General features: G+C 38.5%; 53 protein-coding genes and 1 riboswitch (1 of these 54 running past the window's edge). Of the genes, 20 read left to right on the top strand and 33 right to left on the bottom strand.

The window, feature by feature from the left end:
- Positions 1-128 precede the first annotated feature (128 nt).
- The 3 genes from J2Z40_RS12770 to J2Z40_RS12780 are packed head-to-tail and all read right to left on the bottom strand — an operon-like array spanning position 129 to position 2,755.
- A complete protein-coding gene (locus J2Z40_RS12770; protein ID WP_066398503.1) occupies positions 129-1,124 on the bottom strand; it encodes an ABC transporter ATP-binding protein in 996 nt (331 codons plus the stop codon).
- 17 nt (positions 1,125-1,141) lie between these two features.
- The gene (locus J2Z40_RS12775) at positions 1,142-1,948 is read right to left on the bottom strand and encodes an ABC transporter permease (protein ID WP_066398504.1); all 807 of its coding nucleotides are present in this window, start codon (positions 1,946-1,948) and stop codon (positions 1,142-1,144) included.
- A 3-nt stretch (positions 1,949-1,951) separates the two neighbouring features.
- A complete protein-coding gene (locus J2Z40_RS12780; protein WP_342590336.1) occupies positions 1,952-2,755 on the bottom strand; it encodes an ABC transporter permease in 804 nt (267 codons plus the stop codon).
- 183 nt (positions 2,756-2,938) lie between these two features.
- On the opposite strand from J2Z40_RS12780, the gene J2Z40_RS12785 reads away from it, so the two are divergent.
- Positions 2,939-4,297, top strand: a complete 1,359-nt coding sequence (locus tag J2Z40_RS12785) for a YjiH family protein (RefSeq protein WP_066398508.1) — start codon at positions 2,939-2,941, stop codon at positions 4,295-4,297.
- Between the two features lie 778 nt (positions 4,298-5,075).
- The gene (locus J2Z40_RS20165; RefSeq protein WP_209795154.1) at positions 5,076-5,216 is read left to right on the top strand and encodes a hypothetical protein; all 141 of its coding nucleotides are present in this window, start codon (positions 5,076-5,078) and stop codon (positions 5,214-5,216) included.
- A gap of 126 nt (positions 5,217-5,342) precedes the next feature.
- On the opposite strand, the gene J2Z40_RS12795 is transcribed toward J2Z40_RS20165, so the two are convergent.
- Together J2Z40_RS12795 and ybaK are read right to left on the bottom strand one after the other, a co-directional pair.
- Positions 5,343-6,443 carry a PRK06851 family protein gene (locus tag J2Z40_RS12795; protein WP_066399624.1) on the bottom strand — a complete coding sequence of 367 codons (1,101 nt, stop codon included), beginning with the start codon at positions 6,441-6,443 and terminating at the stop codon, positions 5,343-5,345.
- An 89-nt stretch (positions 6,444-6,532) separates the two neighbouring features.
- Entirely contained in the window at positions 6,533-7,018 is a 486-nt protein-coding gene (ybaK, locus tag J2Z40_RS12800) for a Cys-tRNA(Pro) deacylase (RefSeq protein ID WP_066398513.1), read from the bottom strand.
- 279 nt (positions 7,019-7,297) lie between these two features.
- Here ybaK and J2Z40_RS12805 point away from each other — a divergent pair, with 279 nt between their 5' ends.
- Positions 7,298-8,719 (top strand): PAS domain S-box protein, encoded by a 1,422-nt coding sequence (locus J2Z40_RS12805; RefSeq protein WP_066398519.1) that lies wholly within the window; start codon positions 7,298-7,300, stop codon positions 8,717-8,719.
- A 374-nt stretch (positions 8,720-9,093) separates the two neighbouring features.
- Here J2Z40_RS12805 and J2Z40_RS12810 read toward each other — a convergent pair whose 3' ends face one another.
- The 5 genes from J2Z40_RS12810 to J2Z40_RS12830 form a co-directional block, all read right to left on the bottom strand.
- Positions 9,094-10,131 carry a ketopantoate reductase family protein gene (locus J2Z40_RS12810; protein ID WP_066398522.1) on the bottom strand — a complete coding sequence of 346 codons (1,038 nt, stop codon included), beginning with the start codon at positions 10,129-10,131 and terminating at the stop codon, positions 9,094-9,096.
- Between the two features lie 307 nt (positions 10,132-10,438).
- Complete coding sequence (locus J2Z40_RS12815) at positions 10,439-11,242, bottom strand: DUF817 domain-containing protein (RefSeq protein WP_066398527.1); 804 nt, start codon at positions 11,240-11,242, stop codon at positions 10,439-10,441.
- 34 nt (positions 11,243-11,276) lie between these two features.
- Positions 11,277-11,498, bottom strand: a complete 222-nt coding sequence (locus J2Z40_RS12820) for a helix-turn-helix domain-containing protein (protein ID WP_066398530.1) — start codon at positions 11,496-11,498, stop codon at positions 11,277-11,279.
- A gap of 10 nt (positions 11,499-11,508) precedes the next feature.
- Positions 11,509-11,991 (bottom strand): DUF2975 domain-containing protein, encoded by a 483-nt coding sequence (locus J2Z40_RS12825; RefSeq protein WP_066398532.1) that lies wholly within the window; start codon positions 11,989-11,991, stop codon positions 11,509-11,511.
- A 196-nt stretch (positions 11,992-12,187) separates the two neighbouring features.
- On the bottom strand, positions 12,188-12,676 hold the full coding sequence (locus J2Z40_RS12830; protein ID WP_066398534.1) for a PaaI family thioesterase: 489 nt from the start codon (positions 12,674-12,676) through the stop codon (positions 12,188-12,190).
- Between the two features lie 145 nt (positions 12,677-12,821).
- Here J2Z40_RS12830 and J2Z40_RS12835 point away from each other — a divergent pair, with 145 nt between their 5' ends.
- The 5 genes from J2Z40_RS12835 (at position 12,822) to J2Z40_RS12855 (ending at position 17,935) form a co-directional block, all read left to right on the top strand.
- Positions 12,822-13,553: a DUF4230 domain-containing protein gene (locus J2Z40_RS12835; RefSeq protein WP_066398537.1), complete on the top strand. Its 732-nt coding sequence runs from the start codon at positions 12,822-12,824 to the stop codon at positions 13,551-13,553.
- Positions 13,554-13,993: 440 nt separating this feature from the next.
- The gene (locus tag J2Z40_RS12840; RefSeq protein ID WP_066398539.1) at positions 13,994-15,160 is read left to right on the top strand and encodes an MFS transporter; all 1,167 of its coding nucleotides are present in this window, start codon (positions 13,994-13,996) and stop codon (positions 15,158-15,160) included.
- A gap of 223 nt (positions 15,161-15,383) precedes the next feature.
- The gene (locus J2Z40_RS12845) at positions 15,384-16,106 is read left to right on the top strand and encodes an ABC transporter ATP-binding protein (protein WP_066398541.1); all 723 of its coding nucleotides are present in this window, start codon (positions 15,384-15,386) and stop codon (positions 16,104-16,106) included.
- Positions 16,103-17,209 (top strand): ABC transporter permease, encoded by a 1,107-nt coding sequence (locus J2Z40_RS12850; RefSeq protein ID WP_066398543.1) that lies wholly within the window; start codon positions 16,103-16,105, stop codon positions 17,207-17,209. The genes J2Z40_RS12845 and J2Z40_RS12850 overlap by 4 nt, the downstream gene beginning before the upstream one ends.
- 78 nt (positions 17,210-17,287) lie before the next feature.
- Complete coding sequence (locus J2Z40_RS12855; RefSeq protein ID WP_066398550.1) at positions 17,288-17,935, top strand: TetR/AcrR family transcriptional regulator; 648 nt, start codon at positions 17,288-17,290, stop codon at positions 17,933-17,935.
- A 97-nt stretch (positions 17,936-18,032) separates the two neighbouring features.
- Here J2Z40_RS12855 and J2Z40_RS12860 read toward each other — a convergent pair whose 3' ends face one another.
- The 3 genes from J2Z40_RS12860 to J2Z40_RS12870 all read right to left on the bottom strand — a co-directional run bounded on the left by J2Z40_RS12860 (position 18,033) and on the right by J2Z40_RS12870 (position 20,265).
- A complete protein-coding gene (locus tag J2Z40_RS12860) occupies positions 18,033-18,827 on the bottom strand; it encodes an AAC(3) family N-acetyltransferase (protein ID WP_425351407.1) in 795 nt (264 codons plus the stop codon).
- A gap of 111 nt (positions 18,828-18,938) precedes the next feature.
- On the bottom strand, positions 18,939-19,127 hold the full coding sequence (locus J2Z40_RS12865) for a hypothetical protein (RefSeq protein ID WP_066398560.1): 189 nt from the start codon (positions 19,125-19,127) through the stop codon (positions 18,939-18,941).
- Positions 19,128-19,212: 85 nt separating this feature from the next.
- Positions 19,213-20,265, bottom strand: a complete 1,053-nt coding sequence (locus tag J2Z40_RS12870) for an NAD(P)/FAD-dependent oxidoreductase (protein WP_066398562.1) — start codon at positions 20,263-20,265, stop codon at positions 19,213-19,215.
- 192 nt (positions 20,266-20,457) lie between these two features.
- On the opposite strand from J2Z40_RS12870, the gene J2Z40_RS12875 reads away from it, so the two are divergent.
- From J2Z40_RS12875 to J2Z40_RS12885, 3 genes are all read left to right on the top strand, one after another.
- Complete coding sequence (locus tag J2Z40_RS12875) at positions 20,458-21,384, top strand: iron-hydroxamate ABC transporter substrate-binding protein (protein ID WP_066398565.1); 927 nt, start codon at positions 20,458-20,460, stop codon at positions 21,382-21,384.
- 72 nt (positions 21,385-21,456) lie between these two features.
- Positions 21,457-22,467, top strand: a complete 1,011-nt coding sequence (locus tag J2Z40_RS12880; protein ID WP_066398568.1) for a FecCD family ABC transporter permease — start codon at positions 21,457-21,459, stop codon at positions 22,465-22,467.
- The gene (locus J2Z40_RS12885; protein ID WP_066398570.1) at positions 22,464-23,471 is read left to right on the top strand and encodes a FecCD family ABC transporter permease; all 1,008 of its coding nucleotides are present in this window, start codon (positions 22,464-22,466) and stop codon (positions 23,469-23,471) included. The genes J2Z40_RS12880 and J2Z40_RS12885 overlap by 4 nt, the downstream gene beginning before the upstream one ends.
- Before the next feature lie 368 nt (positions 23,472-23,839).
- Here the strand turns inward: J2Z40_RS12885 and J2Z40_RS12890 are convergent, their stop codons facing one another.
- The 5 genes from J2Z40_RS12890 to J2Z40_RS12910 form a co-directional block, all read right to left on the bottom strand.
- Entirely contained in the window at positions 23,840-25,117 is a 1,278-nt protein-coding gene (locus J2Z40_RS12890; RefSeq protein WP_066398572.1) for an MFS transporter, read from the bottom strand.
- A gap of 165 nt (positions 25,118-25,282) precedes the next feature.
- Entirely contained in the window at positions 25,283-26,971 is a 1,689-nt protein-coding gene (locus J2Z40_RS12895) for a methyl-accepting chemotaxis protein (RefSeq protein WP_066398574.1), read from the bottom strand.
- A gap of 663 nt (positions 26,972-27,634) precedes the next feature.
- Complete coding sequence (locus J2Z40_RS12900; protein ID WP_066398576.1) at positions 27,635-28,369, bottom strand: amino acid ABC transporter ATP-binding protein; 735 nt, start codon at positions 28,367-28,369, stop codon at positions 27,635-27,637.
- Between the two features lie 20 nt (positions 28,370-28,389).
- The gene (locus tag J2Z40_RS12905) at positions 28,390-29,142 is read right to left on the bottom strand and encodes an amino acid ABC transporter permease (RefSeq protein ID WP_066398578.1); all 753 of its coding nucleotides are present in this window, start codon (positions 29,140-29,142) and stop codon (positions 28,390-28,392) included.
- Between the two features lie 266 nt (positions 29,143-29,408).
- Positions 29,409-30,245 carry a transporter substrate-binding domain-containing protein gene (locus J2Z40_RS12910; RefSeq protein WP_066398580.1) on the bottom strand — a complete coding sequence of 279 codons (837 nt, stop codon included), beginning with the start codon at positions 30,243-30,245 and terminating at the stop codon, positions 29,409-29,411.
- A 149-nt stretch (positions 30,246-30,394) separates the two neighbouring features.
- A riboswitch (Lysine riboswitch) is annotated at positions 30,395-30,578 on the bottom strand.
- Between the two features lie 179 nt (positions 30,579-30,757).
- On the opposite strand from J2Z40_RS12910, the gene J2Z40_RS12915 reads away from it, so the two are divergent.
- A complete protein-coding gene (locus J2Z40_RS12915; RefSeq protein ID WP_066398583.1) occupies positions 30,758-31,408 on the top strand; it encodes a lysoplasmalogenase in 651 nt (216 codons plus the stop codon).
- Between the two features lie 3 nt (positions 31,409-31,411).
- Here the strand turns inward: J2Z40_RS12915 and J2Z40_RS12920 are convergent, their stop codons facing one another.
- Positions 31,412-32,428 (bottom strand): DUF2804 domain-containing protein, encoded by a 1,017-nt coding sequence (locus J2Z40_RS12920; protein ID WP_066398586.1) that lies wholly within the window; start codon positions 32,426-32,428, stop codon positions 31,412-31,414.
- Between the two features lie 297 nt (positions 32,429-32,725).
- Here J2Z40_RS12920 and J2Z40_RS20120 point away from each other — a divergent pair, with 297 nt between their 5' ends.
- Positions 32,726-32,926 (top strand): DNA-binding anti-repressor SinI, encoded by a 201-nt coding sequence (locus J2Z40_RS20120; RefSeq protein ID WP_066398588.1) that lies wholly within the window; start codon positions 32,726-32,728, stop codon positions 32,924-32,926.
- A gap of 220 nt (positions 32,927-33,146) precedes the next feature.
- Here the strand turns inward: J2Z40_RS20120 and J2Z40_RS12930 are convergent, their stop codons facing one another.
- Both J2Z40_RS12930 and ilvD read right to left on the bottom strand, forming a co-directional pair.
- Positions 33,147-33,875: a sulfite exporter TauE/SafE family protein gene (locus J2Z40_RS12930; RefSeq protein ID WP_066398590.1), complete on the bottom strand. Its 729-nt coding sequence runs from the start codon at positions 33,873-33,875 to the stop codon at positions 33,147-33,149.
- A gap of 94 nt (positions 33,876-33,969) precedes the next feature.
- Positions 33,970-35,637, bottom strand: a complete 1,668-nt coding sequence (ilvD, locus tag J2Z40_RS12935) for a dihydroxy-acid dehydratase (protein ID WP_066398593.1) — start codon at positions 35,635-35,637, stop codon at positions 33,970-33,972.
- A 318-nt stretch (positions 35,638-35,955) separates the two neighbouring features.
- Here ilvD and J2Z40_RS12940 point away from each other — a divergent pair, with 318 nt between their 5' ends.
- The gene (locus J2Z40_RS12940) at positions 35,956-36,858 is read left to right on the top strand and encodes a nuclease-related domain-containing protein (protein ID WP_066398602.1); all 903 of its coding nucleotides are present in this window, start codon (positions 35,956-35,958) and stop codon (positions 36,856-36,858) included.
- A gap of 650 nt (positions 36,859-37,508) precedes the next feature.
- Here J2Z40_RS12940 and J2Z40_RS12945 read toward each other — a convergent pair.
- The 4 genes from J2Z40_RS12945 to J2Z40_RS12960 form a co-directional block, all read right to left on the bottom strand.
- Positions 37,509-38,339: a MetQ/NlpA family ABC transporter substrate-binding protein gene (locus tag J2Z40_RS12945; protein ID WP_066398606.1), complete on the bottom strand. Its 831-nt coding sequence runs from the start codon at positions 38,337-38,339 to the stop codon at positions 37,509-37,511.
- An 18-nt stretch (positions 38,340-38,357) separates the two neighbouring features.
- Positions 38,358-39,020, bottom strand: coding sequence for a methionine ABC transporter permease (locus J2Z40_RS12950; RefSeq protein WP_066398609.1), 663 nt, complete (start codon positions 39,018-39,020; stop codon positions 38,358-38,360).
- 4 nt (positions 39,021-39,024) lie between these two features.
- Positions 39,025-39,762 (bottom strand): methionine ABC transporter ATP-binding protein, encoded by a 738-nt coding sequence (locus tag J2Z40_RS12955; RefSeq protein ID WP_066398611.1) that lies wholly within the window; start codon positions 39,760-39,762, stop codon positions 39,025-39,027.
- A gap of 394 nt (positions 39,763-40,156) precedes the next feature.
- On the bottom strand, positions 40,157-41,656 hold the full coding sequence (locus tag J2Z40_RS12960) for a malate:quinone oxidoreductase (protein WP_066398613.1): 1,500 nt from the start codon (positions 41,654-41,656) through the stop codon (positions 40,157-40,159).
- A gap of 433 nt (positions 41,657-42,089) precedes the next feature.
- Here J2Z40_RS12960 and J2Z40_RS12965 point away from each other — a divergent pair, with 433 nt between their 5' ends.
- Together J2Z40_RS12965 and J2Z40_RS12970 are read left to right on the top strand one after the other, a co-directional pair.
- Positions 42,090-42,800 carry an EAL domain-containing protein gene (locus J2Z40_RS12965; RefSeq protein ID WP_066398615.1) on the top strand — a complete coding sequence of 237 codons (711 nt, stop codon included), beginning with the start codon at positions 42,090-42,092 and terminating at the stop codon, positions 42,798-42,800.
- 126 nt (positions 42,801-42,926) lie between these two features.
- Positions 42,927-44,618: a methyl-accepting chemotaxis protein gene (locus J2Z40_RS12970; protein WP_066398618.1), complete on the top strand. Its 1,692-nt coding sequence runs from the start codon at positions 42,927-42,929 to the stop codon at positions 44,616-44,618.
- A 391-nt stretch (positions 44,619-45,009) separates the two neighbouring features.
- On the opposite strand, the gene J2Z40_RS12975 is transcribed toward J2Z40_RS12970, so the two are convergent.
- From J2Z40_RS12975 to J2Z40_RS12985, 3 genes are all read right to left on the bottom strand, one after another.
- The gene (locus J2Z40_RS12975) at positions 45,010-46,047 is read right to left on the bottom strand and encodes a sensor histidine kinase (RefSeq protein ID WP_066398621.1); all 1,038 of its coding nucleotides are present in this window, start codon (positions 46,045-46,047) and stop codon (positions 45,010-45,012) included.
- Positions 46,044-46,718 carry a response regulator transcription factor gene (locus J2Z40_RS12980; protein WP_066398623.1) on the bottom strand — a complete coding sequence of 225 codons (675 nt, stop codon included), beginning with the start codon at positions 46,716-46,718 and terminating at the stop codon, positions 46,044-46,046. Before J2Z40_RS12980 ends, J2Z40_RS12975 begins: the two co-directional genes overlap by 4 nt.
- Before the next feature lie 178 nt (positions 46,719-46,896).
- A complete protein-coding gene (locus J2Z40_RS12985; protein ID WP_066398624.1) occupies positions 46,897-47,238 on the bottom strand; it encodes a DUF1516 family protein in 342 nt (113 codons plus the stop codon).
- Positions 47,239-47,864: 626 nt separating this feature from the next.
- Between J2Z40_RS12985 and ahpC the strand changes: the two genes are divergently transcribed.
- The 4 genes from ahpC to J2Z40_RS13005 all read left to right on the top strand — a co-directional run bounded on the left by ahpC (position 47,865) and on the right by J2Z40_RS13005 (position 51,722).
- On the top strand, positions 47,865-48,428 hold the full coding sequence (gene ahpC / locus J2Z40_RS12990) for an alkyl hydroperoxide reductase subunit C (RefSeq protein WP_066398626.1): 564 nt from the start codon (positions 47,865-47,867) through the stop codon (positions 48,426-48,428).
- Between the two features lie 13 nt (positions 48,429-48,441).
- A complete protein-coding gene (gene ahpF, locus J2Z40_RS12995; protein WP_066398628.1) occupies positions 48,442-49,971 on the top strand; it encodes an alkyl hydroperoxide reductase subunit F in 1,530 nt (509 codons plus the stop codon).
- A gap of 278 nt (positions 49,972-50,249) precedes the next feature.
- Positions 50,250-51,473: a selenium metabolism membrane protein YedE/FdhT gene (yedE, locus tag J2Z40_RS13000; protein ID WP_066398630.1), complete on the top strand. Its 1,224-nt coding sequence runs from the start codon at positions 50,250-50,252 to the stop codon at positions 51,471-51,473.
- Between the two features lie 69 nt (positions 51,474-51,542).
- Positions 51,543-51,722: a sulfurtransferase TusA family protein gene (locus J2Z40_RS13005; RefSeq protein ID WP_268877052.1), complete on the top strand. Its 180-nt coding sequence runs from the start codon at positions 51,543-51,545 to the stop codon at positions 51,720-51,722.
- A gap of 343 nt (positions 51,723-52,065) precedes the next feature.
- Here the strand turns inward: J2Z40_RS13005 and J2Z40_RS13010 are convergent, their stop codons facing one another.
- The 5 genes from J2Z40_RS13010 to J2Z40_RS13030 all read right to left on the bottom strand — a co-directional run.
- On the bottom strand, positions 52,066-53,046 hold the full coding sequence (locus tag J2Z40_RS13010) for a Gfo/Idh/MocA family protein (protein ID WP_066398633.1): 981 nt from the start codon (positions 53,044-53,046) through the stop codon (positions 52,066-52,068).
- 50 nt (positions 53,047-53,096) lie between these two features.
- Positions 53,097-54,539 carry a glycoside hydrolase family 1 protein gene (locus tag J2Z40_RS13015; protein ID WP_066398635.1) on the bottom strand — a complete coding sequence of 481 codons (1,443 nt, stop codon included), beginning with the start codon at positions 54,537-54,539 and terminating at the stop codon, positions 53,097-53,099.
- Between the two features lie 246 nt (positions 54,540-54,785).
- Entirely contained in the window at positions 54,786-55,724 is a 939-nt protein-coding gene (locus tag J2Z40_RS13020) for an ROK family protein (protein WP_083953981.1), read from the bottom strand.
- Between the two features lie 82 nt (positions 55,725-55,806).
- Complete coding sequence (locus J2Z40_RS13025; RefSeq protein WP_066398637.1) at positions 55,807-56,823, bottom strand: LacI family DNA-binding transcriptional regulator; 1,017 nt, start codon at positions 56,821-56,823, stop codon at positions 55,807-55,809.
- A 93-nt stretch (positions 56,824-56,916) separates the two neighbouring features.
- A protein-coding gene (locus J2Z40_RS13030) for a carbohydrate ABC transporter permease (RefSeq protein WP_066398643.1) crosses the window boundary here: on the bottom strand, positions 56,917-57,671 show its 3' portion. It continues 88 nt past the right edge of the window; the window shows 755 of its 843 coding nt (coding positions 89-843); its start codon lies beyond the right edge, outside the window; its stop codon occupies positions 56,917-56,919.

The raw sequence follows: 57,671 nt of genomic DNA on the forward strand, positions 1-57,671 counted from the left end.
TGGCTATCGAAACGACGCTCACTTATTTCTTCGACTTCGCTTAGAAACTGGGCGTTAATTTTGTCATCCCCGACTTTTGGTGATGAACCAATAATAATAAAGAATTGAATTTTTTACCATCATTTCTTTTAGGCCTTTAACGGCTCATATCCCTCCTGATAAATACGGCTAATAATCGATTCAATCGCCGGTTCTTCTACCGTCAAATCTTTAATACTATGAGTCTTCGTAATTTGGGCAATTAAATCAGAGGCAGATACTTCATCACGGTTAAATTTAATCCAGCAGCGGCTGCTTTCTTCTTTACAAACTTCTCCACCGAGTAGTTGCAGACGCTCTGCAGATTCTTCCAAATCGACAATAAGCGTACGGATTTTCCCAAACCTTTCCTTAATCATTGCTATTTCTCCATCATACACCTTCATGCCATGGTCAATAAGAATCATCCGTTCACAAAGCTTTTCAATATCCTCCATATCATGGGTCGTGAGGATAACAGTAATATTGCGCTCTTGATTAATTTCCTTAATGAATGTGCGCATTCTTTCTTTTGCCACAACATCCAGACCAATTGTCGGCTCATCAAGAAAGAGAATCGGAGGGTCATGCAGCAAAGAAGCCGCAATATCAGCCCGCATCCTTTGCCCAAGAGACAATTGCCTAACAGGAGTGTTCAGAAATTCATCTAAGCCAAGGATTTCGGTAAACGTAGCCATATTCTTCTTATACCGCTGATCAGGCACTTGATAGATCGCCTTTAATAGCTCAAAGGATTCTATGGTTGGCAAATCCCACCACAGCTGTGATCGTTGTCCAAACACAACACCGATGCTTTTCGCATTCTCCTGTCTATTTTCATATGGCACAAGTCCATTCACTTGCACACGCCCAGCACTTGGAACAAGAATGCCCGTCAGCATTTTTATCGTCGTTGACTTTCCTGCCCCATTCGGTCCGATATAGCCGACAATTTCTCCTTCATTAATTGAAAAACTAATATCATTAACCGCTTCCTTTTTTATATACTCCCGCTTCACTAGGCTTTTTAAAGCACCCTTCATCCCCGCTTCCCTTTTTGCAATCTTGAACTCTTTTCTTACATTCTCTACTTCTATAATCGGCATCTTTGCTTCCTCCTCATTTACGAGCCTGCACTCTTATACCGGCTTAATCCAAGCATCCACACATAATAGGAAAGAAGAAAGAAAACGAGCCCTACTAGTGGGGAGAAATAGCCGATATTTGCTGGAAAAAATGGTGCATCTTTTTCTAAAATTACAGCTGCGGGAAAATAGTTTACAAAGCCAAATGGCACGATAAACGCGGCAATCCATTGGACAATTTTCGGATAAATGACCAATGGATAGTTTGTTAAATTTCTTGCTGGATACATGACAACCCAGTAGAACTGCTGAGACTTTGTTGTCCAAAAGGCAATCGCAGAAATCAGTACGAGCATGCCTCCTTGGATGAGAATGCCCCCAACAATGGATGCAAGTAAAAACAGCACCTTTCCAATCGTCCAGCCAATATGTAATTCAAAGCTAACCCAGATAAAAATAAAAATACTAAAAATAAACTGCCCAAATGAAGCAACATCAAACTTCATCGACATGAAATGAAAGAAGGGATTAATCGGCCGAACTAGAAACCGGTCAAATGTTCCATTCAAAATGTAAGTATCGAGACTGCGAAAATGTAAAAATAAAACTACGCAAAATCCCCATGACAATATGGCAATCGCATAAAGGAAAAGCATTTCATAGAAGTTCCATGAACCGAGCATCTGAAACTGATAGAGCATCACCCACATCGTCACCGCTGTCCCTGTATACGCTGTAACGAGACCAATAATCCTCATAATAAAGGCAAACCGATATTGCATTTGTGCCCGAATTCCTGCTGAAACTAACTTAAAGTAGAGATTCACATATTTAACAACAGCCATTTCTTATCCTCCTTGTACAACTACTTTAAGTGAGGCCTTATGCCAAACAAATCTTAAGAGGAAGAAGCAAACGAATACCCAGAAAATCTGCAAACCGATTGAAAGCAAGATTTCTCCTCCAGCAATTTCCCCGATAAAAATGGCATTTGGTATGTAATAGATTCCTTGAAACGGCAAATAGACAGCAATATTAGCTAGCCACTCAGGAAAAAACCAAAGTGGAATAACAGAGCCCGAAAGTAAGGACATCGCAAAGTAAAAAACATCTTCAATTCCTCCCGTTTCCACTAAAAAGAAGGAAAGCAAACCGAAGGCCATTTCAATGCAATACCGGATCAAAAATCCAATAAAGGCGGCAACTATGAAAATTACCCAAGTCCATAAACTCGTAGGAAGAGCAAAGTCCATCACAATAAATAGGATCGCATAAATAGGCAATAATGCGGTGATTGCATAAAAAGCTACACTTCCCAAATCAGCAAATAAATAACGTAAGGGAACATTAAACGGTCTCATTAATTCAAGTGCAATATCCCCTGTCCGTACCTTTTCTTGGATTTCCCATAAGGGGGTTCCTGCACCATTTACTCCTGTAAGAAATTGACTGACGACAATATATGTAAGCATGGCCTGAAAGCTAATGCCACCTGCTTCTTCCCTTCCTGCATATAAAGCTGTCCAGATTGACCCCCACATAAGAAGAAAGATGAGGTTGGATCCTAGTCGTGACCATACATCAAACCGATAAACAGCTGAGCGAAGGAATGCCTTTTTTGTAAAAGTCCAGTAAATATGAAAGCTTTGCACCTGCTCACCTCTTTTTTTGATTATTACGTATTTTAACATAATTTGTTTTTTAAAGGTATCCTAGCATTTCAGTTCCTTTTAATAGACTGAAAATAGCGACTTTGCGTGGAAGGATTGGCATTTTCATTATTATGCATTAAAATGAATTTTGGTTTATAAATATAAATAGTAAAGGTGATTACTTTGTCAGATACAGCTAGAAAGAAAATAACATTCATTGATTTATTAAAATTTCTCCTTCCTTCCTTAATCGGAATTAGTCTATTTATGGTTCCAATTACATTTAATAGTGAAATGACAATCCCAATTGCTATTCTCTCAGGATCTGTTCAGAATCTACTTCACTCATACTTACCTGCAATCATGACGGTTATCATTGTTTTGACGCTTGCTGGTACTATTTTTACAAAGCTTTTTAAACCGGCATTTATTATGAATCGTCCTTTTTTCAATAGTTTATTTAATGTATCTACTATATGGGTTGCTGCAAGAATATTTGGTGGCTTCTTCGCTATTTTGACACTTTATCAAATTGGCCCTCGGTTTATTTGGTCAGAAAATACAGGGGGGATGATTTTAAATGATTTGCTTCCTATCCTCTTTTCTGTATTTCTATTTGCAGGCTTACTCTTGCCGCTGCTTTTAAACTTTGGTTTATTAGAATTCTTCGGCTCGATGCTAACAAAGGTTATGCGTCCAATTTTCAAGCTGCCAGGAAGATCTTCGGTTGATTGTATTGCTTCATGGCTTGGTGACGGGACAATCGGTGTCCTCCTTACGAGTAAACAATATGAAGAAGGCTATTACACGAAGAAAGAAGCGGCTATCATTGGGACAACCTTCTCTGTCGTTTCGATTACATTTAGTCTTGTTGTTATTTCTCAAGTTAACTTAGAGCGATTGTTTGCTCCCTTCTATGCAACAGTGACAATCGCTGGGTTAATTGCTGCGATTATTTGTCCAAGAATTCCTCCGCTATCAAGAAAACCAAATACGTATTTTGGAGGAAAAGAGAGCGAATTAGATGAATCTATTCCAAAAGGATATAATGCGTTTAGCTGGGGAATAAGTGAAGCAGTTGCGAAGGCTAAAGAAAATCAAAGTGTTAAGAAATTCCTTGAGCAAGGCTGTAAAAACATTTTGGACATGTGGATGGGTGTCGCACCAATTGTGATGGCACTCGGTACAATTGCACTCATCATTGCAGAATATACACCTGTTTTCAAAATTCTTGGGCTGCCATTTATCCCATTACTTGAATTGATGCAAGTCCCAGAAGCAAAAGCAGCGTCTGAAACATTCATTGTTGGATTTGCTGATATGTTCCTTCCATCAATTATTGGTGCATCCATCGAGAGTGAAATGACTCGCTTTATTATTGCCTGTACATCTGTTACCCAGCTTATTTATATGTCAGAGGTGGGTGGACTTTTATTAGGATCAAAAATTCCTGTATCGATGAAAGACCTATTTATCATCTTTATCGAGAGAACACTCATTACGTTGCCAGTCATCGTAATCGCTGCACATATTCTCTTTTAATCTTAGAAATAAAAGGCTGTTTCGCAAACGAAGTCGTTCTGATCATCTGAGAACATTCGAAAGAAACTTATTGAATCAGTGTCATAAATCAATAAGTTTCTGTTTGTTATTCAATTCCAAATTATTGCGGACATGAAGTACGTTATTTTCATAAATCATGCTATTTTGGAGAGTTTTCGGACACCAGGTATGCTATTTGCTACTAATGAGGTAAAAACAACATCTTTTCGGAAAATAACGGAATATATGTCCGATAAGTTTGCAAAAGTATGGTTATTGAAGCAAATAGCGGAACGTGTGCCCGATTCATTATGCATAATGGGCAAAGGCTGATTTCTGATCGATGTTGCTCCCTTTCCTTGGAGATAATCTCAGCCGTCCCAAGCATCTAAGCAAAACATTGGGTAGGCCGGCACCTCACAACGGAAATGTGAATGCATTTTCTTTGTGAGGGATGTTTATCCAATAATCTTTTAATAAAAGCCAAATGAAAAGACGGGCCCCTAGGAGTCCGTCTTTTCATGTCCATACACTTAGACACATTGGAAAGAGCTAATGCGATTAAGGTCTGTTCCGTAGAAGACCCATCGATTGCCTCTCCAACGCCAGCCTGCAACGGATGTTCTCCCTACAAAGGTTGGGAAGAACCAGAAGCTCCGGCCATTTTCAAGCCAAATAAACGTGAACCTACGCAAGCAGCTCCTAATGGCTCCAGGATCGACCGCAAATGCGGCGAAATTAGATTGCTGCATTTGTGGTGTAAAGGATGGTGGAGGAGATGATGGTGGTCCATCTTGCTGTTGCCCATGACTATGGCTTTGTCCATGACCTTGGTGAGTATTCTGCTGACCATGTCCAGGTGGGAAGCCTGGAGGAAAGCTTGGAAAGCCTCCCGGAAATATTCGAGCATCAAATGTAGGATTTACATAATTAATGGGATGTGAAAACGGATAATTTCTGTCATTCATAAAAATGATTTCCCCTCTCTTCATGCATTCCATTTAATGTATGCCAAATGCCCACATTTGTGTTTGACTGATTGTATTTATTTCATTTCAGATGCGATCGATGAAATTTCTGTTCGAATGTTATTTTTCAAATGATCAACGACTGTAAAGTCCATTGCGTTGATATAAATAGCTTCTAATTGATCACGCTGTGCTTTTGCTTGTGCTAAATAGGAAATGGCCTCTTTCATTTTCTCTTTATATTGGGCACTGACTTCTTTAATTTGCTCAGCAAAAATTTCATCTGTACCTGGTGACACAATCATTTCATACGTATCAATAATTTCATCCCCTGCGCGAGTAGGAAAATACTCATGGGGACTCGTACTATCAAAGATGGCTAAGCCAAGTTCACGGATGATCAGCATATCCAGACTATGTGGATCAAAGCCGCAATGGTATATTTCAATGTCAAAGCCACGTTTTTCTGCCTCGTCTGCCAGCTTTTTCAGCATCGTTGACTTCCCAGTGCCAGCTCGCCCTTTAATAAAATACCGTTTTGGTAAATCCTCTGTCAGATTAGGAACAAAATCAACAGCCCCATTCGGTGTAGCAGCCCCTAAAAAGCGATGGCGTACATCTGCTTGCTTATTCAAATGCAGGTTGCCGAAAAATGCCTTCAGCAATTTATTTGTCAGCTGGTCGGCCTTGCCAAAATCCATATTCTCATAATAAATTTTTTCCCATCGATCATGTATTTTTAATGCTTCTGCAAATTTGCTATACGCTGTTTCAAAGGATTGACTGACCTGTTGACTAATTTGAATAATTGCTTCTTTTTGTACGGCTAATGCTTTGGAATCCCATGCTTTACCAAGATTCACATATTCCTCAATTGCTCCAGGTGCCTTTGGCTCAATAACATGTGGAGCTGTTCCATCAACAATCCCTACTTTTAAAGCAGGAATAATGACTCCATCAATTGAGTCATTATCTGATGAGCAATGAAGATATTCTAAATCAAATCCTTTATCCGCCCATTCTGATCCAATTGCCTTCATTAGCGATGACTTTCCAGTACCTGGCCCACCTTTTAAAATAAATAAACGATCAAGACCTTGAAGATTCGATTCATATAAGCTATAAAAGCCACGGGCTGTATTTCCGCCGGCAAAGTAATTTTTAATTTTTCCAGCCACATTTACACGTCCTTTCCCGTTCATTCCCTGAATAGTTTTCACCCTTACGATATGCAAATAGGCATTCATAGGTGAATGCCCATTTGCCGCTAATCCTTCCATTTGACAAGCTCCATTAGCTTCGCACCAATTACAAGCTGCAAATCCTCTATATTTAGTTCCATTTGCATGCCAATCCTTCCACCGCTGATGATGATCCTCTCCAACTTCGCAGCTTCTAGGTCAAGAAATGACGGATATTGCTTTTTCATTCCAACAGGTGAGCACCCTCCTCGAATATAGCCTGTCAGCCTTTGAATATCCTTAACAGCGATCATCTCTACTCTTTTTTCTCCTACCGCCTTTGCCGCTTTCTTCATATCCAGCTCATCCCCAACTGGGATAATAAATACATATACTTGTTTGCTATTCCCCTCTGCAACAAGTGTTTTATACACTAACTTTTCGTCTTTATTTATTTTTTGAGCAACTGATACACCGTCGATTTTCCCATCCTCGTTTTGATAGGTGAGTATTTCATAAGGAACTTTTTTCGCATCAAGAATACGCATTGCATTTGTTTTTCCTTGAGCCATTGTCATACCCCTCTAAAAAATATTTCTTCTATTTTACCATTTCCAGATTAGATGGCGAAGGAATATTCCTAATGAATATTGACATTAAATATTATTATAGAATAATAATAGAAGAAATAGTTTTAAAAAAGAGTAATTATAATTTGAAAATTACGACTTCAAATCTAGAAAAAATGCTATTATATGAAGGAGAGAATCTTGGTCAAACCGAGATTGGTCATCTACATACAGATAAATGTAAACGATTGCCTTAAAACAACATATGAGGGGTATATATGAATGCTGGAAAAGATAAAATTAGATCATCCGCAATTATTTATCCAAGCCTTTGAGAATTCTGCAATTGGAATGGCATTAATCACATCAAATGGGGGAGACTTATTAAAAGTAAATCAAGCGCTTTGCCAGATTCTTAGTTATGAAAAAAGTGAATTACTTACATTAAACATTAAGGACATCATCCATCCTGAAGACTCCGCACTTGATTTACATATTATTCAAACACTACAAAGTGGAGAGCAGCATTCTTTTCTAACAGAAAGACGATACATACATAAAAATGGGCACACAATATGGGCGCTCATGAGCGTTTCCTTAGTACGAGATCAACAGGGAAACCCTTTATACTATATTAGCCAAATACAAGATATTACAAATAGAAAACTAGCAGAAGAAAAGCTCCGTGAAGGGGAAGAAAGATACCATCGAATTGTTGAAGAATCACCAGATGGTGTCATCATTATGAAAGAGGAACGATGTCTTTTCATTAACCAGACTGGCCTCGAGCTGCTTGGCTTAAAACAGAAACGAGATATAGTTGGAAGACCAATCTATGACTTTGTTCATCCAGATGACCATGAACGCTTAAAGCAGCGAAATATGCAAAATGAATTAATTGGACCGATTGAGAAACGATTTATTCGTATGGATGGAAAAGTGATTGATGTCGAATTAAAAACGATTCCTACTATCTATCAGGACCAGCAAGCTGTCCATGCCATCATCAGAGATGTCAGCAATCAAAAGCAGACGAAGGATTTAATTATTAATTCAGAGAAGTTGAAGATCGCGGGACAATTAGCTGCTGGAATTGCACATGAAGTTAGAAATCCATTAACTGCGATTAAAGGGTTCTTTCAAATGATGGAAAAGGATTTAAAAGAAAACCAAATGTACTTCGATGTGATTACATCAGAAATCAATCGCATCGAGACCATTTTAAATGAACTTTTAGTGCTCGCACGACCACAAGAAGTAAAATATGACTTGAAAAATATCGATACCATTGTTAACCATGTCATTACCTTGTTAAAAACACAAACCAATTTAAATAGCATTGAAATCGTTAAGAACATCGAACCCAATTTACCTCCCATTAAATGCAATGAAAATCAATTAAAACAGGTCTTCATCAATTTTTTACAAAATGCGGTAGAATCCATGTCAACCGGCGGACGGATATCGATTTATATTCGAAATCAGGATTCAGACTCCATTTGTATCCAAATTATTGATCAAGGCTCTGGCATTCCAGCCCATCTATTGAATAGAATTGGTGAACCCTTCTTTACAACAAAGGAGCATGGCACAGGTTTAGGCATTATGATCTGTAAGAATATTATTGAAGAACACCGCGGGAAGCTCTCCATTGAAAGCTCACCAGAAGGCACACAAATCGAAATTTCCTTGCCAATTGTGTGAAAGTGATTTAGAGAGTTTTAGCCCTTTGGTAAAAATACCGCGCGGATTGGTTTGAGCAACTGAGCCGATAAATAGGCGGAAAATCTCCGCTTATTTCGAAATTATTAGTAAAAAGGCCGTAAATAAGCGGATAAATTCCGCCTATTTCCTTTAAAAACCTAAAAATAAGGGGTGTTTTCATTGAATAAGCGGAAAATTTCCGCCTATTTCACCCTAAATGAGCTTGATTCTGTATTTAACCGGAAAATTTCCGCTTATTTTGCTATTGCATGTTATTTTACAAGTCATTAGATGATTAAAACGCAGAGAATGCTCTCTGCGTTTTTCTATGTCATTAATATTAACCTTATGAATTCGATTTTTCCACCTTAGACCTAAAAATCTGTTTTTAGTAATTCCTCAAAGTAAGTGAGGTTATCTTCAAATTTAGGAAGTTTGCCAGTCTCTTCTGCCTGTCTAACAAGTTTAACAACTAACTGATTAAATGGAGTTTTCACACCATTTGGATTCCCTGTTTCTGGAATCACCCCGTTAATTTCGCCAATTTCTGTTTTTCTTCCTTTTTCAAGATCTTGTAGCATACTTGCTTTTAGAAGTGCTTGTGGTTTTAATGCTTGTCGCAGAATAGCCATTTTTTGTGGTACTTCTGTTTCATCTTTAATTTCAAAGATATTGAAGTTCAGTCCTGCCATTTCTACAAATTCTACACCGATTGAATGACCTGCTTTAATTGTTTCATCAGCTAATCGTGCTGCTGCTTCTACTGAAATATCGTTGTCTATAATATCACCATACGTACATCCTAAAGCAGCTGACATCCCACTCATTGCCACATTCACTAATAATTTTGTCCATTTTGTTCCGACTAGATTTGTTGAAATAGACGTGCTGCCAACTACATCTAAAATCTCTTTCACTTTATTTACTCTTTCAGTCACTAAACCATCTAATTCACCGATTTGGAAAGCATTTTGTTTAAAGGCCTTTTCCTCCGTGGTTAAGGATGATTCGCCTGGGCCAATCCAAGTGGCTCCAAACTCAACTGAACCACCGATCACTCTTTCTTTGCCAACAAGTGATGCCACTGTTTCTTCTGGAACACCATTTTGTAATGAAAGTACAATGCTCTCTTTATGTAAAAATGGTGTTAAATTTTCAAGAACAGATTTATTAAATGTTTGTTTCGTCAGCAATAATACTAAATCATAAGATCCTTCCATTTCAGAAGGAGTAATTGCTTTCACTCGCGTTGTAAAATCAACTGTGCCAGAAACTTTCGCCCCTGTTTCATTTAATGCATTCACATGCTCTTCGTTAACATCAATTAACACTACCTCTTGATTTCCTTTTGAAAGGTATGCTCCAATAATTGTTCCTAAAGAACCCGCACCCAAAATAGCTATTTTATTCATCGACAAAACCCTCTCTGAAAAAATTTGTACAATAGTCAACACGGTTAATAGGCTGATTAAAAACGTTATTAAACAACCGCTAACCGCTTTATATCCATACTTTATCATGTCAGTTAAGAAAGTACCAATATATGCGAATACAAATAAAATACAAAGTTATCAAAATTCCAGATGCTTTGTTTAACATAATCAGCTATTTCCTATTATTATATGAAAATAAAAAAGCAGACCAATTACGATGCGAATTAGTCTGCTCGTATTACCGATATTAGAACCTGCTAGTTGTTAATGGAAAATACATCTGTGCTCATTGCTGTTTTTCCTTTTTTGTCAGCTTTAATGTCGCAACGATAAGAAAGCTAACAATAACTAGTAAGAGCCATGAACTCACCTTTCCTAGATGGACAAGGCTCCATGCATCGGCTTGGTTTGGATATTCCCAAGCCCCAAAAAATGTAGCAATATTTTCAGCTACCCAGATGAAAAATCCGATGAGCACAAAAGAGAGTGCAATCGGCATGCGATAATTTGTGCCATTCACTTCGTATTCGACCCATGATCGCCAAAAGACAAGAAGGACAAGACCGGATAGCCACCAACGTATATCGATCCAGTAATGATGGGTGAAGAAATTCAAATAAATAGCAGCAGCAAGTGGCACAACGAGCAAAAATGGAGGCCACTTCACTAGTTCAACCTTCAATCTTCTCCACGCCTGACAAAGATAACTCGCAACACTTGCATACATAAACCCACTATACAAAGGCACACCAAAAATCTTGCTATATCCTTCCTCTGGATAAGACCAAGAGCCCATATGTACCTTAAAAAGTTCAAGAGCTAGCCCAATTAAGTGAAATAATGTGATCACCTTTAATTCATCCCGTGTTTCAAGTCCTGAACGTACCATCAACCACTGCATCAGAAGGCAAATGATAAGCAGCCAATCATACCGTGGCAAGAACGGAAGTGGCATAATTTTTGTCACAGCCAAAGAAGCAAAGATGACGACTGGAAACAAACAGGATAAAGCCTGCTCCCATCCAAAATGAACAAGTTGTATCAGTGCATGCTTGCTTTTCTGTCTCCCTTTTTGCATGACTAAATCCATTAACAGCTCCCCCTTTAGTGAAATAACGGAAAAATTATTCTTCGGTATCTTCATCACTTCGATATTCAAGAATATCACCAGGCTGGCAGTCTAATGCCTTGCAGATTGCTTCTAAAGTAGTTAATCGAACGGCCTTTGCCTTGCCATTTTTCAATATAGAGAGATTCGCCATCGTGATGCCAACTCGCTCTGAAAGTTCTGTTACACTCATTTTCCTTTTCGCCAACATGACATCAATATTGATTATAATCGCCATTTTCTTCACCTCAGACCGTTAAATCATTTTCTGATTTTATATCAATTGCTTCTTGTAAAAGTTTTTGAAGAACAGCAGCAAAGACTGCGATTACCAACGATGCAAAAGGCACGACCAACCCAACAAAGATGAGACCAGGTGCATCATCGATCTCTGCAAATACATAGAAGAGTGGCAAAATAAGTACATGCAAGCTACTGATTGTAATGGCACAGTATTTAATTTTCTTTAAAGCATTTACAGATATTTGCGAGAAAGCATGATTCCTGTCAATATAGCGTAAAAGGTTGAATGCCTGATACAATGCAAAATAAAAAGGGATCGTCGATACATAAAAAACGAAGAAAACGAAATATTTTACATAAGAAAATGATGGAAGCATTTCCGCTGCAACATTCCCGATCTCAGGCACCAAGAAGATGCACATAACAAGAATAGGAATGCCAATAAGGATAACAGCTATCTTCAAAAATAGCGTTGACACTTGTTTCATAAAAAAAGCACCTCACATATTGATTGTTTTTTTTATTCTATCACATATTTTATCGATTTACGATAAAATATTACTGATTTAAACAATATTATTGTTGTTAATTTTAATCCCAAGTAAAAAAGAGCATTCTTCATTATGAAGAAATGCTCTTTATATTCAACATCATCTTAGAAAAAAGGAATAGCCGCGTCCTTTTTTATTCTCCACCTTTAGCAAATGAACTTGGCATGACTACCGCAACAACTTCCCCTTTTGCAACAATCTTCTCGTTCGCAAATACTTCAGCATCTACTTTCCACTTCTTCGGGTGAATTTCAGTTACGATCCCAACCGCCCTTAATGGCACGCCATGTGGGGTTGGTTTCACAAAGTCAACCTTCAAGGATGCCGTTACAAAACGTGGCGGTTCAACCCCATCTCCAACCTCATGGCCATTTTTACGATGCAAAGCCAGTGCTGCAGAGCCTGTTCCATGACAATCAATCAATGAAGCAATTAATCCTCCATATACAAAGCCTGGAATCGCCGTATGCTCTTCCTTTGGTGTATAAATGGTTAATGTTTGCTCCCCTTGCCAGCCTGTTCGAAATTGGTGTCCTTCCTTATTCATTCGGCCACATCCATAACACCAAGCAAAATCCTCTGGATAAAAATCCTGCACCGCATGTACTACTTTCTCCTCCATGTTGAATCCCCCTTTTTTGAATAGTATAACATTTATAATAATTTAATAGGAAGATGTTGTGAACTTTGCCTAAAATCACAAAAGTAGATTGAAATGTTCTATAATAAAAGATATTCTTTCTATCATTAAAAAGGAGGACCCATCTATGAAAACTAGAAGCGAGAGAAAAGCTGCACAAGAAGAAATTCTTGCTGGCAAAAAGGAAACAGCTGCAGCGATAGCGATGGAAACAAAATATAAACCTCGTTTCTCCATTCCATTTCTAAGCTCTTTCTTAAAAATACGAGTGTTATTGATTGCTATTATTCTATTTCTTGCTGGTAGCTTAGGTGCCTTCACTTACTATAAACTATTTGCTGGCAGTACCTTCAAAAGTGAAACGATATCCATTGTTGAAAGTGTTCAAGAACTAGCGACATTGGCTACCGCTCAAGCGGTTGTGACAGCCATTATAAAAGAAGAAGATAATAAGCTTTTTAATAAAGAACTAAATGTGAATTTCCCTGGTACAAAACGAACGACCTTATTAATTGTTCCAGCAACTGTATTAGCTGGTGTTGATTTACAAATGATTACAGATAAAGATATTGTAATCGATGAAGACAGCAAGAAAATCACCATGACGATTCCACATGCGACCATGCTCCAAGACCCTTCCATACAAATGGACAAGATACAAACCTACTCGGAAGAAGGGCTATTTAGGAGTGAAATGAAGTGGGACGAAGGCTTCGATCTTACCGCTGCTGCCCAGAAGCAAATTATAGAGGAAGCAATGGAATTGGGGTTGCTAGCAAAAGCAGAGGATAGTGCAGTCAAAGTGCTGACCCCGTTTTTTCATCAGCTTGGTTACGAAGCAACGATTCAATTTAAATAAAAAGCCATCATATAAAGCAACGCGTCAATTGAATTTGATTCGTTGCTTTTCCTTTCTACATTTCTTCTGCAACAGCATGGCCAGCTACTCGCCCTTAGAATAGACAGCCTCCAACAAAAAGTACCTTCTAATGCGCGAGACCCATGGATTCCACCCCCACCAAATCCTGCGAACTCACCTGCTGTAAAAAGTCCTGCAATTGCTACACCTGAATCATTTCATACTCGTCCTTGTGTTTTGCTGCATGCACTAGACTGATGAGACTTTTGCTTGTTATTAATAACATAATTGTTGGTTACTCAATTTATTAGGACGATCTTTTCCCCTTATCGATTCTCTTTAACCTTGGGTCCCTTCATTTTTATTTACGATCAAGCTAATGGTATAATTTACATGACATTCAATGATACTAATGCTATTTAAATGGAGTGAATTTAATTTTGGAAACAAGAAGGGCTTTACCTATTTTATTCGCAATTATGTTTCTTGTAATGGTAGGGTTTGGAATTATTATTCCTGTCATGCCTTTTTATGCAGAGGAAATCGGCGCTACACCAACTGAATTAGGATTATTAATGGCTGTTTATTCACTAATGCAATTGCTTTTTGCTCCGATGTGGGGCAGGGTTTCTGACCGAATTGGACGAAAGCCTGTAATTATGATCGGGATCGCTGGACTTTCTTTATCTTTTTTCTTAATGGCCGTATCTTCACAGCTCTGGATGCTTTTTGTAGCTAGAATCATCGGTGGCATTTTGTCCTCAGCTAATATGCCAACGGTTATGGCCTATGTGGCAGATATTACTTCAGAAGAGGATCGCGGAAAAGGAATGGGGATTATTGGCGCTGCAACTGGTCTTGGCTTTATTTTCGGACCAGCAATCGGTGGCATTTTCTCTAAGTCAAGCTTACATATTCCTTTCTATATCGCAGGCGCCTTCTCATTGCTCACCTTTTTCTTTGTGTTATTTATTTTAAAAGAGTCACTCACTCCTGAACATAGAAAAGACCAAACGAGAAAGAAGACTTCCATCCTTAAAGCATTTAATGGTCCTGTCTCAATCTTGTTTATCTTGCAATTGTTTGTTTCTTTATCATTGTCAGGACTTGAAGCAACCTTCGCCTATTTTGCTTCTGAAAAAGCAGGCTTAGGTGCTGTTAAGCTAGGCTATATTTTTATGATTATGGGATTTGCTTCAGCTATCGTCCAAGGCGGGTTGGTCGGACGGTTAACGAAAAAGCTTGGCGAGGGATTTGTCATTCAGCTTGGTATTCTTATTTCTGCCCTCGGTTTTACCTTAATTCTATTCATCAATAGCTTTACAACCGCAGCCTTGTTTTTAACGATATTCGGAATTGGCAATGGCTTTATTCGACCAAGTATTTCTTCCTTATTAACAAAGCGATCAGGAACCGGGCATGGCAGCACAACCGGGCTATTATCTTCCTTCGATTCACTCGGGAGAATTGCTGGTCCTCCATTAGGCGGATGGCTCTTCTCGGTCGCTATCGGAATGCCTTATTTTTCAGGAATCGTCCTGTCTTTTGTTGCTTTGCTTTTATACCAAGTATATAAAGTGAAAGCTAGGCAGGTGGAAGTAAACTAACGGTTTGTTTACTGTTTCTTTAGCAGCTTATCTTTAGTTTCGGTCATCATGAATCGCTCATGATGGCCGATTTTTATTTTCCCTTTTGATTTTCTGCCTCTTGAACACTTATGGCTACCGATTTCGAACCTCATGAATAAATAAATTTTTATTGACCTTATGTTTGTTTGCTTTATAATAAAAGTGAGTAATCACTCACTTTTATTATAAAGGAGGCTTTCTTATGGCTTCAACGATTGTCATTAAAGATGTAAGCAAGAGCTATGGCAAAAAGATTGTATTAAATCAGATCAATTTAACAGTGGAATCAGGGCAAATATTTGGTTTGATTGGGCCTTCTGGTTCAGGAAAAACAACCTTAGTAAAGATGATTGTTGGAATGAACCGTCCGTCACATGGGGATGTACATGTATTAAATACCCTTGTTCCAAACTTAAACCTGATGCAGAAAATTGGTTATATGGCACAAGCTGACGCATTATATGGAGATTTAACAGGAGAAGAAAACCTTCGTTTCTTTGCCTCCCTTTTTAAATTGAAAAAAGAAGAGCAAAAAGTACGAATCAACTATGCAGCAAATTTAGTTAACCTTACTGCCCATTTAAAAAAGAAGGTGCAGGACTATTCGGGTGGAATGAAACGACGATTATCTCTTGCCGTTGCCTTGATACAGGATCCTCAAATTCTTATATTAGACGAACCTACCGTTGGGATTGACCCTGAGCTAAGGCAGTCTATATGGACAGAAATCCGCCGATTGAAAACAACTGGAAAAACAATTTTGATAACGACACATGTAATGGACGAGGCAGATAAGTGCGACCGGCTCGCAATGGTTAGAGACGGCGAAATTCTCGCTAGTGGAACACCTGCAGAATTGAAGGAACAATACAATATTACGAGTCTAGAAGAAGTATTCTTGAAGGCTGGAGGAAAAAAAGGATGAGAGTATTAGCTTTAGTCAAGCGGATTTCCCAACAAATGATACGTGATAAGAGGGCTCTTGCACTTATGATGGTTGCTCCACTACTAATCCTTACTCTGCTTGATTATTTACTAACTAGTGAGACAGTCACTCCTAAAATTGGTGTCGCTCATGTAGACGATATGCTAATCGAACAATTAGAAGAGATGGATATAGCTGTTCTGACATACGATGACATAGAGGATAAGGAGCAAATCATCATCGACAAAGAGTTGGATGGATTCCTTCGAATGGAAGATGACAACATTCAAATCACATTAAAAAATGCCAATCCCTCCACTGCAAAGGCATTACAAATGAAGATCCAGCAAGCAGTTGCTGCTGTAAGCGCAAAAGAACAGGCAAATAAATTATCTCTATTCATCCAACAAATACAAGAAAAGGCACCTGGGAATTTAATAGAGCTAGAACAAGGAAAGGCACTAGAGATCGATACAGACTATATATACGGCAAGCAAGACACTACCTTTTTTGATCAGCTAAGTCCAATATTAGTCGGCTATTTTGTCTTCTTTTTCGTCTTTCTTATTTCTGGAATTGCTTTATTGCGGGAACGAACAACGGGCACACTTGACCGGTTGCTGGCAACTCCTATTCAAAGGAGAGAAATTGTTTTTGGCTATTTATTAGGGTATGGGCTATTCGCGATCATTCAAACGATTATTGTTGTCTTTTATGCAGTTAAAGTTTTAGATATCACACTGATTGGCTCTCTGTGGCATGTGATTTTAATTAATTTGACGATTGCTTTAGTCGCCCTATCACTAGGGATTCTTTTATCCGCATTCGCCAATTCCGAATTTCAAATGATGCAGTTTATCCCCATTGCAATCATTCCACAAATCTTTTTTGCAGGGATTTTCCCTGTCGAAGGAATGGCAGACTGGCTTCAAGTCATCGCAAAGGGAATGCCCATGTATTATGCCGGAAATGCATTAGTAGATGTGATGTATAAAGGATTAGGGATAAGTGATATTCAATATGATTTACTCATCCTCTTAGGCTTTGCCATCGTCTTTATTTTGCTAAATATTGTTACATTAAAGAAGTATAGGGACATTTAAACCGTTTATTCACTTTTCCATTTTCGTCTGAAATAGATTAAAATAAATGTATGAAGAATGGAATTAAAGGAGTAAATAATGTCTGAAGAAGAACTATTGATCCAACAACTGTTTGATGAAGAAAAATTAACCGATAAGCAGAAAAAAATCATCGTTGCCGCTATTGAATCTTTTTCAGAAAAGGGGTATTCTGCCACATCAACGAGTGAAATCGCTAAGAAAGCTGGGGTAGCAGAGGGAACCATTTTTCGGCATTATAAAACAAAGAAAGATCTGCTGCTATCGATTGTTGCCCCTCTTATGACCAAAATGATCGGTCCAATAGTAGTGAATGATTTTAACAAAGTGCTAGACCGTCAATATGATCGGGTGGAGGACTTTCTAAAGGCGACAATCGAAAATCGCAGAGAGTTATTAATAAAATTGCTGCCGGTTATTAAAATCCTTCTGCAAGAAATCCCTTTCCAGCCAGAATTAAGGGAATTATTTCTTGAACAAATTGCTAATAAAATATTTGAACGGGTTTCCATTATTATTAAAGGCTATCAAGAAAAGGGAGAATTAATTGAAATGCCTCCTGAATCTGTTGCAAGACTAGCGATTACAAGTATACTTGGCTACTTATTTTCACGCTACATCCTCTTCCCTCATATCGAATGGGACGATGAACTCGAAACAGAGCGCACCATTCAGTTTATTATGCATGGGCTAGGGAAAAAGGAATAAACAATAAAAAAGTCCAATTTTGTTGGACTTTTTTATTGTTTCAATTATTGCTCTGCTTTGTCAGCCACTCCCTCGCAAACTCAATGAGCGGTCGCTGTTACATTAGCTTACATGTAGCTTTGCCAATCTTCGCTTCTTTTACAGGATAGAGATTTTCAAAATCCTTCCCTAAAGCAGCAAAACAGTCAGAGTCATACACGATTTCCTCAAATTCTCTCCAAACACGTGTATTATTTTCTACTAGTGCAGTACCCTTTTTAATCCTTTCTCTATTCGGGATTGCATGTTCAGCGAAATGCAAGGAAGTATTGCTGTCATGGTCTACACCTAATAATATAATATGCCCATCTAATTCATATATTTTTGCTAATGGAGACCGCTGGCCAAATCCTTCTTCTAGTGGCTGTTCTGAAAGGATATATTCGGCTTCCTTGCCCCATGCCGCAAAGGAATAAGTAGGATGCAAGCTCCTTATTGTTCCAGGGAAGGTTCTAAAAACCTCAACAATTTTCCCCATTCCTCTCGTTGGCGTTGTTTTCGGGTCATATGCCGGCATATTCTCACGGATGATTGGCCACCATTCCTTTGGAACAGGAGGCATTTGCCATTCAGATGGATCGGATATATCTGCTGTCTGTGTTGACATTACAATCGTTCCCTCAGAGCCAACTGCATCCATTAGCGCTTGAACAACTGCGACCGCTCCTCCACAAACCCAACCAAACGAACTTAGGGAAGAATGCACAATCGCAACCATTCCTTTTTCAAGTCCTAAACGTTGAAAATCCTTATGGAGACTCGCTCGTGTATGCGGTGTCTTCTGCTGCTTCATTACGTCTGCTTCTGTCATCCCCATCCCCCTGATCATCTCATTCAAAAAAATAAAGTCCATCGACTCTTCTCCCTTTAAAATGCTTTCGATATGTATAATTTATCATTATTTGTAAATGGCTAAAAGCACAAAAAAATCTGACACGAGCGAAGTGTCAGATTTAATCACCTTTTAAATTGGTTTGTTTGGCTGGTAGGTTGGCTGCTGATTCTTCGCTTGATTTTGAAAGCTTTTTGCTACTGCAGCCTGCACATCTTCATCCAAGGAAAATTCAGTATCTGCTTGATTGAATTGTCCTGCTTGATTTTGTGCGGCAATGACCTTTTCTTGTTCTTGAGCTTCTTTTTCCCTCTTTTTCATTTATATCTCTCCTTTTTATCAAAAGTACATATGTAGATTTCCCTAATAGAGGTACTTTATTCGAGGAGCAGATTTTTTGAAAAAGTTAACTCATCATTCGCTTAACTAATTCTCTGTTTTGCTTTTTGAACACTTCATTATGGGAAGATACCATTCCAAATTTATACGCATTAGGCTGAATAAATTGCTTTGCTTTATTCACAGCATTTACTGCATCCTGGAAGGCCCCTGCAATTAAATTGACTTTTCCTTCGTATGTTAAAATATCTCCCGCTGCATATAGACCTGGAACAGATGATTCACTCATTGCATTTCCAGATATATAATATTGATCAGCAATTGTAATGTTTAGATCACTATTATCAAGCAAGGCAGCATCCCGTTCAAATCCATGATTAATAATCACTTCGTCAATAGGCAAATAGCAAGCTTCTCCAGTTTCCATATTTGTAAGCTCTACACGTTCAATGACTTCATGGTTTGCATCCGCAATGAGCTTTGTAATCTCCGTATGGAAGAAGCATGTAGCAGAGCTGTTCAATAACTGAGTGACTTGTGCTTCATGTCCTTTTAATGCTTCTTTTCGATAAGTAACATACACTTTCTTCGCAATGGGTGCTAATTCATTTGCCCAATCGACAGCTGAATTTCCTCCACCTGAAATGATGACTGTCTTATCCTTAAAACGTTTTAAAGACTTTATTGTGTAATTTAAATTGGATACTTCAAATCTGTCTGCCCCTTCAATCTCAAGTTTAAGCGGATTCAAAATTCCTCCGCCAACAGCAACAATGACTGTTTTCGAATAATGCTTTTGACCTGATGCGGCATGCAAAATAAACGTACCTGATGCTTCATCACGAGTGATGGCTTGCACTTTTTCATTTAATCTAACGGTTGGATTGAATGTTAATCCTTGCTCGACAAGCTGTTCAATCAGCTTTGCACCAGGAATAGGCGTCATTCCGCCCACATCCCATATCATCTTCTCAGGATATACATGAACTTTTCCACCTAACTGCGGCTGATATTCAATCAGCTTTGTTTTTAATTCTCTAAGTCCACTATAAAAGGTCGAATAAAGCCCAGCTGGTCCACCACCAATTACCGTTACATCAAATAACTCCTGTTTCTCCATCCTTGCTCACCCCAAACAGTAAATGTTACTGATTATCATTCTCATTTAACTATATCCCCTTTTCATTATTTTCGCAATACAAAAATAACAATTGACAAATGTGAAAAATGGAATTATAGTTTGATTCGTAATCGATATTGATAATCATTATCATAAAATCTATGTGCTATTGAAGAAAAGGAGAACCGAATAATGAAGAATTTATTACTGCCATTCATGCTATTGCTCGTACTGCTAATGAGCGCTTGCAGCAATCAATCAACTGAACAAGAAAAAGAAGCTCCAAAAAAGGCAGAAAAAACAGCTGACACAATTACATATGAATCTGAAAACGGACCAATTGAAGTACCTGCTGATCCAGAAAGAGTAATTATGCTTTCAGGCTATACAGGAGATGTCATTCATTTAGGTGTAAATATTGTTGGTGTAGATGTGTGGTCCAAAAATAATCCAACATTTGCAGAGGAACTAAAAGAGGTCGAAGAAGTATCAGATGAAAGCTTAGAAAAAATCATTGAATTAGAGCCTGATTTAATTATTGCCGGTTCTACTAGTAAAAACATTGATAAACTAAGTGAAATTGCTCCTACCGTAACCTATACATGGGGAAAAGTAGATTATTTAACACAGCATTTAGAAATTGGAAAAGTTTTGAATAAAGAAAAAGAAGCGCAAGAATGGATCGATGACTACAAAGTCCGTGCAGAAGCAGCTGGAGAAGAGATTCGTGCAAAAATTGGTGAAGAGGCCACAGTAACTGTCATTGAAGGCTACGATAAACAGCTTTACGTATTTGGTGATAACTGGGCGCGCGGCACTGAAATCTTATATCAATCCATGAAGCTAAAGATGCCTGAAAAGGTAAAAGAAATGGCATTAGCAGAAGGTTACTACACATTATCTGCGGAAGTACTGCCAGAATATGCAGGAGACTATATTGTCTTTAGTAAATATGCTGATGCTGATAGCTCTTTCCAGGAAACCGAAACATACAAAAATATTCCTGCTGTAAAAAATAATCGTGTATTTGAAATGGATGGAAATGGTGCTTCCTTTACTGACCCCGTTACATTAGAAAAACAGCTGGCCTTCTTTAAGGAACATTTTTTAAACAACTAAATCTTTATTAGGAATTCTGTTTCTGAGGAATTCCTTTTCCCTTATTCTATGGAAAGAAATGATGAGGACTCTATGATTAAAGAATCACAACGCTCAATCCCATTTATAGTTAAACTAATTGCTGGAATCCTTCTATTTATAGTTATGTTTGTGATCGCCTGTGTTTTTGGTGCAGCAGATATTGCACTAAAAGATGTATGGCTAGCACTAACTTCCAATACGACAAGTGATAAGATTTCAATAATTCGAGAAATCCGATTACCTCGAGAGATTGCAGCTGTTTTCGTTGGGGCAGCACTTGCTGTGTCTGGTGCAATTATGCAAGGGATAACAAGAAATCCGCTTGCTGATCCAGGGTTGCTTGGATTAACGGCTGGGGCAAATGCGGCGCTAGCCATTTCGATCGCCCTTATCCCTTCAACTAATTACTTTTTAATTATGATTGCCTGCTTTATTGGCGCAGCTGTTGGGGCTGCTATGGTTTTTGGCATTGGCTCAATGAAAAAGGGCGGCTTTTCACCCCTTCGGATTGTATTAGCAGGCGCAGCTGTCTCTGCTTTTCTTTATGCAATTGCGGAAGGCATCGGAATCTACTTTAAAGTATCAAAAAATGTATCGATGTGGACAGCTGGCGGACTAATCGGAACATCTTGGGGGCAGCTTCAGATTATTGTTCCATTTATTTTAATCGGAATGATTGTTTCGCTTTTCTTCTCAAGACAGCTCACAATTCTTAGCCTAAATGAAGAAGTAGCCGTTGGACTTGGTCAAAAGACAACACAGGTAAAGATTGTTCTATTTATCGTTATTATTCTACTTGCCGGTGCTGCGGTTGCACTTGTCGGAAATATGGTTTTCATAGGGTTAATGGTCCCTCATATTGTTCGTTCAATGGTCGGATCGGATTATCGATTGATCCTACCAATGTCAGCTCTCATTGGTGCCTCGTTTATGCTCTTAGCGGATACACTTGGTCGTACCATTCACTCACCTTACGAAACACCGATTGTTGCGATTATTGCGATAATCGGATTGCCCTTCTTCCTGTTCATCGTCCGGAAAGGAGGAAAAGCATTCTCATGATACAGCCAGGGTTACTTAAAAAACAGCGAATTTTAGTCGCTTTACTACTTGCACTTATTTTACTTACAATCTTTATCGGTATGGGGCTCGGCTACTCATCCATATCCTATAACCGCTTATTGCCGATTTTATTTGGTCAAGGCACCTTTAAAGAGGAGTTTATCTTATTTTCGATTCGGTTGCCCCGAATCATTATTACACTATTAGCTGGGATGGCGCTTGCTTTATCTGGTGCCATTTTACAAGGGATTACACGAAATGATTTGGCTGATCCGGGAATCATCGGGATTAATTCAGGAGCGGGCGTAGCAATTGCTGTTTTTTTCTTGTTTTTCCCAATCGATGCCGGTTCCTTTGTTTATTTGCTGCCAATTGTCGCATTTGTTGGTGCTTTAATTACTGCGTGCTTAATATATGCCTTTTCATATAACAGAAAAGCTGGGCTCCAGCCTGTTCAATTAGTTTTGATTGGAGTAGGATTTTCAATGGCACTTGCTGGAGCAATGATTGTTCTCATCTCTTCTGCTGAACGGGAAAAAGTCGATTTCATTGCCAAATGGTTAGCAGGGAATATTTGGGGTACAGATTGGCCATTTATTCTGGCCCTTCTTCCTTGGTTAGTGATACTCATTCCCTTTACCTTATATAAGGCAAACCGTTTGAATCTCCTTAGTCTAAATGAACCTGTTGCCATTGGAGTCGGGCTTTCTATTGAAAAGGAGCGCATCATTCTGCTTCTAACAGCTGTTGCTTTAGCCGCCTCAGCTGTTTCTGTGACGGGCGGCATTACCTTTATTGGCTTAATGGCTCCACATATCGCAAAAGCTTTAGTTGGGCCAAGAAATCAATTATTTATCCCTCTTTCCATTCTGATTGGTGGGTGGCTGCTCTTATTTGCCGATACCGTTGGTCGTAACTTAGTTGATCCAGACGGGATTTCAGCAGGAATCATGGTTTCATTAATTGGTGCTCCTTATTTTATGTATTTATTATTGAAAAAATAAGAAAACGAAAGCTGTCTTGAGGGTAAAATCTCCTAGGCATAAAAAAAGGCATCCCAAAAGTTGAAAATATGACTTTTGGGATGCCTTTTTTAGTTATATAAAGTAATATGACTTATTTCTAATTTTGCAATCCAGATTTTTGGATTATCGATCACTTTTGATAATTTGTCAGCCACTTTCCAACTTTACGAGCTTCTTCCCGTTTTGAGCAATAAAAGGAGCAATCTAATAAAGCAGAAATATCGGGGCGTAAAAAGGGGTGTCTCCAAAAGTAAAAAAATAGACTTTTGGGACACCCACGATAACCAGTTCAAAACAATATGCTAAATCATGCAAGAAGCTTCTTCATTTTGATAAATAGAGCATACCTAACCTGTAGCCTCAGTAACCTTTGCCTCCTGCCGCTGCTCCTTAATCAAAAATCCGCCAAGTAAACCAAGCATGGAAAATAGGACTGGTATGATAAATGCGTAAAAATAGCCGACATGGATCGGTGCAGCATGAAAATGATCAAGTATTTTCCCAAAAATACTTGGCAAGAGTACCGCACTTAAAAACCCGCCTGTATTCGCAAAGCCAGAAGCAAGACCAACCTCTTTCCGATCAAAGGATTGGCGAACGACAGCAAATGTTAAAGTATTTGCGCCATTACAATAACCAATGATAAAGAAAAGGATGACAAGGATAGGAAATGGCGGTACTCCACCAAATAGTAGAATAGCTGCCCAACTTAGAACAGAAACAAAATGAATAGCTGTATAAGGCTTTTTAATTGAACCAAAACGGCCTGCCATCCAACTCGTAATCGGTGCGCCAATTAAGGCACCGATCAGTCCAATCATAATTAGTTGGCTTGCATCTGAACGTGCCATGCCATATACATGCATCCCGTATGGAACAGCCCATGAACCAATGAAGCCAACATATGTGCCGACAACACCAAAGTGACACAGAAAGGTAGCCCATGCTTGACGGCTTGAAAGAATACGCAAAAGCAGCGAAAGGGTTTTTTCATTTATTTGTTCTGCTGCAGGTGCCCTTTGTTTCTGTTCCTTTTCATCTGTAAAAAGTTGTTTAGGCTTTTTCACGAGAATAAAATACAGCGTGATGCCGAGTAAGCATAGAATGATTCCAACTGCTAGAAAAGGAACTCTCCAGCCCCATAAAGAAATCCAAGCGGAAAATGGAACGGTTGCCAGCAGGAAGCCGAAACTCCCCGCCATTCCAGCGATCCCAATCAGTCCGATAAATTCATTCCCTTTAAACCAAAGGCTTAAAATCAAAACTAAGTTAACCCAAATCGTTGCGTCTCCTAATCCAACTAATAATCTAGCAAAGAGAAGGAAAAACTCATTTGGCGCTATGCTATATATAACTGTCCCTATTCCATTAAGAATCGTTCCGATAATGAGGAACAAGTTAGGACCATATCGATCAGACAATAACCCAATTGGAATTTGCAAGCTGGCATATGCCAGAAATTGAATACTTGTCAGAAGCCCGATCGTTGAAGCGGTTAGACTAAAGTCCTTCATTAATTGATCAGTGATTAACCCTGGAGCGGTTCTTTGACTAACGATTAAAAAATAAGTGAACAACACAGTGGCAAAGACAACCCATCTGTATTTGCTATTTTGTTTTTCCACTGCTCTCTACTCCTATACATTTTTAGTTAAACCCTATTATACTCTAGTTTTCTTCCATGTGATTTATAATTTTAAATGAAGGCGTTTACAATTTTTATATAAAATAAGAGGGAGAAATTCACCTGTATTCGGTGATTTCTCCCTCTTTGATTTCTAAATGATCACTTATACTTTAAACTTACTAATCAACGACTGCAGATCCAATGCTAAAGTAGATAATGATTGAGCGGATAATGAGACTTCCTTCATAGAAGCAAGCTGCTCCTCTGCTGATGAGGCTACTTCTTGAGAATAACGGGAAGTTCCTGATGATATATCCGTAATACTTGATACGGTAGCAGATACTTCCTCCACACTTGCAGATACTTCTTCAGCAGTTGCTGCCAAATCATGAATTCGTTCTGCAAGATTTTCCGTAAACTCAAGAATTTCTCCAAAGCTATCCTCCGTTTTTTTAACGATTTCAAGCCCAGCCATTACATCGCTCATGACTTGTTCGACCGACTTATTCGAGTGCATCATATCTTGCTGAATCTCAATGATTAAACTTGAAATTTGTGAAGACGATTGTTGTGATTGCTCTGCTAATTTTCGAACTTCATCTGCAACTACAGCAAATCCCTTTCCGTGCTCTCCAGCTCGGGCAGCTTCAATCGCTGCATTAAGTGCCAACAAGTTTGTTTGATCAGCAATGCCTGAGATGACCTTTGTAATTTCGCCGATTTCCTTTGAACGCTGTTCTAATGACTGAAGAACTCTTCCACTCTCATCCACTGAATGGCTGATGGCATTAATCTGTTGAACCGTCTTGTCCACAAACTTCCCACCATCATTTGCTTTTTCCGTTGCTTGAGCACTAGCCTCAGACATGAAAGAGGCTGCTTCTGCAATGGATTGCACACCTTTTGAAACCTCTTCTAGAGCAATCGCACTTTCCTGTACACTAATCGTCGAATGCTCCGCTCCTTTTGCTACATGCTGGATGGTTTCAGTAATCAACTCAGTTGCTTGACTTATTTGTTCTGCGCTAGCAGTTAATTCGTCTGAAGAAGCAGCCACATGCTCGGAGGATACATTTACTTCATCCATCATCTGTCTCAAATTATTGGCCATGCTATTAAAGCTTTTGGAAAGATCATTTAACTCATCTCCAGCTTGATCATTGATCTGTGAAGTGAAGTCTCCATCTCGTGCTCGTTCAAGAGCTGAGGAAATATTCGCTAGCCTCTTTTTAATTCTTCTTGTAAAAAGATAAATAACAATACCTGATATAATGACGATTACTACAAGCACGGTGATAAATTTCAGTAAGAAGCTAGATAGAATACTTTCAATTATCTCTTGAGAGGCACCTACATAATAGATACCAATCACATCGTCCTTCCCATCTTTAATGGGCATATACGCAGACTGATAGATATTTCCCGCCGCATTTGCTTCTCCATAGAAGTTTTCGCCTTTTTTTAATACTGTATTCGATACTTGCTCAGAAACCTGTGTACCAATTGCTCGTTTTCCATCTTTAAGGACATTTGTCGATATCCGTGTATCTCCTTGGAAAATCGTTACTGTATCTCCCGTATCTTCTCCAATTTCATCGACAACTTGATCATTCCCGTTCATAAGGGTCTTTCCCTTATAAAGCTGATTATCTTTAATTTCCCATTCTCCAGGATATTTTATATCGATATATTTGTAAGATAATGTGAGATCAGCCTTAGCTTTTTCAATCGCAAATTCTTTAATTCCTTTCGTTACTTCTTGTTCTAGTACAACAGCTATGATTGCAGACAATGATAATATAATTGCTAGAACCATTATATTTATCTTCATCCCTAATTTTAATTTTTTCAACTGGATCACCTACTTTTTCGTATTAGTTTATTATTTATATCATAGGGAATTCCCTAGTAATCTACTATGACTTATATCATTATTTTTTCATTAAACTGGAATATGCCCTTTTATTAAGAGGATTTCCGCTGCTGGTTGCTTTAATCAACCGGCCTGGTTGGTCAACCTCTCATTCTAACAATTGTTTTACAAACAACAACCTTTTAGAAAGGCTGTTTTCGAATATTGTTGCTTATTAAGATAAAGTTGGTAAAGGTTGATTTCCGCGCACGTGTGCTCCCTTTCCGTGGGGTTGGCGCTGAACCTCCTCGGAGCATCCGCTCCTGCTTAGGTCTCAGCTGTCCAACGCATCCCACAGGACATTGAGTAGGCTTCTTAGAATTCACACCGCACGAAGGAAATGAGACAGCATTTTCGAGGATCTCGCACCTTCCGCTCCAATCAACCGACCTATTGGGTAAACCATTCATTCTAACAATTATTTTAAAAATAACAATTTTTCAGAGAAGATCCATTCAATAAACACAATCTTGAATAGCCAGGGTTCATTTCCATATAAAAAAAGAGAAGAAAAGTCATTATTTGAGCATGACTTTTCTCCTGCTTATATCGACAATATTCTACATAGTTTGATAAATCTTATAAAAAAATTTCGGATTTATGTTACTGTAAAGTGCGCTTCAAAAACTCTCTCGTGCGATCAACAGTTGGGTGATTAAATATTTGCTCTGGACTGCCTTCTTCTGCAATCACCCCTTTATCCATAAATACAACACGGTCAGATACTTCCTTTGCAAATTCCATTTCATGCGTAACAATTAACATTGTCAGCCCCGACCCAGCAAGCTCCTTCATGACTTTGAGCACTTCTCCGACCATTTCAGGATCTAGCGCGGAAGTTGGTTCATCAAATAATAACACATCTGGTTCCATTGAAAGAGCACGAGCAATGGCAACACGCTGCTTTTGCCCGCCTGAAAGCTGCCTAGGCTTCGCGTTCACAAACCTGTCCATCCCGACTACTTTCAAATATTTCAATGCAACCTGTTCCGCTTCTTCTTTTGACCGCTTTAACACTTTCATCTGACCAATCACGCAGTTGCCTAAAACATTATGATTATTAAACAAATTAAATTGTTGAAAAACCATGCCAAGCTTTCTGCGATACAGATGAATATCATGCTTATCATCAAGAATATTTTCACCATTATAAATAATTTTGCCACCGCTCGGTTTCTCTAATAAATTCACACAGCGAAGAAGTGTTGATTTTCCTGATCCAGAGGACCCGATGATACAAACCACTTCTCCTTTATTAACAGAGAAATGAATATCGGTTAATACTTCATGGCTTCCAAAGGACTTACTTAAACGCTGAATATCAATAACCGTTTCCATCTGTTCCGCCTCCTTCGTCCTTATTTTGCTAAATCTACTTGTGTTTCATTGTTTTGCTTATGGCCTACCATCGAATAATTATCTGGCCCATCGAGCTTTCTTTCAAAATATCGAAGAATAAGGGTAACGGCATAAGTCATTACAAAATAAATAATGCTTACGATAAAGAAAGCTTCAAAATACCTGTAATTGTTTCCTGCCACCGTTTTTGTTTGAAAGAATAGTTCTGTTATGGAAATAACACTTAATACAGCAGTGTCTTTAATATTAATAATAAAATGATTGCCTGAGGCTGGCAGGATATTACGAATGACTTGTGGCATAACAACATTTAACATCGTTTGAATATGATTCATTCCAATTGCTTGGGCTGCTTCATATTGTCCTTGATCCACAGAAATGATCCCGCCACGAACAATCTCAGCCATATATGCTCCCGTATTAATCGAAACAATAACAATCCCAGCGATGATCGGATCCATATCCCAGCCAAATGCCGCTGCCGAGCCGTAAAAGATAACCATTGCTTGAACAATCATCGGTGTCCCGCGGAAAAATTCAATATAAATGGAAAGTAGTATATTAATCACTTTTAAAAGGGCCTTCTTCGCCCCTCGCTCAGGCATAGGGATTGTACGAATAATTCCTGCTAATAATCCGACAAGTGCACCAAAAATCGTTCCAACTGATGCAATTAAAAGCGTGACGCCTGCTCCACGCAGAAACATCGGCCAGTACATTTCAATAATTTTAATAATCCATTCTAAACTCATTCTTCTCCTCCTAACATTAAGAAAAGCGCAAGCGCCTAAGGTCTCGCCGTACAAACTGGAAGGGCTTCAACTGAGATAAAGGAAACACAGTGAGCGTGAGCGATACCGTGCTTGACTTATCGTAAGGAGGAGACCTAAAGTTTGATAGGCGCTGGAGCTAGACATAGACGAAACTACTCATAAAGTGATACACAACGTGCAACTTTTTCGTTTCCTAAACAAGAACAAAAGCCGACTACCTATATGCAGCCAGCTTCACTAAGTCATTATTCAGCTGCTGGCTGATTTTTAATCGCAGCATCCATAATGCTAATCCGTTCATCCTCAGAAATACCTGCCAAAATCTCATTTATTTTTGCTGTTAATTCACTATCCTTTGCAATTCCTACAGCGATTGCTGTATCATCCTCAGATGTTTCAAATCCTTCAGTCAATTCAACCATTGCAAAGTTTTCATTCGCACTTGATGCACTGACCCCTTCTGGACGTTCCGAAACGTATCCATCAATAACACCTGATTCAAGTGCTACACGCATCGCTGGGAAATTGTCCATCGCTGTTTGTTTTTCTACACCGTCAATTTGATCAATGACTGAATAATGGAATGTATTTAGCTGGGCAGTTATCTTTGCACCTTTAAAGTCCTGAATAGAAGTTGCATTTTCGTATGCGCCACCTTTTTTCACAACTATTACTAAATCTGACTTATAGTAGTTGTCAGAGAAATCGATCATTTCCTTCCGTTCTGCTGTTGGTGACATCCCCGCAATAATCGCATCAATTTTTCCTGATGTTAATGATGGAACAAGGCCATCCCATTCTGTTTTTACTATGACTAATTCCTTCCCTAAGCCTTCTGCAATTTTCTTCGCAATTTCGACATCATAGCCACCAGCATATTCTGCATTTCGATCAATCTTTACTCCGCCATTTGATTCATCCATTTGCGTCCAGTTAAATGGAGCATATCCTGCTTCTAGTCCTACTTTAAATGTATCCTTTTCTGACCCTGTTCCCCCTGTTTCTTCACTTGTTCCACAACCTGCCAATAGAATCATTGTTACTAGAGACAGTGCTAAAAATATGAATAATTTATTTCTCATAACTAGTTCTCTCCCCCTATTTTTTGTGTTTAATAGTGTTAATATATGCTTGATTTGTCTAAATTAGGCATTTTACTTAACAAAAAAAGCGACCTGAGATGAACTCAGGCCGCAAATATGTATAGTTTGCCCCAAATCCTCTTCTTATCCCAAGAGATAGCACAACCCAATAAACCCGGAACGTTTATTGAGACAGTTCTACAGCTCTTAACTGCAGACCCAGCAAGTAATACTTGAGTATATTACAAGCTTCGGCGATAGTTCCTTCTCAATAGCATCATAGCTTCTCTAGCTCCACTAAAGACTGTTAAATATCGCGCCTCTACCTCATCGGTATAGATGAGGTCTTATTAAATTATGTCTAATCCTACAATAGATTCGTATATCTGTCAAATGATTAAAATAGATTAGAAAATTGGTAAATTACTTATAAATAAAGGATTTATGAACTTTATAAGGGAATAGAATAAATTGGTATTTTAAAAATAAGATAGAACAAAGGAAGTGTTCACTTGAAAAAATATATTCTGCCCTTATTCATATTACTCACTGGCCTGCTCTATATTTTCATTATTCCATCTGACCCTTTTGCCATAAGTCTTCTTTTTAAAGTGATTCCGATGTGGCTCATCATTTACTTTGGCTATTTACAATTCCCCTCCAAGCGTTCAGGTACGCATTGGATTATGTTGGTCGGATTAATATTTTGTATGTTTGGGGATGCCCTTTTGCATTGGTTTGTAATTGGTTTATCTGCCTTTCTCATCGGTCATCTTTTCTATCTAACAGCCTTCTTCAAAAATTGGCGCTTTTCAATGATTCGGTTCGCTATGATCATCCCGATTCTTCTCTTTTCCTTTTTAATTGGCAAACAACTAGTCACTTCATTGCTGCTTGATGGGAATAATGGCTTAGTCATTCCTGTCATCGGATATGTGCTAATTATTTCATTAATGGCTTGGTCTGCGATTATGAGCGGCAATAAATGGGCAATGATTGGCAGTATTTTATTTGTGTTGTCTGATTCCATTTTATCATGGAATATGTTTGTTTCCGATATCCCCAATGCATCCATTCTTATTATGGGAACCTATTATACTGCTCAGTTTTTAATGGCTAAGAGTATTGGGACTCTATCAAAATCTACTCCTGCCGTTGATTGAAGATTACCAGCTTGCCTGGTGATCTTCTGCCCAGCCAATGAAAGAGTTAATCTTTATTTTCTCCCCTTCGTCTGTGACAATGCTGCCTTTAAAGGTTCCAATCATTTGGTGAACACTTGAGCGAATAATGAGTGCATTTGTTGTGGCAATTCTTTCATACATTGGTTCAAAAACGAGTGAAACTTGATCCGTCCCCTTAGACTTTAATATCCATGGCTTCATATAATCATTCATATCATACGTCCATATCATCTCTTCATGGATTTTACTAAGTTTGCCATCAACGACAAGGCCATTCTCGGTCTGCCCCGTTCCATCTGTCCACTGGCCGCCAAAGTTAAGACCAACAGACCTTCCCTGAACAACACCTGACGCAGAAGCCCAATTCCATGTAGACCGATAAGGCCAGATCCCTCGCCCGAAGTCTAGACAGCCAAAGGCTTGTTCATCCTGGAAATGGTAGTCCTTCCCGCTCCAACTCACCACCCCTTTAGCTGGAAGTGCCATTTGCTTCGAAGTAAATTGAAAATGCCTTTCACTCCACGGCACAACCACATTAACAGATTCATGCCCATTCGGACGACGGACAAATAAATCTGCAACAAGCGGTTGCCCCTTCCCACTAAAATTCGGACATTGAACACGAATATGTGTGGAATCTCCAAGCTCTTCAAATGAAATAGCCATTTGTTTTCCTTCGTACTGAATAGTTGCATGCACATCATCTGGCATTCTGCACCCTACTCCTAAAGGAACAAGCAGCGTTTTCTCTTGAAAATGAAGCGTCTTTAAATCTAATACATAAACAAATAACACTGCAGCATAATCCAAATGAGAGATCGTGGCTGAAAATAAACATTCTGGACTTGTTACACACCAATAATTCCATTTCTTCTTCCGCAAAAAACTTCCCGTCACATTACAATTAATTAGCGGTTGTCTCGCCCAGCCAATGCTATTTTGTGCTAATCGCCCAGAGCGATCACACATATCCGTCCTTTTGATGATTTCTTGTGCCATAATCCCACTCCATTTTACAAACATTTTTTTGAATAAAACAGCGTTATTGAGGATAGTAAGTCCTACTTACACCCTTCCTCCATGAACATTTCCCTTACCTATTTCGCCTACTCATTCGATTATCCCTTTCATCATTCCTTAATTATTCCACTATTCAAACTGTAAATATTAGTTTTTCAAAAAAACTATGACATTTATCACAATTTTAAATTAATTTAACTTATTTTTAACCTATATAAGATAAAGTTAAAATTGAAATTCATATGAATATAGATAACTAATTTAGGAGTGAAATAATTGTTAGATCAAGAATGGGTAAAACTTATGAAAGAAGCACAACAATTAGGCTTATCGAAGGAAGATGTCCGGCTATTTTTTCAGAAAAGGAATGTTTCTTCACTAATTGAAAGGAACCAATTAAGTAAAGCACCTATACACAGAAGCGAAGAAGTGTACGCACAATCCCTGTCTTTCTGTGACTTTCAAGAGACCATTTAATACACTTGTCTTTGGATCAGATTCTTTACGAGAGGATGATGCCTGCTCTTTATACATAACCAATTCTCACTACTCTTCATCTAGACATTTAATCATTCCGTAGGATTTCCTCTCTCTCCTCTCTAGGACCCAATTTATAAACGAACCATTGTATACTGCCTATTTATTATTCTCCAATTAATCGCTGGAGAGTATTTCTTGTTCGCCAGCTTTCATTGTTTTAGATAGTAATAAGCAGTTGAAAAATCAATCCGATTGTAATTATCCGAAGAATGGGCTTAATATGCAGCGGATTGATTTTCTTTGCTAAGCGTACACCTATTTGTGCTCCGAAAACAGATCCGAAGAGCAAAGCGATTGTTATAGACCAAATAATTTTGTCTGTAGCAATATACGTTAGGGCAGCGCCAAAACAACTTGAAAAGGTAGCAAGACGTACGAAGCCTACCGCACGAATATAAGCAATGTTTAAATAGCCAAGTAAATAGAGCATCAATGTTCCTTGACCAGGCCCAAAAAGACCATCATAAATACCAATTCCATAAAACCCTAGTACACTTGTCTTATTCCTCTCCAATCCTTCTTGACCTGAAAAATCCTTTTTTCCAATGAATGATGTAAGAAAGGCAAAAACAAGGAGGAAAAGGGCGATTAAATACATGTTTTCTGCCGATATTCTTGATGCGATGAAACTGCCGCTAATGCCTCCAACTATACTAACTGGAATGATCCATAATGATTCCTTAAGTGAAATATCTCCATTTCTATACAGGTGAAAAAAACTAGAAAATGAACTAATTGTATTGGATACTTTATTCGCACCGATCGCAGAATGGACAGGTATTCCCATTAACAGCATAGCCGGCAAACTAACTAATCCACCACTTCCAGCAATGGTGCCAATTGTTGTCGCACAAATACCGATTAGGAAAATGAATACATATTCCATTTCCAACACCTCCTCAGCAACAGTATATGAGGAGTATTATTATAAGTAAATTTAATAATAATTATCAAAACCAATAATAATTTCTTATGGAATATTAAATTTTTAAAATTCCCCCTGTGCTAGCAGATGTAACAAGCTTCGAATATCGTGCTAAATATCCCTTCTTTATTTTCGGAGCTGGCTGCTGCCAATTAGCTCGACGCTCTTGTAATTCTTCATTAGATAGAAGAACAGAAATCGTACGGTCGAGTAAATCAATCAAGATCCTATCCCCATTTTGGACAAATGCGATTGGACCGCCTTCTGCTGCTTCAGGTGAAATATGACCAATGGATATCCCTCTAGATGCGCCAGAAAATCTGCCATCTGTAATCAGAGCCACTTCCTTTTCAAGTCCTCTCCCTGCAATTGCTGCAGTCGGTGCGAGCATTTCAGGCATCCCTGGCCCACCCTTTGGTCCTTCATAACGAATAACAACTACATGCCCAGGCTTAACCTCACCACTTTCAATGCCTGCTAATGCCTCATCCTGGGATTCAAAAATAATCGCTTTCCCGTTAAATGTCTTAATCGATGGATCCACTGCTCCTACCTTAATCACACAGCCCTCAGGCGCAATATTTCCAAATAAGACAGACAAGCCTCCAACAGGACTATAAGCTGTTTCTTTTCGTCGGATCACATCTTCATCAAGAATCTCTGCATACATCACATTTTCATACAAGGACTTTCCAGTTACTGTGATTCGGTCTTTATGAACAGCGCCATCCATTTCACAAAGTTCTTTAATAATGGCACTTACCCCGCCCGCATAATGAACATCTTGCATCGAATAATCAGAGGCTGGGCTTATTTTTGATAAATATGGAATCCGTTCGGCTATTTCATTAATTCGGTTTAAGTCATATTCAATTTCAGCCTCATTGGCAATGGCTAGCGTATGCAGAACCGTATTTGTTGATCCCCCCATGGCCATATCAAGTGCAAATGCATCATCAATCGTTTCTTTCGTAATAATATCTCTCGGTTTAATATCCTTTTTAACCATCTCTACTAAATAGCGTGCTGCATCATAGATTAATTGATGGCGCTCTTTCGATGTCGCAACAATCGTCCCGTTCCCTGGAAGTGCAACCCCAAGCATTTCCATAAGCGAATTCATTGAGTTGGCGGTGAACATTCCTGAGCAAGATCCACATGTTGGGCAAGCGTTATTTTCAATATCCAGTAATTCCGCTTGCGACATTTTCCCAGATTGATAGGCACCTACTCCTTCAAATACGGACACTAATGATAGAGGCTTTCCGCTACTAGAAACCCCTGCTTCCATCGGCCCACCTGATACGAAAATGGAAGGGACATTCGTTCTTACTGCCGCCATAAGCATCCCAGGCGTAATTTTGTCACAGTTAGGAATATAAAAAACACCATCAAACCAGTGCGCATTAATGACTGTTTCTGCCGAATCAGCAATCAGTTCTCTACTCGGCAAGGAATACCTCATCCCAATATGACCCATGGCAATCCCATCATCCACACCAATCGTATTGAACTCAAAAGGAACACCGCCAGCCTCTCTAATCGCATCTTTTACTACTTCAGCAAATTCCTTCAAATGAACATGACCTGGAATAATATCAATATACGAGTTACAAACACCGATAAACGGTTTATCCAAGTCTTTTGTTTTCACCCCTGCTGCATAAAGCAAACTCCGATGTGGTGCTCGGTCAATTCCCTTTTTAATCATGTCACTGCGCACAATAATCTCCTCCTTCTATTCAATCGCCTACCTACTTGAAAAAGAAAAACCCATCCCTCATCTTTAGGGATGAGTTGACTCATTGATGGCACCCTAGTTTTGCTGCAATTACACCGTTCTCATTTAACACAGCATTTCATTTTATATAGTTTAAATATTCAAAATTTATTAAGCATTAATTTACCTACTTATCATCATTTTGTCAAGGGGACAAAGCTTTTAGCTTTTAACAAATACGTCATTCTTTTATGATCGATGCCTCTAAAAATTTATTAAAATAGACATAGAAGACTAGTAAAATGAGAAAGGTTGTGGAAAATGGCCTATAAAAATCGCATTGAATCTACAGAATTACGAATACTGCGTTTCTTAGATACTCGTATGTCATTGTCAAACAAGGATCAGAAACACCTTTTTTATCTTAGAAAGGGATTTGAAGGAGAAATATCGTTCGATTCATTCACAGAACAACATCAGGAGAAATGCTTCATCCTAAATGATCTGCTCCTAACGTCTAATAACACGACTTTTCAAATCGACACGCTTATTGTGTCAGACAAAATCTATCTTTTCGAAGTGAAAAACTTCGAAGGGGATTACTATTACAATTCTGATCGTTTATACACTAAATCCCATTCTGAAATTAGTAATCCACTACACCAATTGAACAGATGTAAATCCTTGCTACGCCAGCTGCTCCATACTCTTGGATTCAACCTCCCTATTGATGCCTCAGTAGTTTTTATCAATCCAGATTTTAACTTATACCAAGCACCGCTAGACATGCCAATTATATTCCCAAACCAGATTAGTCGATTTTTAAATAAACGATGTAAAACGCCAGTAAAACAAATAAAGCAACATCAACTACTAGCAGACAAATTAATCTCACTCCATATTGCGAATTCTCCCTTTATGCAATTGCCTTCATATGAGATAAGCCAGTTACGAAAGGGAATCACCTGTCAAAATTGTAGCTCCTTTTCGATTTCCGTCAAAGGGAGAAGTTGTATTTGTAATGAATGCAGAAATGCAGAAAACGTACAAACAGCCGTCATGCGAAATGTAGAAGAATTCAAGCTTCTTTTCCCTACTGCTAAAGTCACTACCAACGCGATTCACGAATGGTGTCATGTGATTGAATCAAAAATAAGAATTCGACGAATCCTTCAAAAAAACTTCAAACAATCTGGCGTTCGTCAATGGGCCACCTTCGAATAAAATAGTTAATTCAGCAATGACTATATTAATTATGAAAAATGTCCTTCACAAAATGTGAGGGCATTTTTTTATTTACTGAATTTTGATCTTAAGGAGTGGATGAAGTACTTTTTGACATGCACCCTGTTCCGCTTTGTCCTTCATTCACCCGATGAAGGACTTTTTGACATGCCCCTTGCTCCGCTTTGTCCTTCATTCACCCGATGAAGGACTTTTTGACGTGCCCCTTGCTCCGCTTTGTCCTTCATTCACCCGATGAAGGACTTTTTGACATGCACCCTGCTCCGCTTTGTCCTTCATTCACCCGATGAAGGACTTTTTGACGTGCCCCTTGCTCCGCTTTGTCCTTCATTCACCCGATGAAGGACTTTTTGACGTGTCCCTTGCTCCGCTTTGTCCTTCATTCACCCGATGAAGGACTTTTTGACGTGCCCTCTGCTCCGCTTTGTCCTTCATTCACCCGATGAAGGACTTTTTGACGTGCCCCTTGCTCCGCTTTGTCCTTCATTCACCCGATGATAAACCTTTTACCAGACAACCCTTCAACTACATCCCCTAAACTCTCCCCCTATCACAAACAAAACCCCAAATAGATTCACCTTTTCATAAAAAGGTGTTTATCTATTTGGGGTTCCTCTCTTCAATTACAATCAGAAAGCAGGGATTGCTGTCTCATCATAATTTTCTTCTAAAAACTTACGTACTTCTGGGCTTGTCATGACTTCGCCTAGTTTTTGAATTGGTTCCCAATCCGCGTTGTCTTTACGCGCGATTAGGGTAATTGCAAAGTCATTTTCAATTCCTTCTGTAAGGAGCGCATCACTTTTTGGTGTTAATCCAAGAGGTGATGCGTATGCAGGCGTCATCACTACTGCATCTGCATCATCATACATTCTTGCTAGCATTAATAAGTCTACTTCTTCAAATTTATAGTTTTTAGGGTTTTCAGTAATATCTGCTTTTGTATAATACGGTCCTGTTTTTTCTTGTAAAGTAATCACGCCATGCTGAGCCAGTAAAGCTAATGATCGGTCAATGTTTGAAATATCATTAGCAATGGCAATCACTGCCCCTTCAGGTAATTCGTCCATAGACTCAAATTCCTTTGCATACACACCATAGTTCGCGAAATAAATAGGTACAATTGGAACTAACTCGGCTTCATTATTTCGATTAAACTCCTCCATGTATGGAACGTGTTGGAAGAAGTTTGCATCTACTTCTTTTGCTGCTAGAGCAGTATTTGGCTGGACATTATCACCCAATACAACCATTTCAAGATTTATTCCTTCTTCAGCTAGTTTTGGTTTCACAAGCTCAAGAATTTCTGTCATTGGGGGAATTAATGAAGCTACTTTCAAAGTAACTTCTTCTTTTTCTGGTGTTGCTTTTGTATCTTCATTTTCTTTTGTTTCTGTCCCATTGCCACAGCCCGTTAAAAATAGGAATACCAATGTGACTAGTACTAATAATTTCTTCATTCGTCTTTCTCCTCACATTTATCTTTTATCAATTAGTCTTGATACTGTTGTCCCAGTAAATTGAATGATCTGTACTAATATAACCATAATGATAATCATATAGATCATTAAGTCTGTTTTAAATTGTTGGTAGCCATAACGAATAGCAAAGTCTCCTATTCCTCCGCCACCGACTACTCCCATTATCGTCGAATAGGAAATAAAGCTAATAATCGATGTGGTTAATCCAAGAACAAGGCCCGAACGAGCCTCTACATAAAGAAATTTAAAAATGACTTCCTTCACGGATGCCCCCATTGAAATCGCCGCTTCCATTACACCTTTTGGCACATCCAATAAAGATTGTTCAACTAGGCGCGAATAGTGGGCAATGGCAATAATTGATAATGGTACAGTTGCTGCTGCTGTACCAATTGCCGTCCCAATAATTAATCTAGTAAAAGGGATTAAAAATACAACTAATAGCAAAAACGGAAAGGACCGAATAATATTCACGACTAAATTTAATACTGAGAAAACCATTTGATTCTCTAGTATCTTGCCTTTCCTGCAAAGAAAGAGCAGTGTCCCAACTGGGAGTCCGATTAATACAGCAGCTGCTATCGATGCTCCTACCATTGCAAAGGTTTCTATGATCGCTTTCCAAATCTCGGCTTCATATTGAACTAATACTGCAGGCATGGCTTTACTCACCACCCTTTACTAATTGTTCAACAAACCAATTTGGACTGTTACTTATATTCGCAATTCCCGCAGGTTCAATGCATACAGTGTCATGGATTTCTCCATCAGCCATTACTGTTACACGATTACATATACTTTTAATCACTTCCATTTCATGACTGACAATGACAATCGTAACACCGAGACTTTTATTTACATTTTCTAATACACCTAATATTTCAGCCGTTGTATTAGGATCAAGCGAAGAGGTCGGTTCATCACATAGCAGAACTTCTGGGCGATTCGCTAATGCCCGTGCGATTGCTACTCGCTGCTTTTGTCCCCCGCTTAATTCAGCAGGATATTTATCTAAGAGCTTCTCTAATCCAACAAATTGAAGGCATTCGATTACGCGGTTCTTACGTTCTTGTTTTGGAATTTTAGCTAATTCTAGTGAGACAGCCACATTGTCGTAAACTGTTTTATTCGCTACTAAATTAAAATGCTGAAAGATCATTCCTATAGATTGGCGAGCTTGTCTGAGACTTTTACTAGTCAACTTAGTTAACTGTTGCCCATTCACTTCTACGTCCCCTTCATTAGGGACTTCCAATAAATTCATTAGCCGCAGTAACGTTGATTTCCCTGCTCCACTTGTTCCAATAATCCCATAAATCTCCCCTTTATTAATTGTTAAAGAGATCGATTTAATCGCCTGAAACTGTGAAAAACTTTTACTAACCTTATGTAATTTGATCATAAAAAAACCCCTTTCTACTATTTGAAAGGTGAATAGAACTTTATTATTATAGCTTAAATAGGGTGAGATTGCCATTTAAGCAAAAATTGAATACGAAAAGCGCAAGCGCCTAAGGTCTCGCTGTACAAACTGGAAGGACTGTGACTCGAAACACGGTGAGCTTGAGCAAAGCCAATATTTATACGTTCTTACTCTTTAAAAAAGCTGTTTTCTCAAACATTGTTGTTTATTAAGAAAAGGTTGGTAAAGGTTGATTTCCGCTCACATGTGCTCCCTTTCCGCTCCAATCAACCGACCTAGTTAGGCAAAAGTTGAATTCAAAAACAACAATCTCTTAGAAAAGAATTTAAAAAAACCTTCAATCCTAAAGATCAAAGGTTTTTCTCCTATTTCATTAACTGTAAACGAGTTCTTTCTCTCCTAAACCAAGTGTCTTTGCGGTTGAAGCCTGAATGTCTTGGAGTAGTGCTGGATTATCCAGTAATGACAAACCAAATGATGGAATCATTTCTTTAATTTTTGCTTCCCATTCAAACATATACTCTGGGAAACATTTTTCTAATACTTCAAGCATCACATGAACAGCAGTTGAAGCACCTGGAGAGGCACCGAGCAAGGCAGCAACCGATCCATCTGTGCTGCTTACTACTTCCGTCCCAAATTGAAGTGTACCTTTCCCTGCTTCTGTATCTTTAATGACTTGCACACGTTGGCCGGCTACTACGATATCCCAATCCTCTAGCTTTGCAGTCGGGATAAACTCACGTAATTCTTCTAGTCGCTTTTCATTTGAGAGCATGACCTGTTGGATCAAGTATTTAGTTAATGCCATCTCCTTCACACCTGCCGATAGCATTGTAATGACATTATCTGGTTTTAAAGAACCGATCAAATCAAAATTTGAGCCTGTTTTTAAGAACTTAGGCGTAAAGCCTGCAAACGGTCCAAATAGCAATGCCTTTTTATTATCAATAAATCGAGTATCAAGATGTGGAACAGACATCGGCGGCGCACCAACCTTAGCTTTCCCGTAAACCTTTCCATGATGCTGCTCGACTAATTCTTGATTGTTGCAAACCATAAATAACCCACTCACTGGGAATCCGCCAATATGCTTTGATTCAGGAATACCCGTTTTTTGTAGCAATGGCAAGCTTCCACCCCCACAGCCTATAAAGACAAACTTTGCCGTATGGTGTTCAATTTCCCCGCTCTCTAAATCATGAACCTTCACTTCCCATAAGCCTTCACTTGTGCGTTTCAAATCCTTTACACTATGATTGTAGTGAATCTCAACATGATTGCTCTTTAAGTGGTCAAATAATAGGCGTGTTAAAGCGCCAAAGTTAACATCTGTTCCATCATCGATTTTTGTAGCCGCAATCGGCTCATCAGAGGTTCTGCCTTCCATAATAAGCGGAATCCATTCCTTCAGCTTTTCAGGATCCTCTGAAAATTCCATCCCTTGGAATAACGGATTATTTGAAAGCGCTTCAAATCTTTTTTTCAAAAATACGATATTTTCTTCCCCTTGAACTAGGCTCATATGCGGGATAGGCATAATAAAGTCCTGTGGATTACGAATCAAATTACGTTGTACTAAGTGTGACCAAAACTGTCTTGAAATCTGGAATTGTTCATTAATATTAATTGCTTTCCCAATATCTATCGATCCATCTGGCTTTTCAGATGTATAGTTAAGCTCGCATAAAGCAGCATGCCCCGTCCCGGCATTATTCCATTCATTCGAACTTTCTTCTCCGGCATTTGCTAATTTCTCAAATACTTTGATTTCCCATTCAGGTGCTAATTCTTTTAGTAAAGATCCCAAAGTTGCGCTCATGACTCCAGCACCAATTAAGATAACGTCTGTCTTTTTCTGCATGTTGCTCATCATAACCTTCCTTATCCCCTATTTTTGATAAAAAGCAGCAGCTCATGCGAAAGAATTCCAAAAGCAAAGCGCCACTATGGACCACACCTATTCCTTTTAACTAATAACTAGATCTACTCTATTATAATTATTTATAGGTTAAATTATCTACTAATTTCTGATAATAGTAAACTATTTAAAGTTGGAAGAAAATTAAGAAGTTCCTTAAGACGGGAAACTCAGATTCAGCCAAGAGGGAAATGAAGCAACATCTCTTAATTGCCGTAACTAGATGATTAATTATTTGAGGCATTTCTGTGAGAAAAGGAAAAGAAATTCTACATAATACTTCAAAATGTGACAAGAATCACCAATTTCCTTGAATGTAAATGGTACATTATTCTTTGTGTCTCTAGAATAAAATTTTATTGAAAGGGCTTACAGGTATAAATTTATGGATTCAGTTATCGACACTTTAATAGAAGAAGAAAATTTCCATCACTATGCTCAAGGATTGTTTCATACAACTGATCAAACAAAAGTTGGGATCGAATTGCTATTACGTTCCAATCTAGGCAATCCCGATTTCATTTTTGGAGAGGCTAAAAGAGTCAATCGACTTTATGAGCTTGAAACAAAATCAATAATAAAACTACTAACTACTTACACATCAAAGAAATCGAAAATAGTTGATCACTTATTTATTAATCTTTATCCTTCTACGATTTTGCATCCGAATTTTCCTGACTTTATTAGAAAAGTCTCAAACCAATTCCCACAAACAGCAAACCGAATTACTTTTGAAGTTATTGAATCTGAAAAAGTCGATAATATCCCTTTACTCAAGGAAAACATCCAGCTAATGAAAAGTTTAAATTATTGGATCGCCATTGATGACGTAGGAAAAGGTTGGTCATCTTTAAATATAATCATTGAAATCGAGCCCCATTATATTAAGTTAGACCATTACTTTTCAATCAACCTATCCAAATCTGCATTAAAGCAAAAGATGATCGAATCACTCCTGGATTATGCACAATTTTCGAATGCAAAGGTAGTCCTTGAAGGCGTTGAACAAGAGAATGATTTGTCTATTGCTAAAGAATTAGGCATTCCTCTATGTCAGGGGTATTTCTTAGAAAAACCTCAACCATTATCTTTGTAGCTTTAAATTTAGACTATTTTAGACATAATTGGTAAACCATTCATTCTAACATTTGATTAAAATACATGTTTTAAAAAAGAAAACTAAACTTATTCAATTAAAAATCTTTGGAAGAAGGAAGCAGAAATGAAGTTCACTGTAGCAAAAAAAATGTACCTTGGGTTTGGATCCGTATTATTATTACTGATCATTATGGCAGTAGGTGCATATTTCCAAATAAATATGGTAAAAAATTCGTACGAGAAAATACTCCAATCCCGAGTGGAATTAATAAACACTATAAACGAAATGGTATCAGCTTCTAAAGAAATGCAAATAGGGAACCGTGGGTATTTATTAATCGGCAATAAGGAATCCTTAACTACTTATGAGGAAGCAGCTAGAAATTATAAGAATACAGAGAAAAGACTGACAGAATTAATAAAAGAAGAACCTACCGAAAAAGAATTAGTCCAGACAATTATTCAATTCAATGAGCAATATATGGAGTTAGCTGAAGAAACAATTTCACTAAAGAATGCTAGTAATTCTGCTTATGTAGATGTTATCTCTAAGAATGGCCCGCCATTAGTTAATGGTGTATTAGATACAGCAGAGGAATTAATTGATTATCAGACGAAGATGTTAAATCAGGATCGAGAAAAGACGATTCTAGTGATTAAAGAGAGTCAACATTTATTAATCATTTTAAGTGTTCTAGCTGTTGTCGTCGGAGGTACTCTATCCATCATTATTAGTCGTCAAATCTCTAATCCCGTTAAAAGGATGGCAATAACAGCGGAAATGATCGCCGCTGGAGATTTAACACAGAATAAAATTCAAGTGAAAACAAAAGATGAAATTGCAAGTCTAGCCCAAGCATTTAATGAGATGACCTCTAACCTTAGACAAGTCATTCAAAATATTAACGCAAGTGCCGAACAGGTCGCTGCTGCATCTGAAGAACTATATGAAACGACCGAGCAAGCATCACAAGCTATAGAACATATCGCTTCCTCGATACAGGAAGTTGCAAGTGGTGCAGAGGTTCAAGTAACGAGCTCAAAAGAAAACGCCATAGCTATGGAAGGAATTTCAATTGGCACTCAAAAAATTTCTGAATCCACCTCCAGTGTCAGAGATTCAGTTCGAGAAGCAACATCCTTATCATCCCAAGGCAATGAGTCTATTCATCAGGCTGTCCTTCAAATGGAAACGATCGAAAAAGTAGTAGAGAATACAACTTTAGCTATACAGCATTTAAATGAACGCTCTCTAGAAATTGGAACAATCATTGAAGTGATTACTAGCATTGCTAACCAAACGAATTTACTTGCATTAAATGCCGCAATTGAAGCAGCACGAGCAGGAGAGCATGGAAAGGGATTTACTGTCGTCGCCGAGGAAGTTAGGCAATTAGCTGAGCAGTCCAAAAACTCAGCTGATCAAATCGTAAAATTAATTCATGAAATTCAAGTAGATACGAATATCGTGAATAAAAATATGGATGAAAATATAAAAGAAGTAGCATTAGGAAAATCCGTTATTAATACAACCGGAGAAGCGTTTGGGAAAATTTCAAATGCAGTAGAAAAAGTAAATGCACAAACACAAGAAGTAGCCGGAACCGCAGAACAAATTTCAGCAAATACACAACAAGTGTCAGCATCTGTTGAACAGTTAACCTATATCGCTAAAGAAGCATCTGACAAATCACAAAGTGTCGCTGCAGCATCTGAAGAACAATTAGCCTCCATCGAGGAAATTTCAGCTTCCTCTGAGTCATTAAGTCAGTTAGCTCAAGAATTGCAAGGAATCGTAGCTAAATTTAAAATATGACCCTATTAAAGTACTGATTAAAATACGAGATAAAATGGCAGTCCAGTTTTTATCAAATTAATAGGACACACGTTCCGCTATTTACAATAATAATTGTGCATTCGTATTTTTATCGGACATGCGTTCCGTTATGTATATGCAAGAGTGTTGTTTTTACCTAATTATAAGCAAATAGCGTACCCAGTGTCCGCAAACTCTCCAATACAGCTTAATTTATGATAATAACGTACTCTATGTCCGCAAAAAAGTGGAAACGCATGGATTTTTTCAGAACCATGCGTTTTTGCTATGATTTTGAATGTTTTTATGCATCTTTCCCCACACTATTAGAATTACTTATTCAATAATCGATCCCCTTTACATTTGATTTTATCAATTGAAAAGATCATTCTCATTTAGGCAGTTTAATTGTAAAACAAGTGCCTACCCCTTCTTGACTATCAAAATGAATCGTTCCGTTACAAATTTCAATAATTCTCTTAACAATTGCGAGCCCCAGTCCATTGCCTTTTTCCGAACGAGATGGATCTCCCTGAAAGAATTTTTCAAATATACGAGATCTACTTTCTTCAGCAATTCCGACTCCTTCATCTCTAATTTCCACAACGAATGTATCGTTAGCCTTTTTCAAGGAAATATATATCGTTCCTTTTTCATAGGAAAACTTGATGGCATTTCCGATTAAATTGATCCATAGTTGCTGCATTAACTCCTCATTGCCTTTATAGCTGACCTTTTCTAGATGAATTTCTAAAGCCAGGTTTTTCTTACTCCATTGCTCTTCGAGGAGTAGAATAGTTCTTCTTAATTGCTCATCTAAAGAGAAGATTGTCGTTTTACTTTGGATCATTTGATTGTCTAATTTTGAAAGTCTAAGAATATTCGTTGACAGGTTATTTAGCCTTTTACTTTCTTCAATAATAATGTCCGTATATTCATCAAATTTCTCACTTGGCAAGTTCCTGTCCTTAATCACTTCTACAAATCCTTGAATAGAAGAAATCGGTGTTTTAAATTCATGGGATACATTCCGCATGAAATCCTTACGAAGATACTCAATATTCTTTAGTTCCTCTGCCATTAAACGGAAGTTACTAGCAAGTTCTCCTATTTCATCTTTCCTTTGATAATCGATGTGCACCTCGAAATTCCCTTTCGCTACTTCCTTTGTCACATCACTAATGTGACGAATAGGCTTGGATATGAACTTCGTTGCAATGAACATTAGAACAGAACCGATCCCCGCACATAAAATAACCGTTGCTGTTAAAAGATGAATGACCTCTCTGTTTAACTCTAAAGTAATGATTTCATTTAAATTGGGGGTTGCGATAATGACTATACCTAAAGCGGACAGACAGGATATAAGTAAGATTGAAATAAATAAGATTGTCAGTTTTGCCCTAATAGAACGAGAAAATCGCTTCATACATATTTCTCCGCTTTATAGCCTAATCCACGAATCGTAATGATCTTAAACTCTTCTAATTCGTCAAATTTCTTTCGAAGTTTCTTAATATGACTGTCAACCGTTCGCTCATCTATCTCTATGTCCATCCCCCATATTTCATCAAGTAATTGCTGACGCGTAAATATTTGTCTCGGATAGCTTAAAAGTTTAAATAGGAGGTAAAATTCCTTTTTAGGCAATTCATATACATCATTCTTTGTGGTGACAGTAAGTGTGTCATAATTTAGCACAACATGCCCAACATTTAGTCTTCGTTCAGTCGAAATTTTTGCCCGTCTTAATAATGCCGCAACCCTCAGAACCATTTCATTCATATTGAAAGGTTTCACTAGATAATCATCAGTTCCTACGAGAAATCCCTTTTCCTTATCTTCAAAGCTTTCTTTTGCCGTTATCATTAGAATAGGAATCGTAAAGTCTGCTTCACGCAAGCTTTTAGTTAGTTCATACCCATCCATATAAGGCATCATAATATCACAGATCATCAAATCCACATGATGGGAATCAAGCGCTTCGAGTGCTGCCTCTCCATTTTCTGCTTGAAGAACAACATAGCCTTCTTGTTCTAATCGAGCGGTCATTAGTTTCCTTATATTCATGTGGTCTTCAACAACCAATATACGAATCATTTATCCCACCATCCTTTTTATTTTACGAGATTATGTTCATAGTGGACATACGAGGGGTTTTTTGAAAAAACAGCCTGTTACATAGTCGATTGGACGAAAAGAGGAGTACTGTTATCCCTTAACTTTCTTGAAAAAAAATAGGGACTGACTACTTCAGTCCCCATCATTCATTAAATAATCAAAAGCCCAACGGTAATTCAAGGCCTAGATACACCGTAATAATTAAAACGATTAAACCAAGAAATAGAAATCCGATTACTTTTTTCCCATCTCTATTTTTTACAAGAATCATTTCAAACAGCGCAACCATCGCTACACCAAGTAAGGCTTTTAAAATATAAAGAATCGTTACTTTGAAAACAGAAAAGAACAATAATCCGCCTGTTAAGACGATTAACAGATAAAACACACGTAAAATCATATGTAATACAGTTATATTGCGGCCCTTTTTCTGTAAAATGAGTGTGACGCAAAATAAGATGATGGTAAGGATAATTATTGCTAAATGGGCATGTGTCATTATGTCATTCTCCTTTAAAATTATATATGATCTAACTCTTTTCTCTTACATCTAGCATAGGTACAAAAATCGCCTGTTAACAGCCAGATTTATAATTTATACATGTAGTAGATCTTAGTAGCCACTTTTCCTCCTTCATTTCTATGATTTTTTCTTCTATATCCTATTTTAATGCAAGCGCTAAATAGTAATGCACAATTATTATAGTACACTTATATGACTTCTGTGTGACCAGAATCTAGCTTTCTACAAAAATATAGCCTTAATAAAATATCTTCCTTTTATCAATGGATCTAGCTCATTATTTTTGGCTGTTTTCGTAACATTGTTGGTATTTTACACATAATTGGTAAAACATTTGATTCAAAAGCAACAATCTTTTAGAAAAGAGCCTTATTTTTTAAGGCTTGATTCCATAAATTTTTTGACCCACAATACTTATATCCATACACGCTATCTAAAAATTACTATCTAATTATAATAATAATTGCATTTAAGTTGACAATAATAATTAAGTCTATATAATAATTAGTATAAATAAGAAATTATTATAGTTAGTGAATGTTATCTATCCCTTTTGGACAAACTATCTATAATACTAAAAACACCTTAGGAGGAATTTTATTATGTCACTTATCGGATCAGAAGTTAAACCATTTAACGCACACGCATACAGAAACGGAGAATTCTTTGAAGTTTCAGATGCTGATTTTAAAGGTCAATGGAGTGTTGTTTGTTTCTACCCTGCAGACTTTACATTCGTTTGCCCAACAGAACTAGAAGATCTTCAAGATCAATACCCAGCACTTCAAGAGCTTGGAGTGGAAGTATTCTCTGTTTCTAGAGATTCTCATTTCACACATAAAGCATGGCATGATTCTTCAGAAGCAATCGGAAAAATCACATATACAATGATCGGTGATCCTGCACATATTATTTCACGTAATTTTGACGTTTTAGTTGAAGAACTAGGACAAGCTGATCGTGGTACTTTCATCATTGACCCTGATGGCATTATTCAAGCTGTTGAAATCAATGCGGATGGCATTGGCCGTGATGCAAGCACATTAATTAATAAAATAAAAGCTGCACAATATGTTCGTAACAATCCTGGTGAAGTTTGCCCAGCAAAATGGAAAGAAGGCGCTGAAACACTTAAGCCAAGCCTTGATCTTGTAGGTAAAATCTAAGGAGTAGAGAAAAATGATACTAGAAGCTGATATTAAAGCACAACTTGATCAATATCTTCAATTACTAGAAAATGATGTACTGCTTAAAGTCAGTGCAGGAACAGATAAATTATCAAGTGACATGCTCGTTTTAGTTGATGAGCTAGCAACCATGTCATCAAAAATTAAAGTTGAGAATACGACTTTAGAAAGAACACCAAGCTTTAGCGTGAATCGTATAGGCGAGGATACTGGCGTTACTTTTGCTGGTATTCCACTTGGTCACGAGTTCACGTCCCTCGTGTTAGCATTGCTGCAAGTAAGCGGCAGAGCGCCTAAGGTTGATCAGAAAGTCATTGATCAAGTCAAAGCGATTAAAGGGGACTATCACTTTGAAACGTATGTCAGCTTAAGCTGCCATAACTGCCCTGATGTTGTACAAGCATTGAACGTAATGAGTGTCCTGAACCCAGGCATTACACATACAATGATTGACGGTGCAGCGTTCAAAGAAGAAGTAGAAAGCAAAAAAGTGATGGCTGTTCCAACCGTTTTATTAAATGGCGAGGAATTCGGCAGTGGCCGTATGTCACTAGAAGAAATTCTTGCGAAAATGGGAAGCACAGTTGACCCTTCAGAGCTTTCTGATAAGGATCCATTTGATGTTCTTGTTATTGGTGGCGGACCATCTGGTGCGAGTGCAGCAGTCTATGCAGCACGTAAAGGCATTCGTACAGGAATTGTTGCGGAACGCTTTGGCGGCCAGATTATGGACACACTAGGCATTGAAAACTTTATTAGTGTGAAATATACGGAAGGCCCTAAGCTTGCGGCAAGCCTTGAAGAGCATGTAAAAGAATACGACATTGACATTATGAATCTACAACGTGCGAAGCGTTTAGAAAAGAAAGACTTGATCGAAGTTGAACTAGAGAGCGGAGCTGTTCTAAAGAGCAAATCTGTCATCCTTTCAACTGGTGCTCGCTGGCGTAATGTTGGTGTTCCTGGTGAAGCCGAATTTAAGAACAAAGGTGTTGCGTACTGTCCGCATTGCGATGGCCCATTATTTGAAGGGAAGCACGTTGCCGTTATTGGTGGAGGTAACTCTGGTATTGAGGCAGCGATTGACCTTGCAGGTATCGTCAAGCATGTAACTGTTATTGAATTTGCCGAAGAGCTTAAAGCTGATTCTGTATTGCAGGATCGCCTGAACAGCCTTCCAAATACAACAGTTATCAAAAATGCACAAACAAAAGAAATTACAGGTACTGATAAAGTAAATGGAATTACTTACATTGACCGTGCCACTAAAGAAGAGCACCATGTTGAATTAGAAGGTGTATTCGTCCAAATTGGTCTTGTGCCTAATACCGACTGGTTAGGTGATGCGGTTGAACGCACGAGAACAGGTGAGATTGTAGTAGATAAACGTGGGGCAACGAACATCCCTGGCGTATTTGCTGCAGGTGACTGTACGGACAGTGCTTATAAACAAATCATTATTTCAATGGGATCAGGCGCAACTGCAGCATTAGGTGCGTTCGATTATCTAATCCGAAATTAATAATATACAAGCTAGATAGGGTACTATTCCTATCTAGCTTTTTTTTTACAAATGAACAAGAAATAAAGGTTTATCTATTTAAAATTACGATGATTATTTATCTAATCTATCGATAAATCGAATTGCTTTCTCACATAAAAATAGCTAAATTAAAGATTATGTGTGCCTAGTAACCTCTAGGCATTTTTTCTGTGCAATTTATTTTTGGACTATTCAAAGGGACGGTTTTATCTAACGTGCTCATTCTATGGTCTCTATAAAAGGGAGAGTTACATTCCATGAATCTTTATAATAAAGTCTTCAAAGAATATTGGAACCCGTATATTGCTATTGGCATTGCCGGTCTGATTAGCGCTATGTATTTTGTGATTACAGGTACAGTTTGGGCGGTAACGGGGGAATTTACCCGGTTCGGTGGACATATCCTCGAATGGTTTGGGATGGATGTATCGCAATGGGCATATTTCCAACTAGTTGGCCTCGAAGGCAGCCCCATTAGCCGAACAGATGGATGGATTGTCATCGGGATGCTTGTAGGCGCAATGATTACCATTCTATTAAGCAATAGCTTTAAAATCCGTATACCGAAACAAAAGAGAAGATTATTCCAAGGATTCATCGGAGGAATTATCGCGGGGTTCGGTGCACGCCTTGCTCTTGGCTGTAATTTAGCCGCTTTTTTCACTGGTGTACCTCAATTTTCATTTCATGCATGGATCTTTATGGTGACCACAGCTATCGGAACCTTCTTCGGTGTCAAAGTCGTGAATACGAAATGGTGGCGAGGAAAGCCAACGATGATAAAAGGCAAATTAAATCCGGCTGGAGCAAAGAATGCCAAGAAAAAAGATATTCAGCCTATTATAGGTCTCATACTTGCCATTCTATATTTAGCAATCATTTTTTACTTTTTTGCAATAGGAAAAACCCTTCTTGCAGTTGGGTGTATTGCAGGAGCCTTATTTGGTATACTCATTGAAAGAGGACAAATTTGTTTCACTTCTGCTTTTCGCGATTTATGGATCAGCGGCCGTGCGGTGATGTCAAAAGCCATTGCGGTTGGAATGATGATCAGCGTTGTCATAACATTTTTCTATATTCAAAGTGGCTCTGTCGCCCTAATTAAAGTAGCTGCTCCAAGTACGGTAATTGGCGGTCTTCTCTTTGGATTTGGTATTGTACTTGCAGGTGGCTGCGAAACGGGAATGATGTATCGAGCAATGGAAGGCCAATTATTATACTGGGTAGTAGGCGCAGGTAATATTATTGGCGCGACAATGCTTGCCTATGGATGGGATCATCTCGGTATTTACAATGCCCTTGTCGAAAATTGGCCAAAAGTAAACTTAATTGAACAATGGGGCCCAATGGGCGCTTTATTTGGAACAATGGCCATGCTGGTTGCTTGGCTGTTATTCTCACATTGGTGGGAAAAGCGATTCCGTTATGGATCAGGAATCAAAAAGACGGAACGAATTTCTCACGTTACGAAGGAGGTATAATTCATGTCCCAGATCATAGATGTCAACTATACTCTAGACATTCGCGGTGAGCCTTGACCATATCCTGTTATTTATGCGCTGGATGCGCTAAAAACAATGAAAATTGGAGAAATCCTACAAGTGATTGCGGATTGTCCGCAATCCTTCCGTAGTGTCCCTGAAGAAGCCGTCAAGCATGGCTACCAGCTCCTAGCAGAGCCGGAGAAATTCGGACAAGATATTTATTTTTATATTAAGGTCGTTCAATAGCTAACAATTAAAGTACCCGTGGAGCAGACTAGTTGTCGATCTGCTTACGGGTACTTTTTCATAAAGCTCTGTTATGATTTTCATGTATGTATGAGGAGTAATAAGCGGAGAATTTCCGTCTATTACATAAAAAGCATACTAAGAAGCAGAAATAAGCGGAAAACTTCCGCTTAACTGCTCTGAATCAGACAAAACCCATTGAATTTGATTAAATAAGCGGAAAAACTCCCCTTATTTTTAAGGAAATACAGGTATTTCCCAATTTAACCGGAATTTCTCCGTTTATTTTCAAACACAGAAAAATCAACATTCAGTTATAGCAGAGCCTTTCTCAAAAAAATCCTCAGTTTCCCACTAATTTATCCATTACCCAGGACGTCCGAGCTCCAGTTACGCCAGTGCTCGGCGCCTGATTAAATCCGTTTGTTAAGTCAGTTACAATTCTTTCAACAAGGGGTTGATGAACATGCTCGATTGCTGGGAATTCCCACTGTTCCATTTTGCTAGCTGTCGTCAATAAAACAGGCTCACTGCCAAAAGTAGAAAAAGTTATTTTCCCCGTACTGCCAATAATCTCATTCACATCGATAGATTCAAAGGCAGAAAAACACCAAGATCCAACCCCATGGACGCCAGAATCAAATTGATAGATCCCTGTTACAATATCCTCTGCCTGGTAGTCACCAGCTTGATTGGAAGCGAATCCTTGCACATCCTTTATAGGACCTAACAGGAAGTCTAATAGATCTATTGTATGACAGCCTAAATCAAAAAATAAGCCGCCTCCTGACAATTCAGGTGTAATTCTCCATGGTTGATTTTGTTTGTTGCTAATATCTTCAGCTGCCTTTTGATAGTAGGTAGTTGATACGAAACGAACATCACCAATCTCATTACTTTCTAGTAACTCTTTTATTTTAATAAACTTTGGCTGTGCCCTTCGGTAATAAGCAACATATAAAGGAACTTCAGCTGCTTTGCATGCAGCAATCATGTCATTGCATTCTGCAAAAGTAAGGGCCATTGGTTTTTCTACATAAACAGGTTTTCCGGCTTTTGCTGCTTTTATTGCATATTCCTTATGTGAACTAGGCGGTGTGGCAATATAGATCGCATCCACTTCCGGATCATTGATAAGTGCATCTGCATCATCATACCATTTCCGCACCATATGTCTTCTTGCATAATCTTTTGCTAGCTCACCGGTTCTCCGCATAACAGCAACTAACTCCGAGTTTTTTACCTTTTGAAATGCTGGTCCACTTTTCACTTCTGTTACATCACCACACCCAATCATTCCCCAACGGACTTTCGCAAGTGCCATGCCAATCCTCCTTTCCTGATCAAAACGCTACGTCACTAGTATGTTCTTAGCTAGAATAATTTCCCTCCATTAGACTCAATCACATCCTTATACCAATAGAAGCTATTCTTCTTTATTCGACGGAGGTCATGATTTCCTTCCTCATGCTGATTCACATATACGAAGCCGTAGCGTTTTTGGAACCCATTTAACCAGCTTAATAGGTCGGTAAAGGACCACACACAATAACCAAATAGATCGACTCCATCTGAAATAGCCTCTTGCATAGCGTTAATATGAGAGCGGATATACTCAATTCGATAATCATCGTGAATGACACCGCCCTGTTCCACCTGATCATATTCACCAAGTCCATTTTCACTAATCAATATCGGCAAGTCATAACGACTTTTTATTCTGCGTAAAGCAATTCTTAATCCTTGGGGGTCAATATTCCAGTCCCAATTCGTTCTTTTCAGATTGGGATTCGCTGTCGTTTTAAATAACCCTGGTATTCCTGAATCTTGGGATGTCCCTTTTTTACCAGTAGTATTCATTTTCCCGGCCCCGACACCGTCTTCTAAAGGATTACTCTCAAAGGTTGTCGACTGATAATAGTTTACCCCCATAAAGTCTGGCTTGCCCTCTTGCAGTAATTCGAAATCTCCTTCTTCAAGAAGAGGTGCAACTCCCTTTCGCTCTAAATAATCCCAAGCCATTTTCGGGTATTTGCCCCATGCATACATATCCATCCACCAGAAATTATTTAGCTCTTCCGCATTTTCAGCTGCTAGAATATCTACCGGATTAGATGAAGCTGCGTAAGCGGGGGAATAGGCAAAGCTAGGGCCGATTTTCCCATTGGGCACATACTTGCGAAATTCTTTAATAACACGGGCATTGGCAAGATTGGCGTGATGATTCACTTGGTAAAATAATTTTTCGTCTTTCATTCCTGGCGGATGTGTGGCATGAAGATATCCGTGGCTTGTGAATATATTTTGTTCATTTAAGCTGACCCAATATTTCACACGATCACCAAAGCGCTTAAACAATTCAACACTATAATTAGTAAAGTCCTCAATAATTCTTCTTGATTCCCATCCCCCATATTCCTCCTGTAGCGCTTGAGGCAAATCCCAATGATAGAGGGTCAAGATTGGTTCAATGCCATATTTTATTAATTCATTAATTAATTGATTATAAAAATTGATGCCCTTTTCATTTATTTCTCCTCGTCCTTCAGGAAAAATCCGGGTCCAAGCAACAGAAAAGCGGTATGCTTTTAAGCCCATTTCTGCCATCAATTCCACATCTTCCTGAAAACGATGATAATGATCTACAGCGATGTCCCCTGTTGTCCCCTTATACGTCTTTCCTGGAATTCGGACAAACTGATCCCAATTCGACATCCCTTTTCCATCTTTATCCCATGCACCCTCCACTTGATAAGCTGCAGATGCTGCTCCCCACAAAAAGTCTTTCGGGAAACATTGAAGTGTTTGATGAAACATTTTACACGCCCCTTATTTATTAATAGTGGCCTCCCATTGATTTTACTCCATCGCCTAGGGGCTCGAGGTCTTAAGCCATTCCACCAAAAAGGTGAAAGAACTACCTTTATGCCGGCCTGTCTTAAGCTTGTCGCCCCTGGGCAAGCCGATTCCGCTTTTCATTAGGCTAGCTCCATCGGCTAGGGGCTCGAGGTCTTAAGCCATTCCGCCATAAAGGTGAAAGAACTACCTTTATGCCGGCCTGTCTTAAGCTTGTCGCCCCTGGGCAAGCCGATTCCGCTTTTCATTGGCAGATTGTCTTTGTATGAAGTGATGTAAGGCGCCAATTAGATTGGAGTCATTGCCGAATTGACATCTTTCTACGTTAATCATTAAATTTTTTCGATTATGCTGTATTTGATCAAGCATTTCATTTATCTGTTCAACAAAGCCTTCACGGCTGCTAATGGCACCGCCAATCAGAATCTTTTCTGGATCAATCATAAACTGCAAGTTATAAATCCCAACGGCTAATCGTTTCATGAAATGGTCGATTTCTTCTTTTGCTTCTTTATCTCCCTTTTCAGCCAGTTCGAACACCTTTTTGCCATTTAGATGATCGGGATCGATTCCTTTTCGCACAGCTACTTTGTTAATTAATCCCCCAACTGCTGCTAACGAACTCCAAGTTTCTCCTCCAGGCCTATCTAAATAATCCTCCATGATCATATAGCCAAATTCCCCACAAAATTGATTTCTTCCATGACGAATTGTTTTATTTAGAACGACTGCACCGCCAATGCCGGTGCCAATCACAAGGCATAGATAATCCATTACATCCTTTGCAGCACCAATCCATCCTTCAGCTAATGCCGCACAATTCGCATCATTTTCCATTTCAACTGTTAGATGTGTTCTTTGTTGAAGAAGTTCTTTCATATTTGGTCCATGGATATAAGGAATAGCACTTATTCCTGCAATGGACCCTGTTTCAATATTTACGGCACCTGGCATACTTATCGCAAGCCCTTTTAATTCTTGCATGTTTTGACATTCATTTATAATGAAATCCACTTGCTCCAAAAACAACTCAAGACTCTCTTTCGGAGTAGGAACAGAAGATTTTTCAATAAACTCCCCCGATTCATCCATAAGGGCATATTTAATAGAGGAACCTCCAACGTCTAGAACCGCATAGTAATTCACCAAACAACCTCCTATCAACCCTATTAAAGTGGAATTCTATCAACGGGGGGTTATCTGCCCACTAAGAACGGGATAGAAATCTTTACTGCTTTGTTCCGCATGACTCACGGATAATTAACTCGGAGTCAATGAAAACTGGCTTTAATTGCGACTCTCCATTTATTAAGTCATTCAGCATATAAGCTGATAATTTTCCAAATTTCTCTTTATCTTGTTTAACTGTAGTAAGCTTTGGGTCACTATAGCGGCAGGCAACAATATCGTCACATCCGATTATTCGAATATCGCGAGGAACATGTAGTCCCTCCTCCTTCAGCGCTCTTAATGCACCAAGAGCCATTAAGTCCGATATCGCAAAAATAACTTCAGGAAGCTCCTTGCATTCTAAGATTCTTTTCATTGCCTCATATCCGCTTTTCTCATGAAAATCACCATGCTGAATCCACTCTTCACGAACATCTAAACCAAATTGATTCATCGCCTCAAAGAACCCTAAATTCCTTAAATTAGATATGGTTGAATCCCATTTCCCCCCAATATAACCGATTTTCTTGAGAGAATTCAGGTACAAATACTCAACGACTTTTCTTGATAAATCAATATTATCCGTCATGATATAACTGGATTTCGGACCTTTTAACTCAATATCAATTCCGATACAAGGGAAACCATCCTTTGCTAAATCAAAGACAGCCTCTTCAACCTCCTCCCCAGCAATGACTAAACAGCCATCTAAATGGAAGTGTTTGCACCGTGCTAAATAGCTCCCATTGTCTGATTGAAAAAGTTCATTGGAAAACATCAAAATATCATAACCAAGTAAACCAATATTTTTCTTAAATGATGAAATAACCTCATTGAAATATGGATGTGTCATATCGACATTAATTTTTCCGGCATAAATAAGACCGATAAGATTTGATTTCTTCGTTGCCAAAGTTCTGGCAGAAAAGTTAGGCTCATAACCCATTTTTGTAATGACATCCATTACCTGTTTCTTTGTATTCTCACTAACTCCTGCATAATTATTAATTACTTTTGAAACAGTGCCTTGGGAAACGCCAGCCATTTGAGCTATATCTTTAATTGTTAAATTCATCTCTAATCCCTTCTATTTCTCTCAAAATAATTGATAATCATTGCTAGATTCATAAGAGCTTCATTCGATCACAAAGACCGTTCGTATTCATGCTTATTTCACAGATCCTTCCGTAATACTTGAAATAAATAAACGGTTAAATAATAAGAAAATAACTAGAAGCGGGATCGTTGCCCAGAATACTCCTGATAAGATCATCCCGAAATCAACATTCTGTGTATTGCTTAATTGAGCTAGTGCGACTTGAATCGTATATTGCTCTGGGTCCCTTAAGACGGTAAACTGCCAGAGGAATTCTCCCCATGCTGCAGAAAAGACAATGATTCCTAGTGTTGCGAAGGCAGGAAGGATAATCGGAAGCACAATACTCCGGTAAATTTTAAAATTGGAGCATCCATCTAATTTTGCCGCTTCGATTAATTCATCTGGTACAGATTCACTAATATATTGCCTCATTAGAAAAATACCGAGTGGATTTAGGAAGAACAATATCATCACACCTGGCAATGTATCGAGTAATCCAGCCTTAGAAATCAAAAAATACTGCGGGATTAATCCTAGCTGCGGCGGAATGATCATCGTCAAAAGGATGGCCATGAAGAGAATATTTTTCCCTCGAAATTTAAATTTCGCAAAAGCAAATCCAGCTAATGAGCTAATAAATAGAACGACAATGGTTACAATGGAACAGACGACGAAGGAGTTCCACATTGCTTGAAAGAAATCAATTTTGTCTATTACCTTCATAAAGTTATCGACTAATAAGCGCCCTGGTGTAACCGTCGGTGGGATGGAATTATAGGCAGAGCTAGGATTTGTTGCCATGACAAACATCCAATAAAACGGGA

Source organism: Cytobacillus eiseniae (assembly GCF_017874625.1).
Lineage (GTDB): Bacteria > Bacillota > Bacilli > Bacillales > Cytobacillaceae > Cytobacillus > Cytobacillus eiseniae.

Coding starts and splice junctions, on each gene's coding strand:
- J2Z40_RS12770 (WP_066398503.1), bottom strand. CDS start 1,124: ATGCCGATTATAGAAGTAGAGAATGTAAGAAAAGAGTTCAAGATTGCA.
- J2Z40_RS12775 (WP_066398504.1), bottom strand. CDS start 1,948: ATGGCTGTTGTTAAATATGTGAATCTCTACTTTAAGTTAGTTTCAGCA.
- J2Z40_RS20165 (WP_209795154.1), top strand. CDS start 5,076: ATGATGGTGGTCCATCTTGCTGTTGCCCATGACTATGGCTTTGTCCAT.
- ybaK (WP_066398513.1), bottom strand. CDS start 7,018: ATGGCTCAAGGAAAAACAAATGCAATGCGTATTCTTGATGCGAAAAAA.
- J2Z40_RS12805 (WP_066398519.1), top strand. CDS start 7,298: ATGCTGGAAAAGATAAAATTAGATCATCCGCAATTATTTATCCAAGCC.
- J2Z40_RS12810 (WP_066398522.1), bottom strand. CDS start 10,131: ATGAATAAAATAGCTATTTTGGGTGCGGGTTCTTTAGGAACAATTATT.
- J2Z40_RS12815 (WP_066398527.1), bottom strand. CDS start 11,242: ATGGATTTAGTCATGCAAAAAGGGAGACAGAAAAGCAAGCATGCACTG.
- J2Z40_RS12820 (WP_066398530.1), bottom strand. CDS start 11,498: ATGGCGATTATAATCAATATTGATGTCATGTTGGCGAAAAGGAAAATG.
- J2Z40_RS12825 (WP_066398532.1), bottom strand. CDS start 11,991: ATGAAACAAGTGTCAACGCTATTTTTGAAGATAGCTGTTATCCTTATT.
- J2Z40_RS12830 (WP_066398534.1), bottom strand. CDS start 12,676: ATGGAGGAGAAAGTAGTACATGCGGTGCAGGATTTTTATCCAGAGGAT.
- J2Z40_RS12835 (WP_066398537.1), top strand. CDS start 12,822: ATGAAAACTAGAAGCGAGAGAAAAGCTGCACAAGAAGAAATTCTTGCT.
- J2Z40_RS12845 (WP_066398541.1), top strand. CDS start 15,384: ATGGCTTCAACGATTGTCATTAAAGATGTAAGCAAGAGCTATGGCAAA.
- J2Z40_RS12850 (WP_066398543.1), top strand. CDS start 16,103: ATGAGAGTATTAGCTTTAGTCAAGCGGATTTCCCAACAAATGATACGT.
- J2Z40_RS12855 (WP_066398550.1), top strand. CDS start 17,288: ATGTCTGAAGAAGAACTATTGATCCAACAACTGTTTGATGAAGAAAAA.
- J2Z40_RS12860 (WP_425351407.1), bottom strand. CDS start 18,827: ATGGACTTTATTTTTTTGAATGAGATGATCAGGGGGATGGGGATGACA.
- J2Z40_RS12865 (WP_066398560.1), bottom strand. CDS start 19,127: ATGAAAAAGAGGGAAAAAGAAGCTCAAGAACAAGAAAAGGTCATTGCC.
- J2Z40_RS12870 (WP_066398562.1), bottom strand. CDS start 20,265: ATGGAGAAACAGGAGTTATTTGATGTAACGGTAATTGGTGGTGGACCA.
- J2Z40_RS12875 (WP_066398565.1), top strand. CDS start 20,458: ATGAAGAATTTATTACTGCCATTCATGCTATTGCTCGTACTGCTAATG.
- J2Z40_RS12880 (WP_066398568.1), top strand. CDS start 21,457: ATGATTAAAGAATCACAACGCTCAATCCCATTTATAGTTAAACTAATT.
- J2Z40_RS12885 (WP_066398570.1), top strand. CDS start 22,464: ATGATACAGCCAGGGTTACTTAAAAAACAGCGAATTTTAGTCGCTTTA.
- J2Z40_RS12900 (WP_066398576.1), bottom strand. CDS start 28,369: ATGGAAACGGTTATTGATATTCAGCGTTTAAGTAAGTCCTTTGGAAGC.
- J2Z40_RS12905 (WP_066398578.1), bottom strand. CDS start 29,142: ATGAGTTTAGAATGGATTATTAAAATTATTGAAATGTACTGGCCGATG.
- J2Z40_RS12910 (WP_066398580.1), bottom strand. CDS start 30,245: ATGAGAAATAAATTATTCATATTTTTAGCACTGTCTCTAGTAACAATG.
- J2Z40_RS12920 (WP_066398586.1), bottom strand. CDS start 32,428: ATGGCACAAGAAATCATCAAAAGGACGGATATGTGTGATCGCTCTGGG.
- J2Z40_RS12930 (WP_066398590.1), bottom strand. CDS start 33,875: ATGGAATATGTATTCATTTTCCTAATCGGTATTTGTGCGACAACAATT.
- J2Z40_RS12940 (WP_066398602.1), top strand. CDS start 35,956: ATGGCCTATAAAAATCGCATTGAATCTACAGAATTACGAATACTGCGT.
- J2Z40_RS12945 (WP_066398606.1), bottom strand. CDS start 38,339: ATGAAGAAATTATTAGTACTAGTCACATTGGTATTCCTATTTTTAACG.
- J2Z40_RS12950 (WP_066398609.1), bottom strand. CDS start 39,020: ATGCCTGCAGTATTAGTTCAATATGAAGCCGAGATTTGGAAAGCGATC.
- J2Z40_RS12955 (WP_066398611.1), bottom strand. CDS start 39,762: ATGATCAAATTACATAAGGTTAGTAAAAGTTTTTCACAGTTTCAGGCG.
- J2Z40_RS12960 (WP_066398613.1), bottom strand. CDS start 41,656: ATGAGCAACATGCAGAAAAAGACAGACGTTATCTTAATTGGTGCTGGA.
- J2Z40_RS12965 (WP_066398615.1), top strand. CDS start 42,090: ATGGATTCAGTTATCGACACTTTAATAGAAGAAGAAAATTTCCATCAC.
- J2Z40_RS12970 (WP_066398618.1), top strand. CDS start 42,927: ATGAAGTTCACTGTAGCAAAAAAAATGTACCTTGGGTTTGGATCCGTA.
- J2Z40_RS12975 (WP_066398621.1), bottom strand. CDS start 46,047: ATGAAGCGATTTTCTCGTTCTATTAGGGCAAAACTGACAATCTTATTT.
- J2Z40_RS12980 (WP_066398623.1), bottom strand. CDS start 46,718: ATGATTCGTATATTGGTTGTTGAAGACCACATGAATATAAGGAAACTA.
- J2Z40_RS12985 (WP_066398624.1), bottom strand. CDS start 47,238: ATGACACATGCCCATTTAGCAATAATTATCCTTACCATCATCTTATTT.
- ahpC (WP_066398626.1), top strand. CDS start 47,865: ATGTCACTTATCGGATCAGAAGTTAAACCATTTAACGCACACGCATAC.
- ahpF (WP_066398628.1), top strand. CDS start 48,442: ATGATACTAGAAGCTGATATTAAAGCACAACTTGATCAATATCTTCAA.
- yedE (WP_066398630.1), top strand. CDS start 50,250: ATGAATCTTTATAATAAAGTCTTCAAAGAATATTGGAACCCGTATATT.
- J2Z40_RS13010 (WP_066398633.1), bottom strand. CDS start 53,046: ATGGCACTTGCGAAAGTCCGTTGGGGAATGATTGGGTGTGGTGATGTA.
- J2Z40_RS13015 (WP_066398635.1), bottom strand. CDS start 54,539: ATGTTTCATCAAACACTTCAATGTTTCCCGAAAGACTTTTTGTGGGGA.
- J2Z40_RS13025 (WP_066398637.1), bottom strand. CDS start 56,823: ATGAATTTAACAATTAAAGATATAGCTCAAATGGCTGGCGTTTCCCAA.